General features: G+C 72.0%; 46 protein-coding genes and 7 tRNA genes (2 of these 53 running past the window's edge). 30 read left to right on the top strand and 23 right to left on the bottom strand.

Translation table 11 applies throughout. The features are described 5' to 3' along the window. The 7 genes from ACH4FH_RS05040 to ACH4FH_RS05070 form a co-directional block, all read left to right on the top strand. On the top strand, positions 1 to 212 hold the final stretch of the coding sequence (locus ACH4FH_RS05040) for an MFS transporter (RefSeq protein WP_398554327.1). It extends 1315 nt beyond the left edge of the window; 212 of the gene's 1527 nt are visible here — the last part of the coding sequence; its start codon lies beyond the left edge, outside the window; the stop codon is at positions 210 to 212. Between the two features lie 144 nt (positions 213 to 356). Beyond that, positions 357 to 770 carry a DUF3151 domain-containing protein gene (locus ACH4FH_RS05045; protein WP_398554328.1) on the top strand — a complete coding sequence of 138 codons (414 nt, stop codon included), beginning with the start codon at positions 357 to 359 and terminating at the stop codon, positions 768 to 770. A gap of 372 nt (positions 771 to 1142) precedes the next feature. Next, positions 1143 to 2051, top strand: coding sequence for a tryptophan 2,3-dioxygenase family protein (locus tag ACH4FH_RS05050; protein ID WP_398554329.1), 909 nt, complete (start codon positions 1143 to 1145; stop codon positions 2049 to 2051). Further along, positions 2044 to 3315 (top strand): kynureninase, encoded by a 1272-nt coding sequence (kynU, locus tag ACH4FH_RS05055; protein WP_398554330.1) that lies wholly within the window; start codon positions 2044 to 2046, stop codon positions 3313 to 3315. The genes ACH4FH_RS05050 and kynU overlap by 8 nt, the downstream gene beginning before the upstream one ends. Continuing rightward, on the top strand, positions 3312 to 4193 hold the full coding sequence (locus ACH4FH_RS05060) for an alpha/beta hydrolase (RefSeq protein ID WP_398554331.1): 882 nt from the start codon (positions 3312 to 3314) through the stop codon (positions 4191 to 4193). The genes kynU and ACH4FH_RS05060 overlap by 4 nt, the downstream gene beginning before the upstream one ends. Before the next feature lie 66 nt (positions 4194 to 4259). After that, positions 4260 to 5615 (top strand): sensor histidine kinase, encoded by a 1356-nt coding sequence (locus tag ACH4FH_RS05065; protein ID WP_398554332.1) that lies wholly within the window; start codon positions 4260 to 4262, stop codon positions 5613 to 5615. Next, the gene (locus ACH4FH_RS05070; RefSeq protein ID WP_398554333.1) at positions 5612 to 6268 is read left to right on the top strand and encodes a response regulator; all 657 of its coding nucleotides are present in this window, start codon (positions 5612 to 5614) and stop codon (positions 6266 to 6268) included. The genes ACH4FH_RS05065 and ACH4FH_RS05070 overlap by 4 nt, the downstream gene beginning before the upstream one ends. A gap of 174 nt (positions 6269 to 6442) precedes the next feature. Here ACH4FH_RS05070 and ACH4FH_RS05075 read toward each other — a convergent pair whose 3' ends face one another. Together ACH4FH_RS05075 and ACH4FH_RS05080 are read right to left on the bottom strand one after the other, a co-directional pair. Then, on the bottom strand, positions 6443 to 8089 hold the full coding sequence (locus ACH4FH_RS05075) for an ABC transporter permease (RefSeq protein ID WP_398554334.1): 1647 nt from the start codon (positions 8087 to 8089) through the stop codon (positions 6443 to 6445). Beyond that, complete coding sequence (locus tag ACH4FH_RS05080) at positions 8086 to 9045, bottom strand: ATP-binding cassette domain-containing protein (RefSeq protein WP_398554335.1); 960 nt, start codon at positions 9043 to 9045, stop codon at positions 8086 to 8088. Before ACH4FH_RS05080 ends, ACH4FH_RS05075 begins: the two co-directional genes overlap by 4 nt. 94 nt (positions 9046 to 9139) lie before the next feature. Here ACH4FH_RS05080 and ACH4FH_RS05085 point away from each other — a divergent pair, with 94 nt between their 5' ends. After that, positions 9140 to 9652 carry a GbsR/MarR family transcriptional regulator gene (locus tag ACH4FH_RS05085; protein ID WP_398554336.1) on the top strand — a complete coding sequence of 171 codons (513 nt, stop codon included), beginning with the start codon at positions 9140 to 9142 and terminating at the stop codon, positions 9650 to 9652. A gap of 43 nt (positions 9653 to 9695) precedes the next feature. Here the strand turns inward: ACH4FH_RS05085 and ACH4FH_RS05090 are convergent, their stop codons facing one another. Beyond that, positions 9696 to 10652: a hypothetical protein gene (locus tag ACH4FH_RS05090; protein WP_398554337.1), complete on the bottom strand. Its 957-nt coding sequence runs from the start codon at positions 10650 to 10652 to the stop codon at positions 9696 to 9698. A gap of 236 nt (positions 10653 to 10888) precedes the next feature. Here ACH4FH_RS05090 and ACH4FH_RS05095 point away from each other — a divergent pair, with 236 nt between their 5' ends. After that, entirely contained in the window at positions 10889 to 12175 is a 1287-nt protein-coding gene (locus tag ACH4FH_RS05095) for an adenylosuccinate synthase (RefSeq protein ID WP_398554338.1), read from the top strand. Positions 12176 to 12221: 46 nt separating this feature from the next. Here ACH4FH_RS05095 and ACH4FH_RS05100 read toward each other — a convergent pair whose 3' ends face one another. The 4 genes from ACH4FH_RS05100 to ACH4FH_RS05115 all read right to left on the bottom strand — a co-directional run bounded on the left by ACH4FH_RS05100 (position 12222) and on the right by ACH4FH_RS05115 (position 17397). Continuing rightward, a complete protein-coding gene (locus ACH4FH_RS05100; RefSeq protein WP_398554339.1) occupies positions 12222 to 14081 on the bottom strand; it encodes a serine/threonine-protein kinase in 1860 nt (619 codons plus the stop codon). Positions 14082 to 14283: 202 nt separating this feature from the next. Continuing rightward, positions 14284 to 16092 (bottom strand): serine/threonine-protein kinase, encoded by a 1809-nt coding sequence (locus ACH4FH_RS05105; RefSeq protein WP_398554340.1) that lies wholly within the window; start codon positions 16090 to 16092, stop codon positions 14284 to 14286. Positions 16093 to 16225: 133 nt separating this feature from the next. Beyond that, complete coding sequence (locus ACH4FH_RS05110; RefSeq protein WP_398554341.1) at positions 16226 to 16732, bottom strand: MarR family winged helix-turn-helix transcriptional regulator; 507 nt, start codon at positions 16730 to 16732, stop codon at positions 16226 to 16228. Then, entirely contained in the window at positions 16729 to 17397 is a 669-nt protein-coding gene (locus ACH4FH_RS05115; RefSeq protein ID WP_398554342.1) for a DJ-1/PfpI family protein, read from the bottom strand. The genes ACH4FH_RS05110 and ACH4FH_RS05115 overlap by 4 nt, the downstream gene beginning before the upstream one ends. 249 nt (positions 17398 to 17646) lie before the next feature. Here ACH4FH_RS05115 and ACH4FH_RS05120 point away from each other — a divergent pair, with 249 nt between their 5' ends. From ACH4FH_RS05120 to ACH4FH_RS05135, 4 genes are all read left to right on the top strand, one after another. Then, positions 17647 to 18441: a VTC domain-containing protein gene (locus tag ACH4FH_RS05120; RefSeq protein ID WP_398554343.1), complete on the top strand. Its 795-nt coding sequence runs from the start codon at positions 17647 to 17649 to the stop codon at positions 18439 to 18441. 218 nt (positions 18442 to 18659) lie between these two features. Next, positions 18660 to 20036, top strand: coding sequence for an aspartate aminotransferase family protein (locus tag ACH4FH_RS05125; protein WP_398554344.1), 1377 nt, complete (start codon positions 18660 to 18662; stop codon positions 20034 to 20036). A gap of 156 nt (positions 20037 to 20192) precedes the next feature. Continuing rightward, complete coding sequence (locus ACH4FH_RS05130) at positions 20193 to 20870, top strand: GntR family transcriptional regulator (RefSeq protein WP_398554345.1); 678 nt, start codon at positions 20193 to 20195, stop codon at positions 20868 to 20870. A gap of 95 nt (positions 20871 to 20965) precedes the next feature. Further along, the gene (locus ACH4FH_RS05135) at positions 20966 to 21616 is read left to right on the top strand and encodes a hypothetical protein (protein ID WP_398554346.1); all 651 of its coding nucleotides are present in this window, start codon (positions 20966 to 20968) and stop codon (positions 21614 to 21616) included. 73 nt (positions 21617 to 21689) lie between these two features. Here ACH4FH_RS05135 and ACH4FH_RS05140 read toward each other — a convergent pair whose 3' ends face one another. Next, on the bottom strand, positions 21690 to 22478 hold the full coding sequence (locus ACH4FH_RS05140; RefSeq protein ID WP_398554347.1) for an SLATT domain-containing protein: 789 nt from the start codon (positions 22476 to 22478) through the stop codon (positions 21690 to 21692). Between the two features lie 324 nt (positions 22479 to 22802). Between ACH4FH_RS05140 and purD the strand changes: the two genes are divergently transcribed. The 4 genes from purD to ACH4FH_RS05160 all read left to right on the top strand — a co-directional run bounded on the left by purD (position 22803) and on the right by ACH4FH_RS05160 (position 29324). Continuing rightward, complete coding sequence (gene purD / locus ACH4FH_RS05145; protein WP_398554348.1) at positions 22803 to 24092, top strand: phosphoribosylamine--glycine ligase; 1290 nt, start codon at positions 22803 to 22805, stop codon at positions 24090 to 24092. A 473-nt stretch (positions 24093 to 24565) separates the two neighbouring features. Next, a complete protein-coding gene (locus tag ACH4FH_RS05150; protein ID WP_398554349.1) occupies positions 24566 to 26416 on the top strand; it encodes a hypothetical protein in 1851 nt (616 codons plus the stop codon). 376 nt (positions 26417 to 26792) lie between these two features. After that, positions 26793 to 28271 carry a N,N-dimethylformamidase beta subunit family domain-containing protein gene (locus ACH4FH_RS05155; RefSeq protein WP_398554350.1) on the top strand — a complete coding sequence of 493 codons (1479 nt, stop codon included), beginning with the start codon at positions 26793 to 26795 and terminating at the stop codon, positions 28269 to 28271. Positions 28272 to 28424: 153 nt separating this feature from the next. Then, the gene (locus ACH4FH_RS05160) at positions 28425 to 29324 is read left to right on the top strand and encodes a phosphoribosylaminoimidazolesuccinocarboxamide synthase (protein ID WP_398554351.1); all 900 of its coding nucleotides are present in this window, start codon (positions 28425 to 28427) and stop codon (positions 29322 to 29324) included. 66 nt (positions 29325 to 29390) lie between these two features. Here the strand turns inward: ACH4FH_RS05160 and ACH4FH_RS05165 are convergent. From ACH4FH_RS05165 to ACH4FH_RS05180, 4 genes are all read right to left on the bottom strand, one after another. Beyond that, positions 29391 to 29463, bottom strand: a tRNA-Gly gene (locus tag ACH4FH_RS05165). A gap of 554 nt (positions 29464 to 30017) precedes the next feature. Next, positions 30018 to 30090 (bottom strand) — tRNA-Gly (locus ACH4FH_RS05170). 74 nt (positions 30091 to 30164) lie between these two features. Beyond that, a tRNA-Gly gene (locus ACH4FH_RS05175) sits at positions 30165 to 30236 on the bottom strand. A gap of 118 nt (positions 30237 to 30354) precedes the next feature. Further along, entirely contained in the window at positions 30355 to 30675 is a 321-nt protein-coding gene (locus ACH4FH_RS05180) for an Lsr2 family protein (protein ID WP_398554352.1), read from the bottom strand. A 299-nt stretch (positions 30676 to 30974) separates the two neighbouring features. On the opposite strand from ACH4FH_RS05180, the gene purS reads away from it, so the two are divergent. From purS to ACH4FH_RS05210, 6 genes are all read left to right on the top strand, one after another. Beyond that, positions 30975 to 31220: a phosphoribosylformylglycinamidine synthase subunit PurS gene (purS, locus tag ACH4FH_RS05185; protein ID WP_393893226.1), complete on the top strand. Its 246-nt coding sequence runs from the start codon at positions 30975 to 30977 to the stop codon at positions 31218 to 31220. Beyond that, positions 31217 to 31897, top strand: coding sequence for a phosphoribosylformylglycinamidine synthase subunit PurQ (gene purQ, locus ACH4FH_RS05190; RefSeq protein ID WP_398554353.1), 681 nt, complete (start codon positions 31217 to 31219; stop codon positions 31895 to 31897). Before purS ends, purQ begins: the two co-directional genes overlap by 4 nt. Continuing rightward, positions 31897 to 34146, top strand: a complete 2250-nt coding sequence (gene purL / locus ACH4FH_RS05195) for a phosphoribosylformylglycinamidine synthase subunit PurL (RefSeq protein ID WP_398554354.1) — start codon at positions 31897 to 31899, stop codon at positions 34144 to 34146. Before purQ ends, purL begins: the two co-directional genes overlap by 1 nt. A 158-nt stretch (positions 34147 to 34304) precedes the next feature. After that, positions 34305 to 34817: an ArsR/SmtB family transcription factor gene (locus ACH4FH_RS05200; protein WP_398554355.1), complete on the top strand. Its 513-nt coding sequence runs from the start codon at positions 34305 to 34307 to the stop codon at positions 34815 to 34817. 29 nt (positions 34818 to 34846) lie between these two features. Further along, positions 34847 to 35692 (top strand): M23 family metallopeptidase, encoded by an 846-nt coding sequence (locus ACH4FH_RS05205; protein WP_398554356.1) that lies wholly within the window; start codon positions 34847 to 34849, stop codon positions 35690 to 35692. 110 nt (positions 35693 to 35802) lie between these two features. Beyond that, on the top strand, positions 35803 to 36594 hold the full coding sequence (locus ACH4FH_RS05210) for a sterol carrier family protein (protein WP_398554357.1): 792 nt from the start codon (positions 35803 to 35805) through the stop codon (positions 36592 to 36594). Positions 36595 to 36649: 55 nt separating this feature from the next. On the opposite strand, the gene ACH4FH_RS05215 is transcribed toward ACH4FH_RS05210, so the two are convergent. Together ACH4FH_RS05215 and ACH4FH_RS05220 are read right to left on the bottom strand one after the other, a co-directional pair. Further along, positions 36650 to 38212 carry a sulfatase gene (locus ACH4FH_RS05215; protein WP_398554358.1) on the bottom strand — a complete coding sequence of 521 codons (1563 nt, stop codon included), beginning with the start codon at positions 38210 to 38212 and terminating at the stop codon, positions 36650 to 36652. Positions 38213 to 38484: 272 nt separating this feature from the next. Beyond that, positions 38485 to 38694, bottom strand: coding sequence for a putative leader peptide (locus ACH4FH_RS05220; protein WP_398554359.1), 210 nt, complete (start codon positions 38692 to 38694; stop codon positions 38485 to 38487). Positions 38695 to 38737: 43 nt separating this feature from the next. Between ACH4FH_RS05220 and purF the strand changes: the two genes are divergently transcribed. Further along, on the top strand, positions 38738 to 40297 hold the full coding sequence (purF, locus tag ACH4FH_RS05225) for an amidophosphoribosyltransferase (RefSeq protein WP_398554360.1): 1560 nt from the start codon (positions 38738 to 38740) through the stop codon (positions 40295 to 40297). A gap of 32 nt (positions 40298 to 40329) precedes the next feature. Then, positions 40330 to 41424 carry a phosphoribosylformylglycinamidine cyclo-ligase gene (gene purM, locus ACH4FH_RS05230; protein WP_398554361.1) on the top strand — a complete coding sequence of 365 codons (1095 nt, stop codon included), beginning with the start codon at positions 40330 to 40332 and terminating at the stop codon, positions 41422 to 41424. A gap of 164 nt (positions 41425 to 41588) precedes the next feature. Here purM and ACH4FH_RS05235 read toward each other — a convergent pair whose 3' ends face one another. Both ACH4FH_RS05235 and ACH4FH_RS05240 read right to left on the bottom strand, forming a co-directional pair. Next, positions 41589 to 41837, bottom strand: a complete 249-nt coding sequence (locus ACH4FH_RS05235) for a DUF3073 domain-containing protein (RefSeq protein WP_393893236.1) — start codon at positions 41835 to 41837, stop codon at positions 41589 to 41591. A 324-nt stretch (positions 41838 to 42161) separates the two neighbouring features. Further along, positions 42162 to 43280 carry a Leu/Phe/Val dehydrogenase gene (locus ACH4FH_RS05240; protein ID WP_398554362.1) on the bottom strand — a complete coding sequence of 373 codons (1119 nt, stop codon included), beginning with the start codon at positions 43278 to 43280 and terminating at the stop codon, positions 42162 to 42164. Positions 43281 to 43478: 198 nt separating this feature from the next. On the opposite strand from ACH4FH_RS05240, the gene ACH4FH_RS05245 reads away from it, so the two are divergent. Together ACH4FH_RS05245 and bldC are read left to right on the top strand one after the other, a co-directional pair. After that, the gene (locus tag ACH4FH_RS05245) at positions 43479 to 44315 is read left to right on the top strand and encodes a hypothetical protein (protein ID WP_398554363.1); all 837 of its coding nucleotides are present in this window, start codon (positions 43479 to 43481) and stop codon (positions 44313 to 44315) included. 502 nt (positions 44316 to 44817) lie between these two features. Next, complete coding sequence (gene bldC, locus ACH4FH_RS05250; protein ID WP_003949541.1) at positions 44818 to 45024, top strand: developmental transcriptional regulator BldC; 207 nt, start codon at positions 44818 to 44820, stop codon at positions 45022 to 45024. A 530-nt stretch (positions 45025 to 45554) separates the two neighbouring features. Here the strand turns inward: bldC and ACH4FH_RS05255 are convergent. The 3 genes from ACH4FH_RS05255 to hrpA form a co-directional block, all read right to left on the bottom strand. Continuing rightward, positions 45555 to 45788, bottom strand: a complete 234-nt coding sequence (locus tag ACH4FH_RS05255) for a DUF6274 family protein (protein WP_398554364.1) — start codon at positions 45786 to 45788, stop codon at positions 45555 to 45557. 510 nt (positions 45789 to 46298) lie between these two features. After that, positions 46299 to 46373: transfer RNA gene (locus tag ACH4FH_RS05260), tRNA-Asp, on the bottom strand. 95 nt (positions 46374 to 46468) lie between these two features. After that, positions 46469 to 50554, bottom strand: coding sequence for an ATP-dependent RNA helicase HrpA (gene hrpA / locus ACH4FH_RS05265; RefSeq protein WP_398554365.1), 4086 nt, complete (start codon positions 50552 to 50554; stop codon positions 46469 to 46471). 194 nt (positions 50555 to 50748) lie between these two features. On the opposite strand from hrpA, the gene ACH4FH_RS05270 reads away from it, so the two are divergent. After that, a complete protein-coding gene (locus ACH4FH_RS05270; protein WP_398554366.1) occupies positions 50749 to 51825 on the top strand; it encodes an ABC transporter permease in 1077 nt (358 codons plus the stop codon). Positions 51826 to 51998: 173 nt separating this feature from the next. Here ACH4FH_RS05270 and ACH4FH_RS05275 read toward each other — a convergent pair. From ACH4FH_RS05275 to ACH4FH_RS05290, 4 genes are all read right to left on the bottom strand, one after another. Then, positions 51999 to 52072, bottom strand: a tRNA-Phe gene (locus ACH4FH_RS05275). 4 nt (positions 52073 to 52076) lie between these two features. Then, positions 52077 to 52151: transfer RNA gene (locus tag ACH4FH_RS05280), tRNA-Asp, on the bottom strand. Positions 52152 to 52199: 48 nt separating this feature from the next. After that, positions 52200 to 52272 (bottom strand) — tRNA-Glu (locus tag ACH4FH_RS05285). A gap of 82 nt (positions 52273 to 52354) precedes the next feature. Continuing rightward, positions 52355 to 53995 carry a metallophosphoesterase gene (locus ACH4FH_RS05290; protein WP_398554367.1) on the bottom strand — a complete coding sequence of 547 codons (1641 nt, stop codon included), beginning with the start codon at positions 53993 to 53995 and terminating at the stop codon, positions 52355 to 52357. A gap of 195 nt (positions 53996 to 54190) precedes the next feature. Between ACH4FH_RS05290 and ACH4FH_RS05295 the strand changes: the two genes are divergently transcribed. Beyond that, on the top strand, positions 54191 to 54541 hold the full coding sequence (locus tag ACH4FH_RS05295; RefSeq protein WP_398554368.1) for a metallopeptidase family protein: 351 nt from the start codon (positions 54191 to 54193) through the stop codon (positions 54539 to 54541). Between the two features lie 1035 nt (positions 54542 to 55576). After that, positions 55577 to 57236, top strand: partial view of a DEAD/DEAH box helicase gene (locus ACH4FH_RS05300; RefSeq protein ID WP_398554369.1) — the 5' portion only. The gene runs 557 nt beyond the window's last position; the window shows 1660 of its 2217 coding nt (coding positions 1-1660); its start codon is at positions 55577 to 55579; the stop codon falls past the right edge of the window.

The raw sequence follows: 57236 nt of genomic DNA on the forward strand, positions 1-57236 counted from the left end.
TCGCGTCGACGTTCCGGCGGGCCATGCCGCTGTGCGCGGGTGTGCTGCTGGCCGGCGCGCTGATCGCGTGGCTGACGGTGCGCACGAACGTCCTGCGCGGCGCGGCGGTCGAGGAGCAGCGCCGACCGGAGTGCGCGTACCACTGCGGGATGACCGCGCCGCCGCTGGACCCGGGGGAGACACGTCGGCCGGCACCGGGAGCGAGGGCCTAGGGCGCGTCCGCAAGGTCTCGGCCGGGCACGGACACCCGCACCGGCCCTCACGGCGCCCGTGGGCGCGGCGACACCCGGCCTTGCTGCCCGCCGTCCGGGAGATGCCGGGCGCTCCCGGTCCCCGGGACCAGGCAGACTGGGAGCATGGCCATTCACGAAGACCTGCTCGGGGGACCGCCCCCGACCCACCTGCCCGACGACCCCGAGCCCCGCGAGCTGCTCGCCGTGGGCACGGCGCCGTCCGATGTCGCCGCGAAGTACCCGACCTCCTCCTTGGCCTGGGCCCAGCTCGCCGACGACGCGTTCGAGGGCGGCCGGACCGTCGAGTCGTACGCCTACGCCCGCACCGGCTACCACCGCGGCCTGGACGCGCTGCGCCGGGCCGGCTGGAAGGGCCACGGCCCGGTGCCCTTCGAGCACGAGCCGAACCGGGGCTTCCTGCGGGCGCTGCACGCCCTCGCCCGCGCCGCACAGGCGATCGGCGAGCAGGAGGAGTACGAGCGCTGCTCGACCTTCCTGCGGGATTCCTCGCCGACCGCTGCCGACACGCTCACCTGAGCGACCGGGACGCTGCCCCGACCCCGGCCGGCCGGCTGTTCCACGAGAGCCACGAGGCGCTCGTGAGCGGGCCCGGAGGGCGTGCGGGTATGGGGCGCGGGGCCGCTCCGCCCGGGCCGTCAGGCTCCCGCCTGACGCGCTCCGAGCGGCCCTTTTCCGCGGCGTGCCGGACGCCGTGAGGCTGCCGGGCCGCCGTAGAAGGCAGTGCTCAAGGGGCCGGCCGCGTGATCGCGGTCGGCCCTTGCGCGGTCGCTGTCCAGCACGGATGATTTCCCTGGGCCCGGATCATTCCGCGCCCGAGGGGACCGGGGCTCCCGAGCCGACAAGGAAGGGGCGGACCGCTACCCGGTAGTTCGCACTGAGGAGTCCCTCATGTCGCAGCCTTCTCCCCACCGAAGCGTCGAAGAACCGGGCAGCACCGCGGCCCCCGGCGCCGAGGCCCACCCGGCACCGGAGATGGACCCGCCGTTCGCCCCCGATCTGAGCATCGGCAGCAGCACCACCACCCCGTACGAGGACTACGTCCAGGCGGGCGTCCTCACCCACCTGCAGCACCCGCTCTCCGACGACCCCGGCGAGATGGTCTTCCTGGTCACCACCCAGGTCATGGAGCTGTGGTTCACCGTCATCGTCCATGAGTGGCACACCGCGGCCGAGGCGCTGCGGCGCGACGACCTGACGGTGGCGATGGACGCGCTCAAGCGCTCCACCTACGAGCTGGAGGCGCTGAACGCCGCCTGGAAGCCGCTCGCCCGGCTGACCCCGGCGCAGTTCAACGCCTATCGCAGCGCGCTCGGCGAGGGGTCCGGCTTCCAGTCCGCGATGTACCGGCGGCTGGAATTCCTGCTCGGTGAGAAGTCCGCCTCGATGCTGGTGCCGCACCGCGGTTCGCCGCGTGAGTACGCCGAGCTGGAGAAGGCTCTCCAGGAACCGAGCCTGTGGGACGAGGTGCTGCGGCTGCTCGCGCGCCGTGGCCACGCCGTCCCGGACGCGGTGCTCCGGCGTGACCCGGCGCAGCGGCACGAGCCGGACGCGGCGGTCGAGGCCGTCTGGGCGGAGATCTACTCCGGCGGTCAGGACTCCGACCTGGTCCGGCTCGGTGAGGCGCTGACCGATGTCGCCGAGCTGGTCTGGCGCTGGCGCAACGACCACCTGGTGGCGACCCGGCGGGCGATGGGAGCGAAGATGGGCACCGGCGGCTCCGCGGGGGTGGCCTGGCTGGAGAAGCGGGCCCGCAAGAACGTTTTTCCCGAGCTGTGGACGGCGCGCAGCCATGTCTGACGCCGCCGAGAACCCCCTCGCCCCGGAGACGCCCGTGGCTCGTGAACACGCTGCCCGCGCCGAGCAGTTGGATGTCACCGACCCGCTCGCGGAGCTCCGTGACCGCTTCCTCCTCGACGACACCGTCTACCTCGACGGCAACTCACTCGGCGCGCTGCCCCGTGCGGTGCCCGGCCGGGTGGCCGATGTCATCGCCCGCGAGTGGGGCGAGCTGCGCATCCGCTCGTGGTCCGAATCCGGCTGGTGGACCGCGCCCGAGCGGATCGGCGACAAGATCGCGCCGCTGATCGGGGCGGCGCCGGGCCGGGTCGTGGTCGGCGACTCCACCAGCGTCAATCTCTTCAAGGCCGTGGTCGCCGGCATACGCATGGCCGGGAAGGGCTGCACGGAGATCCTGGTCGACGCCACGACCTTCCCCACCGACGGCTACATCGCCCGGTCCGCGGCCCGGATGACCGGTCTCGCGGTGCGTCCGGTCGAGCCCGCCAGGATCGGCGACGAGGTCACAGAGCGGACCGCGCTGGCGCTGGTCAACCACGTCGACTACCGCACCGGCCGGCTCAACGACCTGCCCGGCATCACCGCCGCCCTGCACTCCGCGGGTGCGCTGGCGGTCTGGGACCTGTGCCACTCCGCCGGCGCGCTGCCGGTCGGCGTGGACGCGCACGGCGTCGACCTCGCCGTCGGCTGCACGTACAAGTACCTCAACGGCGGGCCGGGTTCGCCCGCGTACCTCTACGTGCGCGAAAGCCTCCAGGAGCGGTTCGACTCGCCGCTGCCCGGCTGGAATTCGCACGCCGAGCCGTTCGGGATGGACCCCGACTTCGCGCCGGCCGAGGGCATCGTCCGCGGCCGGGTCGGCACCCCCGACATCCTGTCGCTGCTCGCGCTGGAGGCGGCGCTGGTGGCCTGGGACGGCGTCACCATCGAGGACGTCCGCACCAAGAGCCTGGCGCTGACGGACTTCTTCCTCGACTGCGTGGCGGCGTACGCGCCGCCAGACCGGGTCCGGTCGGTCACCCCCGCCGAGCACGCACGGCGGGGCAGCCAGGTGTCGCTGGCGTGCGCGGACGCCGGCGAGGTGATGGCGGGGCTGATCCGGCGGGGCGTGGTCGGTGACTTCCGCCACCCCGACGTGCTGCGCTTCGGCTTCACCCCGCTCTACACCTCCTTCGCGGACGCCGAGCAGGCCGCCTGGGTGCTGGGCGAGGTCCTGCGGGCGCAGCCCGAGGTGGAGCCGGGGGCGGCCGGGGGCCGCGGGTGAGCGCACCGGACGAGGAGACGGCGCTGCTGGGGCTCGCCCCGGTGGCGCCGGACCGGACGGTCGCGTACGGCCCGCATCCGGACCAGATCGTCGACTTCTACGCACCGCGGTCCGCCGCGGGCACGCCCCGGGCGGTGCGCTCCGGGCCGGTCGTGCTGCTGCACGGCGGGTTCTGGCGGGCCGCCTACGACCGGCGGCATCTCTCGCCGCTCGCCGCCGCACTGGCCCGGCAGGGGCTGACGGTCGCCCTCGCCGAGTACCGCAGGGTCGGGGCGGGCGGCGGGGCGCCGCGCACGTTCGAGGACGTGGCGGCGGCCATCGGGACGGCGGCGGCCGAGACGACCGAGACGGCCGGGGCGCACACCGGCGGTCTCGTCGTCATCGGGCACTCCGCCGGTGGCCATCTCGCGCTGCTCGCCGCCGCCCGCCCCGGCACCCCCGTGGGCCGGGTCATCGCGGTCTCCCCGGTCGCCGACCTCGCCCGCGCCCATGAACTCGGCCTGAGCGACGGCGCGGTCGCCGAGCTTGTCGAGGGGGCGCCCGGGCGAGACGGTGACGAGCCTTCGCTCACGCAGCGGATCGCCGCGGCCGACCCCGCACGCCGTCCGCCCACCGGCCTGCCCGTCACGATCCTGCACGGCACCGACGACCCCGACGTCCCCCTGGACATCTCCCGCCGGTACCTCGCGGCGGCCGCGGCTGCCGTGGTGGGCGGCGGTGCGGCCACCACGACGCTGCGCGAGCTTCCCGGCGTCGGCCACTACGCCCCCGTCACGCCCGGCACGGCGGCGTACAGCACGCTGCTCGACGCGCTTCTTCGCCGATCCGGCGACCCCTCCGACCTGCGCGGCGGCGTTCTTCCGCCGCGTAGTACCTGAGGGGGACGCCGGTAGATCCCCACTGGTGGGGACGCACTCGGCCCCGGCACTGCCTACCGTTGTCCCGTGAACGAGACGACCCAGACGCAGAGCACCCTGCGCTCAGAGGCCCGGATAGCCCGTGGCGCCGTGAACCGACTGCGGCAGGACCTGTTCGTCGGTGCCTTCGCCTTCCGCCCGCTGCCGCCGCTGGCGGACGCCAAGGTGTCCCGCTGGGTGCCCTGGCTGCCGCAGAAGATCCGGGGCTGGGCACGCTGGCTGCCGCACTCCGCCGTCGGGTTCTTCTCGGCCTGCGTCTTCCTGGGGACGTTCGGCATGATGTATGGCGTGGGGGGGCTCCGCGGCGTCCTCACCTTCGGCCTGTGCGCGCTGCTCGCCGCCACGCCGATGCTCACCCTCTTCCGGCCGGTCGGCGCGTACTGGCTGTCGCTGGGCGCGTTCATCGTCACGCTGATCGGCGCCTCGTACTTCGACACGTACGGCATGGACCCGTGGGGGGCGGTGTTCCCCACGCACCTCGCGGTGATGACGCTGGTGGTGCTGCGTACCCGGCCGCGGCTCGCAGTGGAGATGTGGGTGGTCACCTTCGGCCTGGGGGCCGTGGTGTCCCTGTTCGACGGGTTCGAGTCCTCGAACTGGCCGCCGGTCGCGGTGTTCTCCGCGGTGGTGCTGGTCTCGGCCGCCGCGGTGCGGGCCTGGCGCGAGGAGCGCCGGCAGGTCGTCGAGACGCAGACCGTCACGCAGGAGGAGCGCTCCCGGCGCACGCTGCTGGAAGAGCGCGCCACCATCGCCCGCGAACTGCACGATGTCGTCGCGCACCACATGTCCGTCATCGCCATCCAGGCGGAGGCCGCCCCGTACCGCGTCGAGAACACCCCGCCCGAGCTCGCCACGTCCTTCGCGACGATCCGTGAGAACGCCGTCGCCGCGCTCACCGAGCTGCGCCGCATCCTGGGCGTGGTCCGCTCCGAGGACCCGGACGCCTTCGTGGAGAGCGACCCCGAAGCCCCGCAGCCGACCCTCGCCACCCTCGACGCGCTGCTCACCAGCGTCCGGGGCGCGGGGCTGACCGTCGAGGCGGTGATCACCGGCGCCGCCCGGCCGCTGCCGCAGGGCGTCGAGCTGTCGGCGTACCGCATCGTCCAGGAGGCGCTGAGCAACGCGTTGCGGCACTCGCCCGGAGCCGAGGCGCGGGTCGAGATCTCCTACGTCCTGGGCGGCATCGGCCTGCGCATCGTCAACGGCGTGCCGAGCCGGCTCGCCAAGCCGTCCCCGGGAGCGGGGCACGGCATGCTGGGGATGCGTGAGCGGGTGCAGATGCTGGGCGGCGAGATGACGGCCGACCACACCGAGGAGGGCGGCTTCGAGGTCGTCGCGTTCCTGCCGGTGGCCGGGACGAAGGCAGGGGAGGGCACGGCATGATCCGGGTACTGATCGTCGACGACCAGGTCATGGTCCGCGAGGGCTTCTCTGTCCTGCTGAACGCCATGCCGGACATCGAGGTCGTCGGCGAGGCCGTCGACGGCCACCAGGCGGTGCGGGAGGTGGCGCTGCGCAAGCCCGATGTGGTGCTGATGGACATTCGCATGCCGGTGATGAACGGCCTGGAGGCGACCCGGGAGATCGTCGCCGCCGACGCGGACGCCAAGGTGCTGGTGCTGACCACCTTCGACCTGGACGAGTACGTCTACCAGGCGCTGCGCTCCGGAGCCAGCGGCTTCCTCCTCAAGGACGCCTCGGCAGGCCAGCTCGCCGAGGGCGTTCGGATCGTCGCCTCCGGCGAGGCGCTGCTGGCGCCGACCGTCACCAAGCGCCTGATTTCCGAGTTCTCCCGGCTGGGCACGCCTCGCGCGCCCGCCCAGGAACGCATCGGAGATCTGACGGAGCGGGAGACGGAGGTCCTGGTGCTGGTGGCCCAGGGGCTGTCGAACGGCGAGATCGCCGCGCATCTGGTCGTCGCGGAGTCGACGGTGAAGACGCACGTCAGCCGGATCCTGGTGAAGCTCGGGCTGCGGGACCGCACGCAGGCCGCGGTGTTCGCGTACGAGGCGAGGCTGGTCACGCCGGGCGGCTGAAATGTTGTCCACAGCCTGTGGACAGTGGTGCGGGTTCGGCGCTCGCCGGGCAGCGGCCCGGCCCCGCCGCGAATCTGCGGACTCCGGCGGCGCACAACGGAAAAGTGCGCCGCCGGAGTCCGCTACAGCTCCGGCGGCGCACGAGGAGGGGGCGGCCGGCCCGGCCGCCCGGTGTCAGCCGAGGTCGCGGCGGCGGAAGCCGGCGAGTCCCGCGGCGACGAAGAGCACGGCCAGGGCCGTCAGCCAGAGGAACGGGGTCGCGGTGGCCTCGGCGCCGGGGAGTTTGGGCAGGTGGCCGAACGGCGAGAGGTCCATCACCGCCTGGGGGAACTCCAGCGTCGGGCCGATCCAGCCGATCGCCAGGCAGCCGCCGACCAGCGCCCAGACGGCGGTGGTCGCCTTCGGCAGCAGACCGAACAGCAACACCGCCAGGCCGGCGAGCGTCCAGACCGCCGGGACCTGGGCGAGGGCCGCGCCGAGCACCGGGGCGACCCGGCCGCCGAGGCCGCCGGCCGTGACGCCGTAGCTGACGCCCAGGGCCAGGCCGCCGAAGGCGAGCACCACGACCGGGCCGAGGAATGCGATGGCCAGGTGGCTGCACGCCCAGCGCAGGCGGCCGACGGCGGCGGCCAGTACCGGCTCGGCGCGGTCGTCGGTCTCCTCGCCGCGCAGCCGGAGCACCGCGCCGGTCGCGAAGATCGCCGCGATCATGCCGAGCAGGCCGGTCATCGTCGCCAGGAAGGCGTCGGTCAGGCCCGCTTGGCCGCCCATCCGCTCGAAGATCTCGCGGGTTCGCCGGTTGCCGCCCACCATGTCGGCGGCGCCGTTCGCGATCCCGCCGAAGATGCCGCCCGCGCACACGAAGCCGAGCGTCCAGCCCAGCAAGGTGGTGCGTTGCAGGCGCCAGGCCAGGCCGAAGGGGCCGCTCAGGGACGCGGGCGCGTGGGCCCGGCCGGGGCGGGCAGGCAGGAAGCTCATGCCGAGGTCGCGGCGGGCGGTGAGGGCGTACGCGGCGCAGACGGTCAGCGCCGTGCCCGCCAGGAAGAGCAGGGCCGTCCCCCAGCGTTCGCCCGCGTACGGGCGGAGGTTCTGGGCCCAGCCGAGCGGTGAGATCCAGGTGAGGGGCGAGGTGGCGTCGGTGGTGGCGACGTCCCCCGCGGCGCGCAGCGCGAAGCAGAGGCCGAGGACGGCGCCGGTCAGGCCCTTGGCCAGTCGGGCGCTCTCGGTGAACTGGGCGGCGATGGCGGCGAGTCCGGCGAAGAGCACACCGGTGCCGCCGACGGCGAGGCCGAGAGCCAGCGAGCCGGCCGCCGGGCGTCCGGACCCGGCCAGCCCGCCGGTGATCAGCACGGCCAGGCCGGTGTTGGCGATCAGGGCGGCGAGCAGGGCCGCGGTGAGCGGTGCCCGGCGGCCGACCATCGCCGCCGAGAGCAGCTCCTGACGGCCCGTCTCCTCTTCCTCGCGGGTGTGCCGTACGACGATCAGCAGACTCATCACCGCCGCGAGGACGGCGCCGAGGCCGGTCATCCGCCAGGCGACCAGGCCGCCGACGGAGTCGCTGAAGACCGGCCCGTACATCGCGCGCATCGACGCGTTGGCGGTCATCGAGCCCGCCAGGTCGGCGCGCTCGGCGGCGCCGGCGTAGAGCGTTTCGATGGACGACCCGGTGCCGGCGACGCTGAGGCCGAGAATCAGCACCCAGGCCGGGATCATCAGCCGGTCGCGCCGCAGCGCGAGGCGCAACAGGGCTCCGGTGCCCGCCAGATGACGGGAGGGACCGGGGGCGGCGGTCGCGGTGGCGGAGGCGGTGACGGCGGTCATCGTGCGCTCACCCCTTCGGCGTGGACATCGTCCTGGTAGTGGCGCAGGAAGAGCTCCTCCAGGGTGGGCGGGGTGCTGGTCAGGCTGCGGACACCGGACGCGCTGAGCGACCGCAGTACGGCGTCGAGCTTGTCGGTCTCGACGTGGAACCTGACCCGGTGGCTGTGGCCACCGGCGAGCGGCTGGTGCGCGAGGTCGTGGACGCCGGGGAGATGCGCGAGACCGTTGGGCGCGCCGGTGAGTTCGGCGACGACGGAGGTGCGGGTGAGGTGGCGCAGTTCGCCGAGCGAACCGGACTCCACGGTCCGGCCCTTGCGGATGATGCTGACGCGGTCGCAGAGCGCCTCGACCTCGGACAGGACGTGGCTGGAGAGCAGCACCGTACGGCCGCGGTCGCGTTCCTCGGCGACGCAGCTCTGGAAGACCTCTTCCATGAGCGGGTCGAGGCCGGAGGTCGGCTCGTCGAGGATGAGCAGGTCGACGTCGGAGGCGAAGGCGGCGACGAGGGCGACCTTTTGGCGGTTGCCCTTGGAGTAGGTGCGTCCCTTCTTGGTGGGGTCGAGTTCGAAGCGCTCCAGGAGCTCGGCCCGGCGGGCGGGGTTCAGGCGCCCGCCGCGCAGCCGGCCGTAGAGGTCGATGACCTCGCCGCCGGAGAGGTTGCGCCACAGGGTGACGTCGCCGGGCACGTAGGCGACGCGACGGTGCAGTTCGACCGCGTCGCGCCAGGGGTCCTTGCCCAGGAGCTGTGCGCTGCCGCCGTCGGCGCGCAGCAGTCCGAGCAGGACCCGGATCGTCGTGGACTTCCCCGCGCCGTTGGGCCCGAGGAAGCCGTGCACCTCGCCGGCTTGGACGTCGAGGTCGAGGCCGTCCAGCGCGTGGGTGCCGCCGAACGACTTGTGCAGGCCGGCCACCCGGATCGCGGGAGAGTGGCACGAGAGGAACGTTGCCTTCGTCATGTTTTTGAAGCTACGCTTGTTTCACAAATTTGTGAAGTTAAGAAAGCGTATAAAGTCGGGAGGGGTGGCTCTGATCAGGGGAGATGATGCGGACATGAGTGAGCAGCGACAGCCGGGCGCCGACGACCGGGACGACGAGGCGGTCTCACAGTTCGTCGAGCGCTTCGCCTCCCAGCTGGTCGAAGCCGGTATGCAGCGGATGTCCGCCCGCGTCTTCGCCTGCCTGCTGGCCTCCGACTCCGGCGTGCTGACGTCCGCCGAACTCGGCGAGCGCCTCCAGGTCAGCCCCGCCGCCGTCTCCGGCGCGATCCGCTATCTCTCCCAGGTCGACCTGGTCAGCCGGGAGCGGGAACCGGGCTCCCGCCGCGACCGCTACCGGGTGCACAGCGACCAGTGGTACGAGGCGCTGGCCCGCCGGGACAGTGTCCTCAGCCGCTGGGAGACCACCCTCCGCGAGGGTGTCGGCAGCCTCGGCGAGGATTCCCCCGCGGGCCTGCGGATCAACGAGACGCTGATCTTCTTCGAGTTCATCCAGCAGGAACTCGGCGGGATGATGGAGCGCTGGCGCGACCACCGGGACAAGATGCGCGCCGAGTCGGGCGGCTAGGGCGTGGCTTTCGGACCACCCCGGGCCCGCGGCCCCGGTGGTTCTACGCCCTCGGCAGCGTCAGCCGCCAGGCCGCCGGCTGCACCGTCCAGGTGCGGGTCCTGACCGGGCCGCCCACCACCGCGTCCGCCCGGTAGTGGAAGTCCGCGCCGGACACCGTCACCGCCCGCGCCTGCGCCCGTACGGGACGGTCCGAGCCGGGCCAGTGCACCACGACCTCGGCCAGCCCGTCCGCGTCGGCGGCAGGGGTGCCGAATCCGCCACCGCCCGGGCCGGGCCGGGTCAGCCCGTCCGCCCCGGTCCGGCCGCCGGGCATCACCGAGACGCCCCGCACCGGGCGGTCCAGGTCGGCCAGCATGATGCCGTCCGCCTCGATCCGCAGCCGCTGGGTCGGCACCCGCCCGCGCCGACCGCCGATCCCGCAGGTCGGCGAGGACAGCAGCGACAGCGCCGAACGCGCCGTCCGCGCGGCCGGCTCCCACCACGGCCGGCGCCCGTCGACGGCCGCGCCGCCCGGCCGGCCGTCCCAGGCGTCGGCCGGGGTGGCCGCCGGCGGCACATGGCGGCCGTGCCCGGGCAGCGCGCCTGCGTCCCCGCCGGGGATGCGCAGCCCGCCCAGCACGATTCCGTCACTGTCGTCGGTCAGCAGGTCCATCGGCCGCTCGGCGCCGTCCAGCACCGCCCGCGCGGCGGCCACCGTGTCCGAGGGGATGCCCAGCGCGCGGCTCAGCGTCACCGCGGCAGGGGCCCCCACCGGAACCATCGAGATCGTGACTCCCGCCAGTTCCCGCTCCTTGTGCAGCAGGCCCACGACCCGTAGCAGGGCGCGGTCGTCCCCGATGACCACCGGGCGCCGGTGGCCGCGCCGGGCGAGCGCCCTGGCGAATTCCCCGGAGTCCTGCGGAAGGCAGATTTTCGCTCCCGCGCGAGCACACAGGACATCCTTCGCGATCCGTACGGACTCGCCGTCCGTACTGCGGGCGACCGGGTCGATGACCACGAGCAGGGGGTACCCCCGAACGGAGTCTGCGGGAGAGTGCCCAGAAGGCTGCGCCGACACCTCGGTCCTTCCTCAGGTAGCATCTCGGTGCAAGAGCCCCTTGCGCTATTGCGCCAGGGGCTTCGTCTATTCCGGGGCACCGGTCCAACGGATCCAGCGATGACGTGCGCGTGAACACGCATACGGACGTCATCCACGCACGTTGGTCCTGCCCCGCCCGGAAGGGGTGTACGCCTGTGCCCGCACTTGTGCTGCTCGGTGCTCAGTGGGGTGATGAAGGCAAGGGAAAGGCCACCGACCTGCTCGGTGGGTCTGTTGACTATGTGGTGCGCTACCAGGGCGGCAACAACGCCGGCCACACGGTCGTCGTCGGCGACCAGAAGTACGCGCTGCACCTTCTCCCTTCCGGAATCCTTTCGCCGGGGTGCACCCCGGTCATCGGCAACGGCGTCGTCGTCGACCCTGCGGTCCTGCTCTCCGAGCTGAGCGGACTCAACGAGCGCGGTGTCGACACGTCCAAGCTGCTGATCAGCGGTAACGCGCACCTGATCACGCCGTACAACATCACCGTCGACAAGGTGACGGAACGCTTCCTCGGAAAGCGCAAGATCGGCACCACCGGCCGCGGCATCGGCCCGACCTACGCCGACAAGATCAACCGCACCGGCATCCGTGTGCAGGATCTCTTCGACGAGTCGATCCTGCACCAGAAGGTCGAGGCGGCCCTCGACTTCAAGAACCAGGTGCTGGCCAAGCTCTACAACCACCGCGCCATCGTCGCGGACCAGGTTGTCGAGGAGATGCTGAGCTACGCGGACCAGCTCAGGGGCTTCGTCGCCGACACCACGCTGCTGCTGAACAACGCCATCGACGACGGCAAGGTCGTGCTGTTCGAGGGCGGTCAGGGCACGCTCCTGGACGTCGACCACGGCACGTATCCCTTCGTCACGTCCTCGAACCCGACCGCGGGCGGCGCCTGCACCGGTGCGGGCGTCGGACCGACGAAGATCAACCGCGTGATCGGCATCCTCAAGGCCTATACGACGCGTGTTGGCGCCGGTCCGTTCCCGACCGAGCTGTTCGACGACGACGGCGAGGCGCTGCGCCGGATCGGTGGCGAGCGTGGTGTCACCACCGGCCGTGACCGCCGCTGCGGCTGGTTCGACGCGGTCATCGCCCGCTACGCGACCCGCGTGAACGGCCTGACGGACTTCTTCCTCACCAAGCTCGACGTCCTCACCGGCTGGGAGCAGATCCCGGTCTGCGTGGCGTACGAGATCGACGGCAAGCGCGTCGAGGAGCTGCCCTACAGCCAGAGCGACTTCCACCACGCGAAGCCGATCTACGAGAACCTGCCGGGCTGGTCCGAGGACATCACCAAGGCGAAGTCCTTCTCCGACCTGCCGAAGAACGCGCAGGCGTACGTCAAGGCGCTGGAGGACATGTCCGGCGCCCCGATCTCCGCGATCGGCGTCGGCCCCGGCCGCGACGAGACCATCGAGATCAACTCGTTCCTGTCCTAGGGACACCGGTGCCCGGAAGGGCGCCTTCGCACCGCCGGCCGTGGGCCTACTCCGCTCTGGAGTAGGTCCGCGGCTGTTTGTCGTCGCCCAGGAACTCGCGGCGCAGGGTGCCGTCGCCGCCAACCCGCAGCACCGAGGTGCTGCTCGGCGAGCAGCCGGGCGCCGCCCGGTCCACGACGGACGGCCCGACGGTCAGCTTGCCGTCGGCGGAGTAGAGATCGGCGTGCGCGGTGCACCGTCCGGCGCGGCCCACGACGACGGTGGTGAGCACCGCGCTGCCGACGGGGGCCCGCTTGATGGTCAGCCGCTGCGTTCCGAAGCCGTCGGCGTTCGGCCGCTGCCACGTGCCGAGGAAGGTGGCCGGGACCGTCTCGGCGGCGGGGGCGGTCCGGCGCAGCGTCGCGGTCCGGCCGGCCGCCGCCCAGGTGAGGGTGCCGGCGCTGCCCGGGAGCAGGGTGTGCTCGCCGAGTGCGGAGCAGCGGCCGGGCGGGACCGACTTCACGACCTTGGTGTCCAGCCGCAGACCCGGGCGCCCGTCGCCCGCCGTGACGGAGACCAGCTTGGCGTCGCTGCGGCACTCGTAGCTCGCGCCGAGGCTGGTGCTGTTCGCGACCACCTCGCCGACCTTGCCGTGCGAGATCACGAATCTGCGCTGCTGCCCGGTGGGGGTGCCGTCGCGCTGGACGGCGCCGGTCCAGGTGCCGACGTAGCGGGACGGAATGTCCGAGGGGCGGTCCTCGGGTCCTGCGCCACCGGTCAGCAGGGGTACGGCCACCGCGGTCGCCACGGCCGCGGTGACGGCGGTGGCGAGGAGGGGAAGCCAGCGGCGCCGGGAGGGCGCCGCCTCCCGCGGGTCCGCCTCCTCCGGGGCCGGGGCCCCGCCGTCCGCCCGCGCCGCCAAGAGGGTCGTCGCGGTCTCGCCGGGTGCCCGGCCGTCCGCTCGCCGGGAGGGCGGCGGGGAGCCGCCGGGCGGAGTGTCGGTGTCCAGCAGGCGTACGGCGTGCTGCCCCAGACGCGCGATCAGCTCGGCCGGCAGCCAGGGGGCCGCCGCCCCGCCGCTGTTCACCGGGCCGAGCCGGGAGGCAATCTCCTCCGGCGTGGGCCGGGCGGCCGGGTCCTTGGCCAGGCAGCCGCCGATCAGCTCCCGCATGCCGTCGGGAACATCGACGAGGTCGGGCTCCTCCTGGGCGATCCGGAACATCACGGCGTGCACACCCGAGGCGACGCTGCCGAACGGCATCCTCCCGGTGGCCGCGTACGCCAGCACCGACCCGACGCTGAAGACATCGCTCGCGGGGACGACGCGGTGGCCCTGGACCTGCTCGGGCGACATGAAGCCGGGCGAGCCGACCACCGTGCCGGTACGGGTCTGGGTCTGGTCGCCGACCGCGTCCAGGGCGCGGGCGATGCCGAAGTCGATGACCCGGGGCCCGTCGATGGTCAGCAGCACATTGGACGGCTTGAGGTCGCGGTGCACCAGGCCCACGCCGTGGATGTCGAGCAGTGCGCAGGACAGGCCGTAGGCCAGGCGGCGCAGCGAGTATTCCGGCAGCGGGCCGTAGGTGCCGGAGCGGCCGTAGGACCCGCCGACGACCTCGCTGAGAGCCGGGCCCGCGATGTAGCCGGTGGCGACCCAGGGCACGTCGGCCTCGGTGTCGGCGTCCAGCACCGGCGCGGTCCAGTGGCCGCCCACCCGGCGGGCGGCGGCCACCTCGGCGCGGAAGCGGTCCCGGAACTCCTCCTCGGCCGCCAGTTCGACCTTCACCAGCTTCACGGCGACGGTCCTGCCGCCCTCGGAACGGGCGAGGTAGACCCGGCCCATCCCGCCGCTGCCGAGGCGGCTGAGCAGTCGGTAGTCCCCGATCCACTCCGGATCGCCGGCCGTCAGCCCGCGCAGGCTCTCCATCCGAGCCCTCCCCCGTGTCGTTCCGTGCCCGTCGTGCGGGTGACCGGCCTGCCCACGTCGCCCGTGTGGCATGCCGTGCCGTGATCGATTCCGACGAGCCTAGGCTCCCCCCGATCGCGCGGCGGCCGAGGGATCGTTACGACGGGAGAACGATCGCCGGTCCGGTCGCGTACCGGACGCGGGCCTTCGCCGTGCAGGAGGATCACCTGGCCCTGTCGTAGGTCAGGGGCGCCTTGCCGTCGTCGAAGGTGCGCCGCAGCTTGCCGTCCACCATCTCCAAAGTGCTCGGGGTGCCGGGCCGGCAGCTCTCGGCGGGGCCGGACGTCACGGTGGACGGCCCCAGGCGTACCGGTGGCCCGGCGCTGTCCAGTGTGGCCGCGAACTCGCAGTGGTAGGCGGGGCCGGTGGCCGTCATGGTGAGCACGGTGTCCCCGGTGCCGCCCTGGGTGAGCCGGAAGCGCCGGACGTCCGCGCTGCTGCCGCCGACCGTCGTCTCCCAGGTGCCGAGGTAGTCCGCCGGGATGCCGCCGTCTCCTGCGGGCTCCGCCGAACCCTGCCCTTCCCCGGCCGTCCCCTGCTCTTCCTCGGCCGTCCCGCCCTTGCCCGAGGGCCGGTCGTCCTTCGGCGCCGCCGCCCGCGCGCCACCGCCCTTTCCCTCCATCAGGACGTACGCGGTGGCCGCCCCCGCGCCGGCGAGGACGAGCGCCACCGCCACCATCAGGGCGGTGCCGGAGCCACGGCGAGGCGCGGGGGCGGCGGACGCGGGCGCCGGCAGGCCGGGTCCGTAGGGGCCGTGCCCCGGGTGGGCCGGGGGCGGTGTGCCCTGACCGCCGGCCGCGTACGGATATCCGTACGCCGACGCGGGCGCCTGAGCGGACGCCGGGCCCTGCGGCACGGGTGACGGCGGTGGCGTGGCCGCGGCGGCAGGTGAGACCGCGGTCGGCAGTCCGTGCACACCGGGGGCCGCCCTCGCCGCCGACGGCGTTGCCGGTGGCGCGAGCCGCGAACCGGCGCCGTCCGTACCGCCCTTGGGGTTCTCCGCCTCCAGCAGCTCCACGGCATGCCGCCCAAGGCGCGCGACCAGCGCACCTGGCAGCCACGGTTCGTCGTCCGCCCCGCCGCCCTCGCCGCCGCTGCCGTCCGGAGTCTCCGTCAGCGCCAACAGCTCGGCCGGTGTGGGTCGTTGTGCGGGATCCTTGGCCAGGCACGCGGCGACCAGGTCGTGCAGGCCCGCGGGGAGCGCGGTCAGGTCGGGCTCCTCCTGCGCGATGCGGTACAGCATCGCGTGCACGCCGCTGTCGGCCGTCCCGAACGGCTGGCGGCCGGTGGCCGCGTACGCGAGGACCGAGCCGAGGCAGAAGACGTCACAGGCCGGGGTGAGCGCCTCGCCCCGCACCTGCTCGGGCGCCATGAAGCCCGGCGAGCCGACCGCGGCGCCGGTGCGGGTGAGGCCGTTGCCGGTCACCGCCTCCAGCGCCCTGGCGATGCCGAAGTCGATGACCCGGGGGCCGTCGATGGTCAGCAGCACATTGGAGGGCTTGAGGTCGCGATGGATGATCCCGGCGGCGTGGATCGCCTGGAGCGCCCGGGCCAGTCCGGCCGCCAGGATTCGTACCGTCCGCTCGGGCAGCGGTGCGGCGCTCCCGGCGACGACCTGCTGGAGCGAGGGGCCGGCGATGTAGCCGGTGGCGACCCAGGGCGTCGCCGCCTCGGTGTCCGCGTCCAGCACCGGCGCGGTCCACTCCCCGCCGACCCGCAGCGCGGCCCGCACCTCCTGCCGGAAGCGCGCGCGGAACTCCTCCTGGTCGGCGAGTTCGGCGCGCACCAGCTTGACGGCGACCGTACGTCCACGGTCCGAACGGGCCAGGAAGACCTGCCCCATCCCGCCTTCCCCCAGCCGCCCGATCAGGCGGTACTCCCCGATGCGCTGCGGATCCCGCTCCCGCAGCGGCGCCGGCCCCCCGGACCGCCCCGCCTGCCCCTGCTGCTCAGCACGTCCCGGCTGTTGCACGATGCGCCGCCTTTCCCCCGGAATTCGCCTGCGGGAGAGTAGGCGCAGGCACGAACACCCGGGACGACGTCGGCCGTTCCGTTACGGGTTCCCCGGCACTCTGCTCTTCCGTCGCGAGGATACCGAGGTCCGCTCAGCTAGCGGAGGGTCGCGGCAGCGCTTCCAACGCGCCGGACAGATCCTCCAGCGCCGCCATCACGCGGTGGAAGTCGTCCGCACCGCCGAGCCGTTCGCACAACAGGGCGGCGAACTCCGCGTGTCCTGGGGTGATGCGGGCGATCGCGGCGCGGCCCTCCTCGGTGGGGGCGAGGAGTTTGGCGCGGCGGTGCGCCGGGTTGGGGTGGTAGGCGGCCAGGCCACGCTCCACCAGCAGATCGGCGATGCGCTGCACGCTCTGGCGGGTGATGCCCATGGCGCGGGCGATGCCGGCGACCGGAAGTGGCTCGTGCAGTACGGCGCCGAGGACCTGCCACCAGGCGGCGGTCATCCCGGCCGGCTGGGCCAGCCCCTCCGCGACGGAGAGGAACTGGCCGTTGAGCCGGAAGACGGCGAGGGCCGTACGGCTGAGGAGTTCGGGGGCCGGTGGTGCCGCGGACGCCTGTGGGCCGGTGTCGTGTGGGCCGGTGCCGGGGGCCGTCATGCGTCCTCGGCCCGGGTGCCCGCGCTGCCCGCCGTCATCAGGACGGGGAAGGCGGACGCGTCGGAGTGGGCGAACAGGCGGTGCCAGGCGTCGAGGATCTGCGGCTCCATGACGTCCAGTTCGGCGAAGATCTCGCGGGCGAACGCCACCGGGTCGGTCGGCCCCGCCGTGATCAGGCCGCGGTCGCGGACGGCGTCGCGGTCCCGGTAGAGCTCGCCGCCGCGGTAGCCGGGCTGGGCGGTGAGGTAGGGGGCCGCGCCGCTGGTGTGCGTCCGGTCGTCGAGCAGTCCCTCCCGGGCGAGGCCGGCGGTCGCCCCGCAGATGGCGGCGACCGGCACGCCCGCGTCGAGGAACTCACGGGCCTTGCGGGCGAAGGGGACCAGCTCGTCGCCGGAGTCCCAGAGGTTGGCGCCGGAGAGGACCAGCAGCGCGCTGTCCTCGGGGCGCAGGGCGTCGAGCGCCAGATCGGCGGCGATCCGCAGCCCGGCCATCGTCGTCGCCGGCCGGTCCGTCGCGGCGGCGACGGTGACCAGATCGTAGGCGGGGCGGTCGGCGCGGAAGTAGGTGCCCTGGCGGAGGTGAGCGGCCGCGTGGCCGAACTCCCAGTCCGCGAGCGTGTCGTAGACGGCGAGGTGGACGGTGCGGGGGCGGCTGCTGCGGGTCATGGCGTCTCCTCGGTCGGCTGAGCCACGATGCTTATGACAGTATTCTGTCTTCTGGACAGCATGCTGTCAATGCTTCGACTTCCCCTGAGGTGAGGCGCGGAAAACTGTCCGAGATGCACCTCATGGCGGATATTCGATTCCGCTTTCCGGAAGATTGCCGGAGCGTGGGGCGTAGGACGCGTCGAACCGCCCCACGCGCCCCGGCCCCCGCACGCTCGCCCGTCCCCGAACGTCCGCCGAGGAGACCGAGTGATCCCCGCCGTACGAGCCATCGCCCGCGCCGCCATGGCGGCCCGCCCCGTGCCCCTCGCCGACGTCCAGGCCCGCGCGGAACTGCTGACCCGCGTCGACCGCGGCTACCTCGTCCCGGTCGAGGTCTTCACCGCCGTCGCCGCCGAACTCACCGACCGCGGCCGGCCCGGCGGCCCGTTCGCCGCCCTGTGCGTCAACGGCCGCCGCTGGTCCGGCCACCGCTGCGTCCACTACGACACCCCCGACCTGCGCAGCTTCCACGACCACCGGCAGCGCCGCCGGCCCCGCTTCACGGTCCGCGAGCGGCTCTACGAGGACACCGGTCAGCGGCAGTTGGAGATCGCGCTCCAGGGGCGGCGCGCGGAGACGGTCAAGCACCGTCGCCCGCTGCTGCCCGGCGAAGCGGCCCTGGGCCCGGCCTCGCACGGCTTCCTCGCCACCGTGCTCGCCCGCTCCCACGGCATCGACGCCCCCGCCGGCCTGCGCCCCGCCCTCGCGACCCACCACCAGCGGACCACCCTCGTCGCCGACGGCCAGCGGATCACCTGCGACGCCGCGCTGGTCTGCCGCGACCCGGCGACCGGGCGGACCGTACGTGCCGACGGCGGCCTCGTCCTCGTCGGGACCAGAAGCGCCGGCCGACAGACCGAGGCGGACCGGCTGCTGCGCGGCCACGGGCTGCACGCCGCGGAATTCACCACGTACAGCGCGGCGTTGGCGGCCCTGCGCCCGGACCTCGCCGCGGACCGATGGCGGCGGACGGTGCGGACGGCGTTCCCCGCGGCGGGCTGAGGGGCCGCGCACGGAGGCGAGCCGCTCCCCCCGGGGGAGGCGTCGCACCCGGCCCCACGTGCTGGAGCTTCCTACAGGACCGTCGACATTCTGTCCGTGGGGGTGGTGAGCGCCATACACACTGTCGGTACCGGTGACCTGATCGTGATCCTTACGCTGGAGGCGTTCGCCGTGCCTGTCCCCGGCGGACCCGAGCGACCCGATCCGAGGTACTGACCGTGACCACGACGCATTCCGCCTCCGCCGCCGACCCCGCCGCCGGAGCGGCGGTCAAGGCCGACGACCGCGCGCATGTCTTCCATTCCTGGTCCGCGCAGGGCCTCATCGACCCGCTCCCGGTCGCCGGCGCCGAGGGTTCCTACTTCTGGGACTACGACGGCAACCGCTACCTCGACTTCTCCTCTCAGCTGGTCAACACCAACATCGGCCACCAGCACCCCAAGGTCGTCGCCGCCATCCAGGAGCAGGCCGCGAAGCTGTGCACCATCGCACCCGGCTTCGCCGTGGACGTGCGCTCCGAGGCCGCCCGGCTGATCGCCGAGCGCACCCCGGGCGACCTCGACAAGATCTTCTTCACCAACGGCGGTGCGGAGGCCGTGGAGAACGCGGTCCGGATGGCCCGGCTGCACACCGGCCGCGCCAAGGTGCTGTCCACCTACCGCTCGTACCACGGCGCCACCGCCGCCGCGATCAACCTGACCGGCGACCCGCGCCGCTGGCCCTCGGACACCGCCTCGTCGGGCGTCGTGCACTTCTGGGGCCCGTTCCTCTACCGCTCGCCCTTCCACGCCGAGAACGAGGCGCAGGAGTGCGAGCGCGCCCTGGCGCACCTCGAACAGACCATTGCCTTCGAGGGCCCGCAGTCGATCGCCGCGATCATCCTGGAGACCGTCCCCGGCACCGCCGGGATCATGGTCCCGCCCCCCGGCTACCTCGCCGGCGTCCGCGAGATCTGCGACCGCCACGGCATCGTCTTCATCCTCGACGAGGTGATGGCGGGCTTCGGCCGCACCGGCCGCTGGTTCGCCGCCGACCACTTCGACGTCACCCCCGACCTGCTGACCTTCGCCAAGGGCGTCAACTCCGGCTACGTCCCGCTCGGCGGCGTCGCGATCAGCGCCGAGATCGCCGCGACCTTCGACCAGCGGCCCTTCCCCGGCGGCCTGACCTACTCCGGCCACCCGCTGGCCTGCGCCTCCGCCGTGGCCACGATCAACGCGATGGCCGAGGAGCGCATCGTGGAGAACGCCGCCGAGATCGGCGAGCGGGTCATCGGGCCCGCGCTCCGCGAGATCGCCGAACGCCACCCCTCGGTCGGCGAGGTCCGCGGCATGGGCGTCTTCTGGGCCCTGGACCTGGTCAAGAACAAGGAGACCCGCGAGCCCCTCGTGCCGTACAACGCCTCGGGTGCCGCCAACGCCCCGATGGCCGCCTTCGCCGCGGCCTGCAAGCGCGGCGGCCTGTGGCCCTTCGTGAACATGAACCGGACGCATGTCGTCCCGGCCTGCACGGTCACCGAGGCCGAGGCCAAGGAGGGCCTGGCCGCCCTCGACGAGGCCCTGACCGAGGCGGACGCGCACACCGACGCCGCCTGAGCAGCGGCAACGCCGGACCGCGCCCCCGCGCGCGGCACCCGGACCGGCGTGCACCCGGACGGACGCGCGGCGCGTAGCCGCGGCGGCCCTCGCCTATCGTGGGCGGGGGCCGCTTCCACCTGCGCGGTCATGGAGTCGTCGAAGGAGACGCACACGATGGCCGCCGGCGCAGACAACGGGTTCATACGGCGCAGCACGCTGCGTCAGCAGATCGCCGACGCGCTGCGCGACGAGCTGCTGGCCGGCCGGCTGCCGTCCGGCCACCCGTTCACCGTCAAGGAGATCGCCGAGCAGTACGGCGTCTCGGCGACCCCGGTGCGCGAGGCGCTGCTCGACCTGTGCGCGCAGGGCCTCCTCGACGTCGAACAGCACCGCGGCTTCAAGGTGCACGCCTTCTCCGCCGACGACTTCCGCGCCATGGTCGAGGCCCGCACCCTGATCATCGAGGGCATCTTCCGCGGCGGCGCCGAACAGGCGCTGCGCGACGTCCCGCCCGAGGTACTGGTCTCCGTCCGGCGCCGGGCCGACGAGGCCGAGCGGGCCGCGCGGGCCGGCGACCTGGATGTGCTGATCGGCTACGACCTGCGGTTCTGGCGGGAACTCAGCAGCATCGTGGGCAACCCCTACATCACCGATTTCCTCGACCGGGTCCGCGTCCAGACCTGGATGTTCGCGGTGCCGCTGCTGCGGTGCGAGGACGACCTCAAGGGCCACCTCTGGCACGACCACGGCGAGTTGGCCGATGCCCTCGTCCGGTACGACCTGCCGGCGGCCCAGCGGCTGATCGCGGAGTACAACGAGCACTCCCTCGCTCTCGTGGGAAAGCGCCGCTAGCACTACGCTGTCCCGACCATCGGCCGTAATGGGCCGTACCCGTAGCTGTACGTGCGCCGGTGTTCCCGTTCCCGACCGGAAGCGAGCCCTCACTCGTGGCATGTGACCTGTGGCTGGTACCCCTCGTCGATGTGCTGTGCCACAGCCCCGACAACCCGTTCTCGGAAGAGATCGCCACCTACGACAAGGCCCTGACGGACGCGGGCCTGCCGCCGGTCCCGGTCTTCAGCTACATGCCCGGCCTCTCCGGCGATGTCGCGCCGGTCGCCGGCTTCGACTACGACGCACTGCACTTCCTGCGGCGCGCCTACCTCCTGCGCCTGTGCGGCCTTGAGGTCACTCCGGTGGACGAACTGGGCGGTGACTACGAGCAGTTGCTGGAGATGTTCGAGACGACCGCGCAGCAGTCCCACCTGGTGTGGCACTACGACCACGCGGGCGCCTACGTCCCGGTGGACTTCCCGCACCCGCTCGCCGACGACGAACTGCTGGAGGGCGGCGGTCCGCTGGGCTCCTCGCACGGGCTGCTGCGCGACCTCGAACTCGTCGCCCCGTCCCTCGGCATCGATCCGGCCAATCCGCCGGCCGCGCCCGCGCCGCCGGCCGGACCCACCTCCTTGGAGGAGCGGGCGGATGCCGTTCCCCTGGACGACAGCCCGTTCGCCCGTGAGCGGCACGTGTGGCTGGGGCTGCACGCGGCCGCCACCCGGAGCCTGGGCCAAGGCTCCATGATCGTCTTTAGTTGACCGGTGCGCCGGGGGCGGCTCGCCCCCGGCGCGGCGTCGTTCTCCGCCCCCGGCGCGGCGTCACGCGGCGGTCTCAGCGCGGCGATTCCGGCGGCCGTTGGCGCGGCATGTTCGGCCGCGCGGAGGGCGGCAGGGTGAACCGCGCCGGCGGTCCCGCGCTCTCCGGCCGCGACGCCACCGCCCAGGGCAGCATCGTCTGCGTGGCCGGCGGCGCCGGTCCGGCCCGGAAGTCCGTCATCCAGTCGGCCGTCTCGGACCGTACGAGTTCCCCGATGTCCTCGTTGAACCGCCGCAGCACGCCCAGACAGCGCTCCGCCGCCTCGCTCGCCGTACCGTCCGCCGGGCCGAGCACCTCGCGCACGCTCTCCGACGCCCAGTCGAACTGCAGCGTCTCCAGCCTGCGGTGGATGGCCTGGGCGGTGGCGAGATCGCGCATCCAGCCGGCCGTCACCCCGAAGTACCGGTCGCATCCCACACACACCGCCGCCAGCAGCAGCGTCAGGTAGCCCCACGGCGTCCCGCTGTGCCAGCCCCCCGCCAGATCCAGCAGCGGCAGCACACCGCCCGCCGTGACCCCGGCCGCGGCACCCAGCCGCAGCGCGCGCGCCCCGCGGCGCTTGGCCAGCCGGTCGTGCAGGTACCAGTCGGCGGCGCGCAGCGCGCCCTCCTCGGTCCACAGGTAGAGCGCGTCCAGCCGGTCGGCAGGCTCCCCCCAGTCGCCGAGCGGAAAGACCCGCCCCGCGACGTCCCGCCGCCCCGGGGGCCGGTCCTGCCGGGGACGCCGGTTCCGGCGCCCGGGGAGCCGGAACCGTCCGCCCTCGTCCCAAGGAGGCCCCTCGGGCTGCATCTCCGGCTGACTCACCCGTGGGCTCCCTCTTTACGGATACGTGCGGTGCGCGCGGGACCTACGAGATGGCCGACAGCGCTGCCCCTTCCTACCGCCGAACGGTTGGCCTTGCCCCCAAGATCGCGGTATTTCCGCCCGGAAGTAGTGCGGGATCCGGTATAAGGCCGCCGGGCATCTCACCCGAAAGAGTTGCCTCCGCGGCGATAGCCGGTTTCCGGCCGCCCGTCCGCCGTCCTCGGGCGCCGGCCCGCCCGCTGACGGAGGCCGGGGAGCCCGTCCGGCGAGCGGCCGCCCCGGCCCGTGGCCCGTCCCGCCTCACCGGGCGACTAGGCTGCACCCGTGAAGGTCCTCGTCATCGGCGGCGGCGCCCGCGAACACGCCCTGTGCCGCTCTCTGTCCCTCGACCCCGACGTCACCGCGCTGCACTGCGCTCCCGGCAACGCCGGTATCGCCGAGGTGGCCGAATTGCATGGGGTCGACGCCCTCGACGGCACCGCCGTCGCCGAACTCGCCACCGGCCTGCAGGCCGACCTGGTCATCGTCGGACCCGAAGCCCCCCTCGTGGCGGGCGTCGCGGACGCCGTACGCGACCGTGGCATCCCGGTCTTCGGCCCCTCGGCCGAGGCCGCCCAGCTGGAGGGCTCCAAGGCGTTCGCCAAGGACGTGATGGCCGCCGCGGCCGTCCCCACCGCCCGCAGCTACGTCTGCACCAACGCCGCCGAGATCGACGAGGCGCTCGACGCCTTCGGCGCCCCCTACGTCGTCAAGGACGACGGCCTCGCGGCCGGCAAGGGAGTCGTCGTCACCGAGGACATCGAGGCCGCCCGGGCGCACGCCCTGGCCTGTGACCGCGTGGTCATCGAGGAGTTCCTCGACGGCCCCGAGGTCTCGCTGTTCGCCGTCACCGACGGCCGGACGGTCGTGCCGCTCCAGCCCGCCCAGGACTTCAAGCGCGCCTACGACGGCGACGCCGGCCCGAACACCGGCGGCATGGGCGCCTACAGCCCGCTGCCCTGGGCCGACCCCAAGCTGGTCGACGAGGTCATGGACACCGTCCTGCAGCCCACCGTCGACGAGCTGCGCCGCCGCGGCACCCCGTTCTCCGGTCTGCTCTACGCGGGCCTGGCGATCACCTCGCGCGGCGTCCGCGTGATCGAGTTCAACGCGCGCTTCGGCGACCCGGAGACCCAGGTCGTCCTGGCCCGCCTCAAGACCCCGCTCGCCGGCCTGCTGCACGCCGCCGCCACCGGCACCCTCGCCGCCCTCCCGCCGCTGCGCTGGAGCGACGACGCGGCAGTCACGGTCGTCATCGCCTCGCACAACTACCCCGACACCCCGCGGACCGGCGACCCCATCAAGGGCCTCGCCGACGTCGCCGAGCAGGACGCCCCCACGGCGTACGTCCTCCACGCGGGCACCAAGCGGGACGCCGCGGGCGCGGTGCTCAGCGCGGGCGGCCGGGTGCTGTCCGTCACGGCCACCGGCTCCGACCTCGCCACCGCCCGCCTGCGCGCCTACGGCGCCGTCGGCCGGATCTCCCTGGACGGCTCGCAGCACCGCACGGACATCGCCGCCAAGGTCGCGGACCAGGCGGAGCAGGTCCGGGACGAGGCGGCCCCGGAGGCATAGGCCCGCGCCGACGCTCGCACCACGGCCCCGCGTACCCGCCCCCGAGAGGAGGCGTACGCGGGGCCGTGGCGTACCGCCATGCCGGTGACCTGGGCGTTCGGGGCGCGGCCGGCACGGACCGGGCCTGGCCGCCACCAGTTCCCGGCTTTACCCAAAGCCATTCCATCGAGTGACGACCCCAGGTATCCGGCTGACGAGAGCGGAACCCCCAACTAGGGTGCCGCGCAAGCGCCCTGTGGTCGCCGTGCCGTGCATCGGCACGACTGCCGCGGTGGCGTCCGGCAAGTGGCTCACCGACATTGCGATGTCAGTGGCCGGTGCCACAGTGGTGGGGAGTGAGCAGCGATCACGGCGGACGTCCGCGTCCGCCCGCCCGCTGCGGCGACTCGCTCGTACCGCGCAGTTCCGTCCCGTGTTCTCTCCGTCGTTCTCTCCGTCCGTCTCCATCAGGACAGCAGGGGGTGTACAGGCTCGTGGCAGGTCCGGAAATTGGCGTCCTGGCGGCGCGTGCCCGCGCCCTCGCAGTGCTGCGGATCCGCGGCACGGCGTGGGCCGCGGCTCTGCTGCCCGCGGCCGTGGCCGTGGTGCTGCTGGTCGGCTCCGCGACCGGCCACTTCGGCACGGGCACCGGCTGGAGCGTGGCCCGCTGGGCCGCCGGCGCACTCGCGGTGACAGCCCTGCTGCTGGCGGCGCTGGTCACCACCGTCGTCGCCCGCGCCAGACCCGCGCTCAGCCCCTCCGTGCCGATCTCCGAGAAATCGGCACCCGACCTCTACCGCCTGGTGCGCGATCTCGCCGAGCGCCTCGACGTCCCGGCGCCCTCTGCGATAGCGCTCACACCGGACTGCGACAGCTGGCTGGAGGACCGTACGCACCGCGCCCACGGCCCGCCCCGCGCCGCCCGGCCCGCCGGCGGCGAAGGGCGGCGGGCGCCCGAGGCACCGGTCCTCGTCATCGGCTCGCCCTTCCTGTGGTGGATGCGGGTCGCCGAGCTGCGCGCTCTGCTCGCCCCGGTCGTGGCCGGCACCGGCCCGTCGGCGCACCCCGACATAGCGGCCGCCCGACGCTTCATCCGCGGCCTCGACGCCGCCGTCGCGGTCTCCGCCCGCGCCGACGGCCCACTGCGCCGCCTCCCGCTCCGCTTCGTCGGCAAAGTGGCCCGCCTGCTGCTGCGCGCCTGCCGGGACCACGCCACGATCATGGAGCGCGGCGTCGCGTCCGCCGCGTCCGAGCGCGCCCAGAACGTCGACTACGGCCTGCGGATCGTCGCCCAGGAACAGGTCGGCCTGGCCTACGCCGGCTGGGACCGGCTGCTGACCCGCGTCGCCCTGCCCGCCTGGCGGATGGGCCGCTGGCCCTCCCGCCTCGACGCAGGTGTGGTCTCCGCACTCACCGAACTCTCCCGCCGCGACCGCCTCGCCGAGGGCTTCACCTCACGCCTCGGCGAGCGACCCGCCTGCGACCTGCTGGAGGAGCCGGGCGCCATCGACCGCGCCGCCTCCCTGCTGGCCGCCCGGCTCTTCCACGGCGGCCCGGCCGAACCGGGCCCCGACTGGTCACCGGTCGCCTGGAACCAGTACCCGGAGGAGGTCGTGGACCGTAAGTGGCGCCTGGAGGCGGCCCGCCTGCACCGCGTCCTCGACGAGCTCCCGCCCGGCCCACCCGCCACCGCGGACACCGCCGCGGACCCCGCGCCGGCCCCGTCGACCGTTGCGGGCGTCGCGCCCCGAACCGCCGCGGAGCCCTCACCCGCAGCACCCTCACCGTCCGCGTCGCGCGCTGCCGCCCTCCCGTACGCCCCCGCGGGGACCCGTACGGCCGCGAAGAACCGTGCCGACGAGGGCGGGGCGCCGGGCCCCGGGCCCACCCTGGACCGCGTCATCGAACGGCTGACCCGCGACGACCGGGCCGGTGATCTCGTCGCCGCCCGGCTGGGCGCGGAGGTCGAACGGGAGGAGCGTGAGGAGGCCGCCCGGCAGGCCGCCCTCGGTACCCGAGCGCAGGACGCGGCCGCGGGCGTGGCCTGGGGTGACGGCCTGGTGGAGGGCGGCCTCCCGCTGTTCCCGCTGCAGCCGCCCCGCACGGGCCGGGAACTGCTCGCCGACCACGTCACGGCCATGGTCTGCTGCGCCGCCGTCGACACCGCGGGCGCCGCCCCCGGCCTGGACTGGCTCGACGGCCCGGCACTGCTCGTGGACGGCGCCCGCCGCTCCGACCTCGGGCGCTCGGTGCTGAGCCTGGTGGACGACGGCGATGCCGCACCGCTGCGCGGCTGGCTGGCGACCGTCGGCGTCCGCGCCGAGAAGCCGGTCCGGCTGGTATGACCTGAATCCGCCCACGACCACCGGGACGCTCCGGCACTCCGCACCCACGCATCGGTGATGGATTCCTGCTCCGCACCCCGCGGCTCGCCCGCCGAGCTCCGCCCCGGTGCCGCAGCCCCGTCGCTGCCTCCGCCCGCCGCAAACCCCCGGTACACCGGCTGAATGTTCCCTTCCAGTTCGTGTTTCGGTCAGCACGACCCCTGAATTCACGACGAAGGGTGACGAAGTGAGTGCGTAATGTGATGTGCTGGGGGATGCCCCGGGGGCCGACCGGCCGGACCGGACGGAGCCCGCCCCCGCCCGAGCGGGCAGGCGGGGTGAAAAGAAACGGCCGATCGGCCGCGGCCAAACGGGGGACGCGGGAGGGGAGTGGAAGGTGGCGACGGAACAGATCAGGCGCTGGGAGTCGGGCGCTCTCGCCCACGCGGTCACGGACCCGTTCGGTCAGGGGCCGCTGCCCTGGCTGCGCGGCAGCGAGAACTACTTCGACTCCGGCCAGGTCGTCCCCTGGTACGTCGATCCCGCGGTCGCCCAGGGTGACCCGCGCTTCCCCGCGCCCCACAAGCACAACGGCCCCCGCACCGCGGACGACGTCCACCGGCAGATCAAGGGCTTCGCCAGCACCGGCGCGGTGGCCCCCGGCGAGGCCATCGACTTCCGTGTCTCGGTCGACCCGCCCCAGCCGTTCAGCATCGACGTCTATCGCATCGGCCACTACGGCGGCGCGGGCGCCTCCAAGATCACCACCAGTCCGCGCCTGGCCGGCATCGTCCAGCCCTCCCCGCTCGCGGCCGACCGCACGGTCTCCTGCCACCACTGGTGGCTGTCCTGGCGTCTGCAGGTGCCCGAGTACTGGAACCTCGGCGCGTATGTCGCCGTCCTCACCACCGCCGACGGCTACCGCAGCCACATCCCCTTCACGGTCCGCGACGACCACCCCGCCGACCTCCTCCTGCTGCTGCCCGACATCACCTGGCAGGCGTACAACCTCTATCCGGAGGACGGCCGTACGGGCGCCAGCCTCTACCACGCCTGGGACGAGACGGGCGCGCTCCTCGGCGAGCAGGACGCCGCCACCACCGTCTCCTTCGACCGCCCCTACGCCGGCGCCGGCCTGCCCCTCCATGTCGGCCACGCCTACGACTTCATCCGCTGGGCCGAGCGCTACGGCTACGACCTCGCCTATGCCGACGCCCGCGACCTGCACGCCGGCCGCGTCGACCCGACCCGCTACCGCGGTCTGGTCTTCCCCGGCCACGACGAGTACTGGTCGGTGCCCATGCGCCGCACCGTCGAGCGCGCCCGCGACAACGGCACGTCCCTCGTCTTCCTCTCCGCCAACACCATGTACTGGCAGGTCGAGCTGTCCCCGTCGCCCTCCGGCCCGGACTCGCTGCTCAGCTGCCGCAAGCGCCAGGGCCCCGGGCGGCCCGTGCTCTGGCGCGAGGCGGGCGAGCCCGAGCAGCGGCTGATGGGTATCCAGTACGCCGGGCGGGTCCCCGAGCCGGTGCCCCTCGTCGTCCGCAACGGCAGCCACTGGCTGTGGGAGGCCACCGGCGCCCACGAGGGCGACGAACTCCCCGGCCTGGTCGCCGGCGAGGCCGACCGCTACTTCCCTCGCACCAGCCTCCCCGAGCACACTCACCGCATCCTGCTGGCGCACTCCCCGTACCGCGACAGCGAAGGCGCCCTCCGCCACCAGGAGACCTCTCTCTACCGCGCCCCCAGCGGCGCCCTGGTCTTCTCCTCCGGCACCTTCGCCTGGTCCCCCGCGCTGGACCGCCCCGGCCATGTGGACCAGCGCGTCCAACGCGCCACCGCCAACCTCCTCGACCGGATCTGCAAACGCGACTAGCACGCCGGCGCGGCGGAAAGGACCCGGGCTCGGGGTGCCGGGCGGACGCCCCCGTTCCCGGCCGGCGGCCGATGTCACCCACCCTGCGGCGACACCGCAACACCCATACGGGAGAATCGGACGGACTCCTGGATCAACCTACGCGGAGGCAGCGTGTCCGGTTTCGTAGAAAAGCCCGAGGCCGTGCAGGTCCCGGGGCTCACCCACCTGCACACCGGCAAGGTGCGCGACCTCTATCAGAACGCCGCCGGCGACCTGATCATGGTCGCCAGCGACCGGATCTCCGCCTATGACTGGGTGCTCCCCACCGAGATCCCGGACAAGGGCCGCGTCCTCACCCAGCTGTCCCTGTGGTGGTTCGAGCAGCTCGCCGACCTCGCGCCCAACCATGTCCTGTCCACCGACGTCCCGGACGGCGCCCCCGCCGACTGGGCCGGCCGCACCCTCGTGTGCACATCCCTCGCGATGGTCCCGGTCGAATGCGTTGCCCGCGGCTACCTCACCGGCTCCGGCCTCGCCGAGTACCGGCAGAGCCGTACGGTCTGCGGCCTGGCGCTCCCCGAGGGTCTGGTCGACGGCTCCGAACTGCCCGCGCCGATCTTCACCCCGGCCGCCAAGGCCGCCGTCGGCGAGCACGACGAGAACGTCTCCTACGAGGAGGTGGCCCGCCAGGTCGGCGCGGAGGTCGCGGCCCAGCTCCGGCAGCTGACACTCGCCGTCTACAGCAGGTCCCGCGACATCGCCCGCGAGCGGGGCCTCATCCTGGCGGACACCAAGTTCGAATTCGGCTTCAACGGCGAGGAGTTGACGCTCGCCGACGAGGTGCTGACGCCGGACTCGTCCCGCTTCTGGCCCGCCGACCAGTGGGAGCCGGGCCGCGCCCAGCCGTCCTTCGACAAGCAGTTCGTCCGCGACTGGCTGACCTCTCCGGCCTCCGGCTGGGACCGCGCGAGCGAGCAGCCGCCGCCCGCCCTCCCCCAGGAGGTCGTCGACCACACCCGCGCCAAGTACATCGAGGCATACGAGCGCCTCACGGGTCTCCCCTGGTCGTGACCACGACCGCACAGGAAAAAGGCCCCGGGCCGGTGGTGACACCGGGCCCGGGGCCTTCTTTCGCTGAGCGGACGACGAGACTCGAACTCGCGACATCCACCTTGGCAAGGTGGTGCTCTACCAACTGAGCTACGTCCGCATGCTCCGTGCTGTCCGGCGAGGTCGCCGGTGCGCGGTGCGGGCACCACTATAGCCAACCCGGCCGGGTGGGATGCGCGCTGTCGCGGGTCGGCTCCTGCGCAGTGGGCTCCCGCCGGCCGGGGGAGCGGCGAGCGTCGTCATGCCCGATGCCGACGTGGCCCGCGCCGCGCCGGCTGCGACCGGGCCCGAAAGCCGACTCCCGGTTCCCGTCTCCAGGTCTTTCCTCGCCCGCCCCGGCGCCGACCGCCTGCTCCCTCAACTCCGCGGCGGCGCAACGGTTTCCCCTTCACGCCGGGTGCGCTGTGTGTTCACCCCGGACCGACCGCCCTTTCCCGCAGCCCTGCGGCGAGAGCGGTGCCTCCCCGGCCTCCGGTGCCCGGTCGCGCAGGTCGGTGCCGTTGACGGCCCGTCACCCCGGCCGATGGTCGCCCCGCCCGACCGACGCGGCAAATGTGTCCAGGGCCACAGCGTCCGCTGAGGGAAGGGCGGGAGAGAGATCATTCCGGAATAGCAGAAGGCCCCGATCGTAATGACCGGGGCCTTCTTTCGCTGAGCGGACGACGAGACTCGAACTCGCGACATCCACCTTGGCAAGGTGGTGCTCTACCAACTGAGCTACGTCCGCAGGCATCCACTCGGCTTTCACCGAGCGGCGCGACAGCTACTGTACCTGATCCAAAAGACCAGTTGAGCAGTCAGAGCGGGTGACAGGGATTGCACACTGCGCCTCCCTCTTGGAAAGAGGGCGCTCTACTACTGAGCTACACCCGCGCGACTCCGTGAGGTTCGGCCTTTCGGCCTGGCCCCTCGGCGTGCTCCAGACTCTAGCTGATCAGTAGGGGTGCTGTGCAAGTCGGCTGCCGCGGGCCGTGGGGTGCCGGTAAGTCGGCTAGTGGTTGGCGGCGTTGAAGGCCTCGTAGACCTTCTTGGGGATCCGCCCGCGCGGGGGGACATCCATCTGGTTCGAACGGGCCCAGGCGCGGACTGCCGCCGGATCGGCGGTCACCGAGGTCCGGTGGTAGGCCTTCCCGGACTTGGCGCGCTTGCGGCCGGCGTCCACGAACGGAGCGAGGGCGCTGCGCAGTTTCTTCGCATTGGCGGGATTGAGGTCGATCTCGTACGACTTCCCGTCCAATCCGAAGGGGACCGTCTCGGCGGCTTCTCCCCCGTCGATGTCGTCGGAGAGGGTTACTACTACTCGCTGCGCCACGGATATCGGTCCTTTCGTGCAGCAACCCCGTGTTGACGTGGGGTGATGCTTCAGATCCGGCTGATTGGGATCAATGCTTTTTCATTTGTACAGCGATGGGCATTGCATTGTGAAGCCCAGTTAATTTTGTCAGCGTGTCATGCCGCAATCCGGACCCTAGATCTTTTCGAGGATTTTCCCCAGCACTCACTCCTGCCGATACCGGACCGTGATCGGCCTTCCGGATATCTATGCGCGTAGATTTTCGAACACGGTACTGTGAGTACACCGCCTTACGCACCACACCACCGGGAGTGCCAGTGGCACGCGTCGTAGTCGACGTCATGCTCAAGCCGGAGATCCTCGACCCGCAGGGCCAGGCGGTGCAGCGCGCACTGCCACGCCTGGGTTTCGAGGGGATCGCCGACGTCCGTCAGGGCAAGCGTTTCGAACTTGAGGTGGAGGGACCGGTCGACGACGCCGCCCTCGCCCGCATCCGTGAGATGGCCGAGACCTTCCTCGCCAACACCGTCATCGAAGACTTCACCGTTCGGGTCGGATCATGACCGCTCGTATCGGTGTCATTACCTTCCCCGGCACGCTCGACGACCGCGACACCCAGCGCGCGGTCCGCGTCGCCGGCGCCGAAGCCGTGCCGCTGTGGCACCGGGACAAGGACCTCAAGCAGGTCGACGCCGTGGTTCTGCCCGGCGGCTTCTCCTACGGCGACTACCTGCGGGCCGGGGCCATCTCCCGTTTCTCGCCGGTGATGGAGACCGTTATCGAGCAGGCCAAGGCCGGTATGCCGGTCCTGGGGATCTGCAACGGCTTCCAGGTGCTCACCGAGACGCACCTGCTGCCCGGCGCGATGCTGCGCAACAACCATCTGCACTTCATCTGCCGCGACCAGAAGCTGCGGGTGGAGAACAACCAGACCTCCTGGACCTCGGACTACGAGTCCGGTCAGGAGATCAGTGTTCCGCTGAAGAACATCGACGGCCGTTATGTCGCCGACGAGCGCACCCTCGACATGCTGGAGGCCGAGGGTCGCGTCGCGTTCCGATACCTCGACGTCAACCCCAACGGCTCGCTCCGCGACATTGCCGGCATCACCAATGAGGCGGGCAATGTCGTCGGCCTCATGCCGCACCCCGAGCACGCCGTCGAGCCGCTGATCGGTACGGGCCGTACCGATGGCCTCGGATTCTTCACCTCGATCTTGAAGAAGCTGGTCAACGCCTGATGACTCTGGACACCGTCAAGCACGCAGCCGAGACGCCGGATACCGACCAGCCGTGGGCCGAGCTGGGCCTGAAGCAGGACGAGTACACGCGTATCCGGGAGATTCTCGACCGCCGTCCCACCGGCGCCGAGCTCGCCATGTATTCGGTCATGTGGTCCGAGCACTGCTCGTACAAGAGCAGCAAGGTCCATCTGAAGCAGTTCGGCGAGAAGGCGCCCGAGACCGACGCGCTGCTCGTCGGCATCGGGGAGAACGCCGGCGTCGTCGACGTCGGCCAGGGGTACGCGGTCACCTTCAAGGTGGAGTCGCACAACCACCCCTCGTACATCGAGCCCTACCAGGGCGCGGCCACCGGCGTGGGCGGCATCGTCCGCGACATCCTCGCCATGGGCGCCCGGCCGATCGCCGTGATGGACCCGCTGCGCTTCGGTGCCGCGGACCACCCCGACACCAAGCGGGTGCTGCCCGGCGTCGTCGCGGGTGTCGGCGGCTACGGCAACTGCCTGGGTCTGCCCAACATCGGCGGCGAGGTCGTCTTCGACCCCTGCTACCAGGGAAACCCGCTGGTCAACGCGCTGTGCGTGGGCGTCATGAAGCATGAGGACATCCACCTTGCCAAGGCGTCCGGCGCCGGCAACAAGGTCATCCTCTACGGCGCCCGCACGGGCGGTGACGGCATCGGCGGCGTGTCCGTCCTGGCGTCGGAGACCTTCGACTCGACGGGGCCCGCCAAGCGTCCCGCCGTCCAGGTCGGTGACCCCTTCCAGGAGAAGCTGCTCATCGAGTGCACCCTGGAGATCTTCAAGGAAGACCTGGTCGACGGCATCCAGGACCTCGGCGGCGCCGGGCTGTCCTGCGCCACCAGCGAGCTGGCCTCGGCCGGCTCCGGCGGTATGCGCGTCGAGCTGGACACCGTGCCGCTGCGTGACTCCTCCCTCTCGCCCGAGGAAATCCTCATGAGCGAGTCGCAGGAGCGGATGTGCGCGATCGTCGAGCCGGGCAAGGTCGACCGCTTCCTGGAGATCTGCGAGAAGTGGGATGTGATCGCGACCGTCATCGGTGAGGTCACGGACGGCTCCCAGCTGGAGATCTTCTGGCACGGCGAGCAGATCGTGGACGTCCCGCCGCGGTCCGTCGCCCACGAGGGCCCGACCTACCAGCGGCCCTTCGCGCGCCCGGAGTGGCAGGACGCCCTCCAGGCCGACGACGCGGGCAAGCTGGCGCGGCCGGCGAACGCGGAGGAGCTGCGCGCGCAGGTCCTGAAGCTGGTCGGTTCGCCGAACCAGGCGTCCAAGGCATGGATCACCGATCAGTACGACCGCTTCGTGCAGGGCAACACCGTGCTCGCGCAGCCGGAGGACTCCGGCATGGTGCGGATCGACGAGGGCTCCGACCTCGGTGTCGCGGTGGCCACGGACGGCAACGGCCGGTACGCCAAGCTCGACCCGTACACCGGCGCGCAGCTGGCGCTCGCCGAGGCGTACCGCAATGTCGCCGCCTCCGGTGCCAAGCCGCTCGCCATCTCCGACTGCCTGAACTTCGGCTCGCCCGAGGACCCGGCGGTCATGTGGCAGTTCGCCGAGGCCACCCGCGGTCTCGCGGACGGCTGCCAGACCCTCGGTACGCCCGTCACGGGTGGCAACGTCTCGCTCTACAACCAGACCGGTGACGTGGCCATCCACCCGACGCCGGTGGTCGCGGTGCTGGGCGTGATCGACGACGTCAACCGCCGTACGCCGATGGCGTTCTCGGACGAGGGCCACCTGATCTACCTCCTGGGTGACACCCGCGAGGAGCTGGGCGGCTCGGCGTGGTCCCAGGTCGTGCACGACCACCTCGGTGGCATGCCGCCGCAGGTGGATCTCGCCCGGGAGCAGCTGCTGGCGGAGATCCTGATCTCCGCCTCGCGCGACGGCATGATTGACGCGGCGCACGACCTCTCCGACGGCGGTCTGATCCAGGCGCTGGTGGAGTCGTGTCTGCGCGGTGGCCAGGGCGCCCGTGTCGTGGTGCCCGACGGGATCGACCCGTTCGTGCTGCTCTTCTCGGAGTCGGCCGGCCGCGCGATCGTCGCGGTGCCGCGCAGCGAGGAGCTCCGCTTCACCGACATGTGCGGTGCGCGGGGGCTGCCGGCCACCAGGATCGGTGTGGTCGACGGGACGGAGATCGACATCCAGGGGCAGTTCAGCATCGCGCTGAGCGAGCTGAAGGACGCCCATGAGGGCACGATCCCTGCCTTGATCGCTTAGGACGGTTGCCCGGGTCGAGATCCCGGGAACCTCGCAGTGCCGAAACGGCCCGCCAGTACATCTGGCGGGCCGTTTCGGCTGTCCGGGGTGAGCGGGCACGGGACCGGCTCTCCGGTGCGGCATTGCCTGCGGTTACGTAATTACGTAATATCGCAGTCATGGATCTCGAAGGACGTGTGGCCGAGCTGGAACGGCGGCTGGCCGCGCTGGAGCAGTCGGCGGGCCGCACCACGAGCCCGCCCGAGCGGGAGTCCGACGACGCGCTGTGGGCTCTGGGCGGGCTGAAGGCCCAGCTGGCCGAGCTGGGCGCCGAGAACGGCGGAGTGCTGTTCACCGGTGCCGTGCGGACCCCGGCCGGGCAGCGCTACGAGTGGCAGTACGGCCAGGTCACCGACACGGTGCTCGACGCCGACTGGACGGCGGCGGCGGAGTCGTTCGCGGCCCTCGGCCAGCCCGTACGGCTGACGCTGCTGCGCGAGATCCTCGGCGGCCGCTGCACCGCCGCCGAACTCACCGAACTCGAAGGGACGGGCACGTCGGGTCAGATCTACCACCACCTGCGTCAGCTGACGGCCGGCGGCTGGCTGCGCACGGCCACGCGCGGCCGCTACGAGGTGCCGGCCGACCGTGTCGTACCGCTGCTCGTGATGATCACCGCCGCCGGACGCTGAGACGCCCGGCCGACCCCAGGGGGAAGCACATGAAGTCCACGTCCTTGCGGAAGCTCTCCCAGATAGCCTCCCGCGTCTGCCTGCTCGGATTCCTGGCGATGGTGGTGGCGGGGTTCTTCGTCGACTACCCGTACTGGTGGGGCTGGGTCCCCCTCGGCCTCTGGGTGCTGATCAGCTTCGGTGGGGGCGGCTGGGCGGCCCGTGCGGAGGCCCGGGGCAAAGCCGGGCCCCGGACCGAGCCGGTCGAGGTCGGCGCTCCGGTCGACGGCCGGTGGAAGGCCATGAACAGCCCCGCCGACAAGGTCCCCAGCCACGGCACGCGGACTTATGGCCAGGCGTACGCCATCGACATCGTGGCGGAGCCGGAGCCCGACTCCCGGCCTGCCTTCGGCTGGTGGCCCTTGGCACGCCGTAACGACGACTTCCCGGCGTTCGGAGCGCCGCTGCTCGCCGTCGCCGATGCCACCGTCGTGGTGGCCGACGACCGCCAGCGCGACCACCTCAGCCGCACCTCCTGGTTCGCGCTGGTGTACTTCTTCGCCGTCGAGGGGCTGGTGCGGTCGCTCGGAGGAGCCCGCCGCGTCGTCGGCAACCACGTGACCCTCGACCTCGGCGACGGCACGTACGCGCTCTACGCCCATGCCCGGCACGGTTCGCTGACCATCGCTCCGGGCGACCGGGTGACGGCCGGCCAGACGCTCGGACAGTGCGGCAACTCCGGCAACAGCACCGAGCCGCACGTGCACTTCCAGCTGATGGACGCCGTGGACCTGGATGCCGCGGCCGGAGTGCCGTTCACCTGGCGGGGCATCGGTGTGCCGCGCAACGAGGAGATCTTCGTGGCCGGTGGGGCGGACCGGACGCCGACGAGCTGAGCCGGTTCCGGGCGGCCCCCGGGCCAGCGGCGGTCGGGGGGCCGCCGCTGGTCGGGGGGCCGCCCGGACGTCCGGGCCCGCTGTCAGAGGGGCCGCATACCCTGACCGGTATGCCTCCCGCAGCCCGGAAGCCGCGCGCCCGCCGGTACGACCCGAAGAAGACCCGGGCCGCCGTCCCGGCCCAGTTCGGCCACCTCCAGAAGGCCGTGCGCGCCCTCACACCCGAGCAGCTCGACCGGCCCGCACTGTCCGGTGACCGGACGGCCGGTGAGTCGGCCGCCCGTGCCGCCATGGCCCTGGAGGACGTGTGCCGGTTGCTGGAGCAGCCCGCGCCGCTCCGGCAGGAGATCGCTCTCGTCGACTGGCCGTCCGCGTCCGGTCCGCCGGCCGGAGGGGGCGACGAGGCCGCCCGGTCGGTTCCCGCGAAGCCCGCCGTACTGCTGGACCGGGCCGCGGACCGATACGCCGAACTGGTCCCCGCCGCGCCCGACGGCCGGCTGCTGGCGACCGGTTCCGGCGCGATGCGGCTGGACGACTTCCTGGTCACGTGCTGTGTGCGGCTGGTGCTGCACACCGACGACCTGGCACGGGCGACCGGCCAGGACATTCCCTCCGACCGGCAGGCACTCGCCACCACCACCCGGCTGCTCGCCGACGCCCTGGCTCACAAAGCCCCGGGCAACTCGGTCGAGGTGCGGGTGCCACCGTTCGCCGTGGTGCAGTGCGTCGAGGGCCCCAAGCACACCCGCGGCACCCCTCCCAACGTCGTCGAGACCGACCCGCTCACCTGGCTCCGGCTCGCCACCGGGCGCACGACGTGGTCCGCGGCGCGGGAAGCGGCCGAGGTCAGCGCGAGCGGTGAGCGGGCAGACATCGGCGGGTATCTGCCCGTGCTGCGCTGAGAGGGCCGAGCCGCCGAGGCCGTCGCGGTCAGGCACCGGCCTGCCGCCCGCCCCCTCAGCCCTCCGGATACGCGAGCAGGGTGTCGTCCACCGCCTCCCAGGCGGCCTTCAGCCGTGCCAGGAGCCGTGGCTCGACCGCGGCCTTGTCGGCCTGCTCACGCGGGTCGTCGGTGAGGTGGAAGAGCTGATCGGCGCCCTTCTTGCCCCGGTAGTACTTCCAGTCGCCGCGCCGCAGCGCCCGCTCGCCCCGCACCCGCCAGAACAGGTCGCGTTCGGCGAGCCGTTCACCGCGCAGCAGATAGCCCGCCAGGCTGGTGCCGTCCAGCGGATGGGCCCGGTCCGGGCGGGCGCCCGCGATCTCCAGCAGGGTGGCAGTCCAGTCCGGGGTGAACACCGGCTCATGGCTGACCTGGCCGGCGTCGAGCCGGGACGGCCAGCGCACGATCGTCGGCACCCGGATGCCGCCCTCCTGGAGCGATGCCTTGTTCCCGGACAGCGGCCAGTTGTACGACCAGCGTTCGCCCCCGTTGTCACTCGCGAAGAAGACGAGGGTGTTCTCCTCCTGCCCGGAGCGCTTCAGCGCGGCCAGTACCTCGCCGACCGAGCGGTCCAGGTCCTCGACCATCTCCCGGTACTTCTCCAGCGAGCCGCCGTCCCGGTGCTGCAGGGCGCCCGGCTCGCCGGCCTTGATCCTGCGGACGATCTCCGCGCTCTGCTCCGTGTCGCCGTCGGCGATCCAGGGCCAGTGCGGAGTGGTGAAGTTCAGGTTCAGCAGCCACGGCCGGTCCGTCCGCCCGCCGGAACGGTCCGCCCCGGACGCCCCGTCCCCCTCCGCCGCGGCACGGCTTCCGCCGGCGCGGCCTTCGCCGGCCCGCTGCCCCGCCTCGGTCACGAAGTCGACGGCCCGCTCGGTGAGGATCCGCGTGTAGTAGCGCAGGTCCTTGTACGCGGCGTCGCCCTCGTAGAGGTCGTACTCCCCGGCGAGTCCGAGCTTCGAGTAGTACTCCAGCGCCCCGCCGAGGTTCCCGAAGAAGGTGTCCCAGCCGGATTTGGTGGGGCTGTAGTCCGGCAGGTAGCCGCAGTGCCACTTGCCGATCAGGGCCGTCGCATAGCCCGCGTCGCGCAGCAGCGAGGCGAGCGTGGGGTGGCCAGGCTCCAGCCCCACGCTCCGGTCGGCGATCGGCTCGGCCAGGCCGCCCTTGGTACGGCCCGGGTAGCGGCCCGTGTACAGGGAGAAGCGGGTGGGCGAGCAGGTCGCCGAGCCCGAGTAGGCCTGGGTGAAGCGGACGCCCTGGCGGGCCAGTCGGTCCAGGTGCGGCGTCCGGATCTCCGGTGCCCCGTACGAGGACAGATCGGCCCACCCCAGGTCGTCGCCGAGGATGAACAGGATGTTGGGACGCCGCGCGTGCCGGCCCGGCGTGGCCCGGAACGGGCGCTCCCCGGGTGCCGGGGTCTCGGCTGCGGCGCTCGGCGCGCCCGCCACGGTGCCGAGGGCGCCGAGCCCGCCGACGGCGGCCGCGGCGCCCGCACCGGCCAGGCCGCCGAAGGTCCGGCGGGAGAGTGCGGGCTCGGGGGAGGGAGCGGGCGTATCGGGCGCGCCAGGGTCGACGGATGACATCGGTACGGCTCTCCAAAGAGGTTGATTCGGGACGCGAGGTCACATAACGCCTCGCGGAAACAGGGTGAGAGCGTGGTGGGTCGCGTATCTCACACGGACGTGGCGAGCAGTCGACGACGTAAGCCGCAAAAGGCGCACCAGGGGCATATCGAGTGAGCGTGAAAGGCGCGCGGGAAACGGCGAGGCCGACCGGGAAAGAGCAGCTCAGAAGGGTGTGCGCGGCGTGGGGCAGGCCCTCGGGGCCCGGCCGTCGCTACGCGCAGCCAGCACAGTTATCCGCAGCGACACATGGCGCTGGCGACGCGACCGAGGTCGACGTGGCGGCGCCGCACGAGCGGTCGCGCGAGGTGGGCCGCTCGGCCACACGCCAGGCGCGCCAAGGGCTGCGGGGTCTGCATGGTCGGGAATCCTGCTCGCAAAGCCGTGAGCACGTCAAGGACGCGCAACGCGCCGTTCATGCACTCCTCCAGAAGTCGGGCCATCCCCGGTTCGGATGAATCCGCGACCTGCCCTAGACTCGGAGGCGTGCCACGTGGTGACGGACGACTCAACCACGACCTGCTCCCCGGCGAGAAGGGCCCCCAGGACGCTTGCGGCGTCTTCGGTGTCTGGGCTCCGGGTGAAGAGGTCGCCAAACTCACCTATTTCGGGCTGTATGCGCTGCAGCACCGTGGACAGGAGTCCGCGGGCATCGCAGTGAGCAATGGCTCGCAGATCCTCGTCTTCAAGGACATGGGCCTGGTTTCCCAGGTCTTCGACGAGACTTCGCTCGGCTCTCTCCAGGGCCATATCGCCGTGGGCCATGCCCGCTACTCCACCACCGGTGCCTCGGTGTGGGAGAACGCGCAGCCGACGTTCCGTGCGACCGCGCACGGCTCGATCGCGCTCGGCCACAACGGCAACCTGGTGAACACCGCCGAGCTGGCGGATCTGGTCGCGGCGCTGCCCCGTGAGGGCGGCCGCGCGACCCAGGTCGCGGCCACCAACGACACCGATCTCGTGACGGCGCTGCTCGCCGGCCAGGTCGACGAGGACGGCAAGCCGCTGACCGTCGAGGAGGCCGCCCCGCGCGTCCTGCCGAAGGTCATGGGCGCCTTCTCGCTCTGCTTCATGGACGAGCACACGCTCTACGCCGCCCGCGACCCGCAGGGCATCCGCCCGCTGGTCCTCGGTCGCCTGGAGCGCGGCTGGGTGGTGGCCTCCGAGACCGCCGCCCTCGACATCTGCGGCGCCAGCTTCATCCGGGAGATCGAGCCGGGCGAGATGGTCGCCATCGATGAGGACGGTCTGCGCAGCAGCCGCTTCGCCGAGGCCCGTCCCAAGGGCTGCGTCTTCGAGTACGTCTACCTCGCGCGCCCGGACACCGACATCGCCGGCCGCAATGTGTACCTCTCCCGCGTGGAGATGGGCCGCAAGCTGGCCGCCGAGGCGCCGGCCGAGGCCGACCTCGTCATAGCGACTCCCGAGTCGGGCACCCCGGCGGCCGTCGGATACGCCGAGGCCAGCGGAATCCCGTACGGCTCCGGCCTGGTCAAGAACTCCTACGTCGGCCGGACCTTCATCCAGCCCTCGCAGACCATCCGGCAGCTCGGCATCCGCCTCAAGCTCAACCCGCTCAAGGAAGTCATCCGCGGCAAGCGCCTGGTGGTCGTCGACGACTCGATCGTCCGCGGCAACACCCAGCGCGCCCTGGTGCGGATGCTCCGCGAGGCCGGCGCGCTGGAGGTCCACATCCGGATCTCCTCCCCGCCGATCAAGTGGCCCTGCTTCTTCGGCATCGACTTCGCCACGCGCGCGGAGCTGATCGCCAATGGGCTGAGCGTGGAAGAGATCGGCAAGTCGCTGGGCGCCGATTCGCTCTCGTACATCTCCATCGACGGCATGATCGAGGCGACCACCATCGCCAAGCCGAATCTGTGCCGCGCCTGCTTCGACGGCGAATACCCGATGGATCTGCCCGACCCGGAGCTGCTGGGCAAGCACCTCCTGGAGTCGGAGACCGCCGGTAAGGCCAAGCCGGACCTGGACGGCGTCGAGACGCTGACGGCCGGGGTCGGCGGCGCCGACGCGCTGCGCCGCCCGTAGCTCGCACACACACGACACGAAAGTTCTGGGCCATGCCTACCGATTCCTTTGAGCCTGCGCAGTCCGCGGGCGCTGGTGCCAGCTACGCGGCGGCGGGTGTCGACATCGAAGCGGGCGACCGCGCCGTGGACCTCATGAAGGAGTGGGTCAAGAAGGCCACCCGCCCCGAGGTCGTCGGCGGGCTCGGCGGCTTCGCCGGCCTCTTCGACGCGTCCGCGCTCAAGCGCTACGAGCGCCCGCTGCTGGCCTCGGCCACCGACGGCGTCGGCACGAAGGTCGACATCGCCCGCAAGATGGGCGTGTACGACAGCATCGGTCACGACCTCGTCGGCATGGTCGTCGACGACCTGGTCGTCTGCGGCGCCGAGCCGCTGTTCATGACCGACTACATCTGCGTCGGCAAGGTCTTCCCCGAGCGCGTCGCCGCGATCGTCAAGGGCATCGCCGAGGGCTGTGTGCTGGCCGGCTGCGCGCTGGTCGGCGGCGAGACCGCCGAGCACCCGGGGCTGCTGGGCGTGGACGAGTTCGACGTCGCCGGCGCCGGGACGGGCGTGGTCGAGGCCGACCGGGTGCTGGGTGCGGATCGCATCCGGACGGGCGACGCCGTGATCTCCATGGCGTCCTCCGGACTTCACTCGAACGGGTACTCCCTGGTCCGCCACGTGCTGTTCGACCGCGCCGGTCTCGCCCTGGACCAGCAGATTCCGGAGTTCGGCCGGACCCTCGGCGAGGAGCTGCTGGAGCCCACCAAGATCTACTCGCTGGACTGCCTGGCGCTGACGCGTACGACCGAGGTGCACGCCTTCTCGCACATCACCGGCGGCGGCCTGGCGAACAACCTCGCCCGGGTGATCCCGGACGGTCTGCACGCCACCGTCGACCGCTCCACCTGGACGCCGGGTCCGGTCTTCGACCTGGTCGGCTCGGCCGGCTCGGTCGAGCGCCTGGAGCTGGAGAAGACCCTGAACATGGGCGTCGGCATGATCGCCGTCGTCCCGCAGGAGTCGGTGGATGTCGCACTGGCCACGCTCGCCGACCGCGGTGTGGACGCCTGGGTCAGCGGCGAGATCTCCGAGCGCGGCGACCGTGCCGACGCGGTGACCCTGACCGGTGAGTACGCGAGCTGATCTGAGTGGCCGCCGCTCATCCGGCGGCCACTTCGGTGCCCACATCGGCGGCTGCTTCGGTGCCGGCTCCGCGGCCACCCGGGCAGCACAGAACCCGGTCCTGGCACTGGCCTGGACCGGGTTCTCGATGCTGTCTGTTGTCAGAGCCTGGTACGCACAGGGCGTCAGGCGCGACGACGCTGGTCGGACGAGTCGCCCTCGTCCTCATCATCGTCGTTGTACCGATCCGCGTACTGTGCGTACGGGTCGTCGTCGTCCTCGTCATCCTCGAACGGTTCCCCGTTCGGAGGCTGCTGGTTCGACGGCGATGCACCCAGCTCGTCGGCCAGTCGTGAGAGATCCGTCCCACCGCTGCTGTACTTCAGCTGGCGGGCGACCTTTGTCTGCTTGGCCTTGGCCCGGCCGCGCCCCATGGGTCGACCCCCTCAATGACGGGGCTCGATGGCCCCAGAGTCTTGACACGCGTTCATGATTCAGAACGGACTCTCGACAGAGAGGCCGGTCTGTAGGGCTTTAACGGTACCTGCTTCCGCGGCCGTTCGGTACGTCGCCCGCATCACCCACTGCTCGGCACGACCCGCGAGGCACCCTTTTCCCGCTGGTCAACTGCGATTTTAACCTGTCCTGTACGGCGACCCGCCGACGGGTGGTGAGGGAAGTCTCCTCGATCACCCGTGGCGGGTCGCGCAAGGCCGTGTTTCCGGCCATGGGGGCGCTCCCGAAGCGCCCCCGGTCCGTCAGGCGCGCCGGGCCTCGGCCATACGCGTTTCGGCCAGTCGGTCGGCCGCGGCGGCGGGCGGGATCCCGTCCGTCTTCGCACGAGCGAATATCGCCAGCGTGGTGTCGAAGATCTTCGTCGCCTTGGCCTTGCAGCGGTCGAAGTCGAAGCCGTGCAGCTCATCGGCCACCTGGATGACGCCGCCCGCGTTCACGACGTAATCCGGGGCGTAGAGGATGCCGCGGTCGGACAGGTCCTTCTCGACGCCGGGGTGTGCGAGCTGGTTGTTGGCCGCCCCGCACACCACCTTCGCGGTCAGCACCCGCACCGACTCGTCGCTCAGCGCGCCGCCCAGCGCGCACGGCGCGTAGATGTCCAGGCCCTCGGTGCGGATCAGCGCCTCGGTGTCGGCGACGGCGGTCACCTGGGGGTGCTTGGCGCGGATCCGGTCCACCGACTCGCCACGGACGTCCGTGATCACGACCTCCGCGCCGTCCTTGAGGAGGTGCTCGACGAGGTGGTGGCCCACCTTGCCGACCCCTGCCACGCCGACCTTGCGGTCGCGCAGTGTCGGGTCGCCCCACTGGTGCTGGGCCGAGGCGCGCATGCCCTGGTAGACGCCGAAGGCGGTCAGGACGGAGGAGTCGCCGGCGCCGCCGTTCTCGGGCGAGCGGCCGGTGGTCCACTTGTTCGTACGGGCCACCACGTCCATGTCGGCGACGTAGGTGCCGACATCGCACGCGGTGACGTAGCGGCCGCCCAGAGAGGCCACGAAGCGGCCGTAGGCGAGCAGCAGCTCCTCGGTCTTGATCACGTCGGGGTCGCCGATGATCACGGCCTTGCCGCCGCCGTGCTCCAGGCCGGCGAGCGCGTTCTTGTAGGACATACCGCGCGAGAGGTTGAGCGCGTCCAGCACGGCCTCCTCCTCGGAGGCGTACGCGTGGAAGCGGGTACCGCCCAGGGCGGGGCCCAGTGCGGTGCTGTGGAGGGCGATCACGGCCCGGAGGCCGCTGGCGCGGTCCTGGCAGAGAACGACTTGCTCGTGGCCGCCCTGCTCCGATCGGAACAGGGTGTGCAGAACGCCGCCGTCGGCACTGACGGAGGCAGGACGTACGTCAGTCACTGTGGTGACTCCCATAAGTCGCGAAGGACGCCCTCGTGCGGGTGGGGAGGGCCGGTCGGGAAGAGCGTAAGACCTCGGGGCCCCGTTGATCGGTCAGGTGCCGCGGATCACCCTCGCTCGGGGGACGGGCATGGGACGATCTGCCCGTATCCCGGGCCGGGGCGGAGGTGGGCAACTCCTCCCGGAGGTGGACTTCCCTGAAAAGGAGCGGGCGTGGCCTTGGCGTCGTCGGTGATGGTCCCGTATGTGGCATATCTGCGGGTCTACGAGCCGCTGGCAGCGTTCCCGGAGCCCGAGCGCTCCCACTGGGCGCGGTACGCCGAGCGCGAGCACACCCCCACGGCTCAGGACGAGCAGCGCCGGGCGCTGGCCGATCTCCTGCCGACCCCGCCGGTGCCGGTGCCGGTGCACGAGAGCGCGGACGCCTTCGTGGCCGATGTGGACGGCGTCACGTGCGTCTGTCCGTGGCGCACGCGGTTGCGCGGCTGGCAGGCGCTGGAGGCCCTGGAGGAGCTGCTGCCGGCGCCCGTGCTGGACGCGGCGCTGCCGCCGGTCGTGCGGCGGCAGGCGGCCACCGACTACGAACAGTGGCGGGAGCGCAATCCGGACGCCAGACCCTGGATCCGCGGCGCGACCTGGCACGTTCCGGTCCGCTGGTTCGTGCTCTTCGACGACGAGGAGCGCGAGTACACGAAGAGTGACCAGGGGCTGCATATGCGTTACCGGACGCCGATGGTGCAGGCCCGGCGTCGCGTCGCGCGCGGACTGCGGACGCTGCGCGACACCTTGGAAGAGGGGCCGCTGATCGACGGCCTGGTAGATGTGGGGCGCTGGCTCGAGGAATTCCACCCGCGTTCGCTCGTGGAGCTGGATTACGGAGGCCTGGTGCACGCGGTGCCCGAGGAGCAGCTCGCCGAGGACCGCTCCGCCGCGGAAGTGGCGGAGGGACTGGCGGCGCTGCGCGACGGGGACGGCGAGCGGGCCGGCATCGCGTACGAGAAGCTGTCCGACCGATGGCGTGCGGTGCGCGAACGTCAGTTCTCCAGCTGAATGTCCGGAGCTGCGGCATGACGCCGGGCAGGGCCTGTCATCCCGGGCCTGACGCCGGGGGACGTAGGTCCTGATCCGGGCGATTGCCCCAAGCGTGACCTAAAGCACTGACTTCGGGTCTTGCTCTCAAGCCATACCCTCGTGCCAAAATAGGACAAGGAGCCTGACTGGGGCTCCTTCCGCCTAACTAAGGGCGGATAGATCGGTATTGCGCTCCTTGAGGGTTTCCTGGCGACTAATCCCGTTGTGACTGATCGTCACGGGGGTGTGACTGTCCGCTATGGCATGGTCCATCGGCTTCCGCCGAGGTTGAACACCTGAGAGGGCAATTCCATCGGTTTGGCCGACGTGGCTGGACGGATGGTGTAGTTGTAGTGCCGAGGACAAGCCGTTCGTCCTATAACCGACTCGGCCCGCGTCCGCCATTTCGGGCAACGTGGGTCAAGGTGCAGAATTTAGAGGAAAGAACCGTGATGGTTCGGTTCTCCCGAGGAGGCCGCTCATGACCGCTCGCACCCCTGACGCCGAGCCGCTGCTTACCCCTGCTGAGGTCGCCACGATGTTCCGCGTGGACCCGAAGACGGTGACCCGCTGGGCCAAGGCAGGCAAGCTCACGTCCATCCGCACGCTCGGAGGGCATCGGCGTTACCGCGAGGCTGAGGTCCGCGCACTGCTTGCGGGTATCCCGCAGCAGCGCAGCGAGGCCTGAATAACCGCATAGCCAGGCCGTTTTCGGGGCCCCCAACCCGAAAATGCCCACTTGGCACCACATAGCTCGACCTGCTCCACCCAAGCTCCACAGCTACACCGACGCGGTGCCTGCCCCAACAGGCCCCACACCCGCTCCACCTGGGTACGTCACCGATCGCGCTGGACTCCGCCGGGTCCAGCGCGATTTTTTTTGTGTGCGCCCGCTGCTCGGCCCGCCGGCACGGCCGGGTCGGCCCGGCGCCCATGGCGCCCCGCGGGGCGTCCTGCGTGCCCACAGGGCCCCTCTGAGGGGCTGCCTGCGCGGACCCCACGGTCTCGTTCCGAAGTCGCCAGGGGGAGGGTGCAATTGCACATATTAAATTGACGGGTTGTAGGGGGGGTGTAAGTTCCCTACTTCGCAAAAGTTGTTCGGTGACACCCGTCACACGGCGCAGTCCTTGAAGGCGGTACGGCCGCTGCGGTATTGCACTTTCGACGCTGCCGCTCAACAGCCTCCCACCGCACGGGCGGTGAGGGAGGCGACTTTGGTCAACGGGGCGAGGGGCTTTCGCCGTCCGCGCCCGAGGGTCCGCATGCGGCCGGGGAGGATGCGGCGCCGGTCTCGGGCGCCGAGGCCCCCGGGCGGCCCCTGTGCGGCTCCATGGCGAGCCGTAGCAGCTGGTGGCAGATGGGGCAGTGCCGCGTCAGATGGCGGTAGCCCGCCGCGGCCGACAGATGGGCACGCAGCAGTGCCCTGGTCGCGTGCCTCGCCCGTGTCGTCATCGCACGTACCTCCCACCCCCGCGCCTCCTCTGTGAGTACCGGTGGCGTCCACGCCCGTCAAGACGGCAGCGGGCGGCCGCTGCCGCCACCCGCACCTTCGCGCCAACGTGGGCGGGCCGTCCGGACGGGGCGTTCGGAGAGGTCATGCCGGCTGCGGGCGGTGAGCAGTGGCGAGGGCGGCTGCCTGCGGGGACGCGGGCGGCGGGCGCGGGGGAGAGGCGGTGGCGTCGCCAGGGAGGCTGCGGTGCGCCCGGCCCGGAATCCGCCACTCCGGTCCGAGGCGCTCATGGGCCCCGGGCCGCTCCGCGGCGTCGAGTCTCCTCGGCGTCGGGCCGCTCCTCGGTGTCGGGCCTCCTCGGCGTCGGGCCGACATGGCCTCGGGCCTCCACCGCCATGGGGACGCTGCGAGGCGGAAGGTGCCGGGCCCAGGAAGCGCCGCGGCGTGCGTCGAGCTACGGCCCGAAACGCGCTACGGCCCGCATCCGAGAAGGATGCGGGCCGTAACTCATGCGGTCCTGACGGGATTTGAACCCGCGGCCTCCACCTTGACAGGGTGGCGAGCACTCCAAACTGCTCCACAGGACCTTGCGTTTCGCTTTCCGCTTGCGGCGGGCTGCGAAGCAAGACTGTACAGCAGGTCAGGGGGTGCGGTCGAACTCGATGCCGGTGGCTGCCCGCGGCTACGGCGCCGCGGCGTCCACGGCCTTCACGATGCGCTTGTCCGAGACCGGGTAGGCGGTCCCCAGCGCGTGCGCGAAGTAGCTCACCCGCAGCTCCTCGATCATCCAGCGGATCTCCCGGGCCGCGGCCGGCACCGGGCGGCCCTGGGGGAACTGCTCCAGCAGCCAGGCGTATTCGTCCTGCATCTCCTTCACCTTCGCCATCCGGGTGCGATCCCGCTCGGCGTTGGTGGGCAGCTGCTGCAGGCGCCGGTCGATGGCCACCAGATAGCGCATCAGGTCCGGCAGCCGCTTGGCGCCGTGCGCGGTGACGAACCCCGGCTTGATGAGCGCTGCCAGCTGCTCCTTGACGTCCGCCAACGACGGCAGCAGGGAGGGGAACGTCGTCGCCTTCAGCCGGCGCTCACACGCCTGCCAGGCGGCCAGCACCTCCTGGACCTGCTGAATGGTCTTCAGCGTCGCGTCCACCAGATCGGCGCGTACCGCGTCGAAGAGCTTCCGGAAGGACTCCTCGTCCCACGCGGGACCGCCGCGCGACGCGATGAGGCGGTCGGCTGCGGCCGTCACACAGTCCTCGAACAGCGCCGCGATGGAGCCGTGCGGATTGCGGGACAGCGCGAGCTTGTGCTGATTGCTCAGCTTGTCCTGGGCGAACTTCGCCGGGTTGGAGGCGACATTGAGCAGGATGAGCCTGCGGGTGCCCGCCCACATGGCCTGCAGCTGCTCCGCCTCGGTGTCGAAGAGGCGTACGGCGACGCTGCTGCCCTCGTCCACCAGGGCCGGGTACGCCTTGAGCGGCTGGCCCGCGCGCCGGGTCTCGAAGGTGCGCGCAAGCGTGCCGATCGTCCAGGACGTCAGGCCGGTCCGCTGCTCCGGTCCTGCCGGCGCGGAGCCGTCGCCCTTGGCCCCCTTGCCGTCCTTGCCGTCCCTCGCGGGCCGGTCGGCGGCCTGCTCGAAGGCCTTGGAGATGGCCTCCCGGGTCTTCGGCTTCAGCTGGATCCGCAGCGCTTCGAGATCCTTGGCCTCGGCGAGCTTGCGGCGCCGCTCGTCGACCACCCGGAAGGTGATCTTGAGGTGGTCGGGGACCTTGGCGGTGTCGAAGTCCCCCGCCTGCACCGGCACGCCCACCATCCGCTGGAGACCGGCGGCCAGCGATGCGGTCAGGGCCCCCTGCAACGGCACGGTGGAGTCCAGGAACCGGACCGCGAAGTTCGGCGCCGGGACGTAGTTGCGGCGGATCGGCTTGGGCAGTGAGCGGATCAGCTCCGTCACCAGCTGCTCGCGCAGGCCGGGAATCTGCCAGTCGAAGCCCTCGGAGGAGACCTGGTTGAGGACCTGGAGCGGCACATGGACTGTCACGCCGTCCGCGTCCGCGCCGGGCTCGAACTGGTAGGTGACCTTGAACTTCAGCTTTCCCTGGCGCCAGGAATCCGGGTAGTCGTCCTTGGTGACGGCTTCCGCGGATTCGTTGATGAGCATGGATTGCTCGAAGTTCAGCAGCTCCGGGTCCGGGCCGTCGGCATGGCCTCGTTTCTTCCACCAGGCGTCGAAGTGCGCCCCCGAGACGATGTCCGCCGGAATGCGCTGGTCGTAGAAGTCGAAGAGCGTCTCGTCGTCGACGAGGATGTCGCGGCGCCGGGCGCGGTGCTCCAACTCCTCCACCTCGCCGAGGAGTTTGCGGTTGTCATGGAAGAACTGGTGGTGCGTGCGCCAGTCGCCCTCCACCAGGGCGTTACGGATGAACAGGTCCCGTGAGGTCTCCGGGTCGATGCGGCCGTAGGTGATCTTCCGCTGGGCGACGATCGGGACGCCGTAGAGCGTCACCCGCTCGTACGCCATCACCGCCGCCATCTTCTGCTCCCAGTGCGGCTCGCTGTACGTCCGCTTCACCAGGTGCTGCGCCAGCGGCTCGACCCACTCCGGCTCGATCCTGGCGTTCACCCGCGCCCACAGGCGGGACGTCTCGACCAGCTCCGCGGACATGATCCAGCGCGGTGGCTTCTTGAAGAGCGCGGAGCCGGGGAAGACCGCGAACTTGGCGCTGCGGGCGCCCAGATACTCGTTCTTGGCGTCCGTTTCCTTGAGTCCGATATGCGAAAGCAAACCGGAGAGCAGGGAGGTGTGAATATGGTCGGGCGCCGCATCCTCCTCGCTGAGGTGAATGCCCATGGTCTTGGCGACCGAGCGCAGCTGGGAGTAGATGTCCTGCCACTCGCGTATCCGCAGGTAGTTCAGGAACTCGGACCGGCACATTCGCCGGAATGCCGACGACGAGAGTGCCTTCTGCTGCTCCCGGACATAGCGCCAGAGGTTGAGGAAGGCGAGGAAGTCGCTGGTCTCGTCCTTGAAACGGGCGTGCTGCTGGTCGGCCTGCTGCTGTTTGTCGGAGGGCCGCTCGCGGGGGTCCTGGATGGACAGCGCCGCCGCGATCACCATGACCTCGCGGACACAGCCGTTGCGGTCGGCCTCCAGCACCATCCGGGCCAGCCGCGGGTCGACCGGCAGCTGGGAGAGCTTGCGGCCGAGCGGGGTGAGCCGCTGCTCCCCCTTCTGCCCCGGCCGCCCGGAGCCGCCTGACTTCGGCTTGCCGTCCAGCGCGCCGAGCTCGTGCAGCAGATCGATGCCGTCCTTGATGTTGCGGCGGTCCGGCGGGTCGATGAAGGGGAACTTCTCGATGTCGCCGAGGCCGGCCGCGGTCATCTGCAGGATGACGGAGGCGAGGTTGGTGCGCAGGATCTCGGCGTCGGTGAACTCCGGGCGGCTGACGAAGTCGTCCTCGGAGTACAGCCGGATGCAGATGCCGTCGCTGGTACGCCCGCAGCGGCCCTTGCGCTGGTTGGCGCTGGCCTGTGAAATCGGCTCGATCGGCAGCCGCTGCACCTTGGTACGGAAGCTGTAGCGGGAGATCCGCGCCATGCCCGGGTCGATGACGTACCGGATGCCGGGGACGGTCAGCGAGGTCTCCGCGACGTTCGTGGCGAGCACGATCCGGCGGCCGGTGTGCCGCTGGAAGACGCGGTGCTGCTCTGCGTGCGAGAGCCGTGCGTACAGCGGCAGCACTTCGGTGGACCGCAGGTTCTTCTTGTTGAGCGCGTCGGCGGTGTCGCGGATCTCGCGCTCGCCGGAGAGGAAGACCAGGATGTCGCCGGGTCCCGCGGCCTGGAGCTCGTCGACGGCGTCGCAGATCGCGGTGATCTGGTCGCGGTCGCCTTCCTGGCCGCCCTCCTCCAGCAGCGGGCGGTAGCGGACCTCGACCGGATACGTCCGGCCGGAGACCTCGACGATCGGGGCGCCGGCGGGCGCCGCCCCGCCCTCCGGGGCCGTGTCCTCGGCGGCCCCGGCGTCCACCGCGGTGAAACTGCCGAAGTGCCTGGCGAACCGCTCGGGGTCGATGGTCGCGGAGGTGATCACGACCTTCAGATCCGGGCGCTTGGGCAGCAGCTGCGCCAGATAGCCGAGGATGAAGTCGATGTTGAGGCTGCGCTCGTGCGCCTCGTCGATGATGATCGTGTCGTACTGGCGCAGCTCGCGGTCCGTCTGGATCTCGGCGAGCAGGATGCCGTCGGTCATCAGCTTGACGAGGGTCTCGCCGCCGACCTGGTCGGTGAACCGCACCTTCCAGCCGACCGCCTCGCCCAGCGGGGTCTTCAGCTCCTCGGCCACCCGCTCGGCGACCGTACGGGCCGCGATCCGGCGGGGCTGGGTGTGCCCGATGAGGCCGCGGACGCCCCGTCCGAGCTCCAGGCAGATCTTGGGGATCTGGGTCGTCTTGCCGGACCCGGTCTCGCCCGCGACGATCACGACCTGGTGGTCGCGGATCGCGGCGGCGATCTCGTCCTTCTTCTGGCTGACCGGGAGTTCTTCCGGGTAGGTGATGTCGGGCACCGCGGCGCGCCGCTGGGCGACGCGCAGCTCCGCCTCCTCGATGCCGTCGGAGATCTCGGCGAGCACGGCCGCTCGGGCCTCGGGCTTACGGATCCGGCGCGCGCCGTCGAGTCGACGCCCCAGCCGCTGCTGGTCGCGCAGCATCAGCTCGGGCAGTCGCTCCAGCAGGGCGGGCAGGGCGGGGGCAGGCTGACTGGACATACGTCCCCCAGGATCTCACCTCCCGGATCGGACTGGCGAACCATTTGCGGGCGACAACCGGTGCACCCGGTCGTCGCGGCGCCCTCGCAGCCGTGCCGGGAACCGGTCGGCGCGGCGGAGCCGGGGCTTCCGCGACGGCCGCGTGGGGGGGACCTGTAGGGGTATGTCCGTGATCATTGCTTTAGCGTGTTCACATGTCTGATCAGCGCGGTGAGCATGTTCCGCACGGTGCCCACGGAAGGCGTCCGACCCGGGCGGAGAAATGGGCGGCCTTCAAGGAGTCACCGTTCCTCCCCGCGATCGTGCTGGTGTTCATCCTCGCGGCGGCGGCCGGGCTGTTCGCCGGCTCATACACCTCGACCATGGCCAAGCCGGCGCCGCGGCACATCCCGACCGCCGTGGTCGGCTCGCTCGACGCCCCGCAGGAGAAGGCGTTCGCGGCGGGCATGGAGAAGGCGCTGAACGCCTCGCTGCGGCTGACCGGGTACGGCACCTACGGCGAGGCCCTGGAGGCCGTCGAGGAGCAGCGGGAGTTCGCGATCCTTCAGCCGCGCGGCCGGGGCGTGGAGCTGGATGTGGCCGCGGCTTCGGGCGCGTCGGTGGCGCAGCTGCTGGGCGAATCGGGCCTGAAGGTCGGCAAGGCGGTCGGGGTGGACGTCCGGCTCAAGGACATCAAGCCGCTGCAGGAGGGTGACCCGCGCGGCCTCGCGCTCTTCTACATCTCGCTGGCCGCGGTGATCATCGGTTTCGTCGGGGCCATCCAGCTCAGCGTGCACGCGCGTGCCCTCAATCCCGCGGAGCGGACCGCGTTCACCGTGGTGTACGCCCTGTTGGGCGGCTTCGCCATCGCCGCGGTGGTGGACTGGTGGCTGGGCGCCCTGGACCTGCCCTTCGTGGAGTCGTGGCTGATCCTGGCGCTGACGATGTTCACGTCCGGCATGGTCTTCACGATGTTCAACACCCTGATCGGGCGCTGGGCGATGATCCCCACCTGGGGGTTGATGGTGCTGCTGGGCAACCCGTCCTCCGGTGGCGCGGTGTCCTGGCCGCTGCTGCCGTCCGCCCTGGGCCATATCGGCCGCTGGCTTCCGCCGGGAGGTTCGGTCAACGCCCAGCACACCGCCGTCTACTTCGGCGGCCACCAGCATCTTTTTCCTTTTCTGGTGCTGGCCGGGTGGTCGGTGCTCGCGAGCACGGTCTTCTGGGTCTGGCGCCACCGTCATCCGGGTGGCCGCGAAGCTGCCCCCGCACACGCGGAAGCCGCCGGCTGACGGCGCGGCCGGTGCGATGAGCCGGACCGTGGGACTACGGCGTTCGGGTGGGGGCGGCCATATCCGCCGGGATCGCCCTCGCGGCCCGGCCCGTGTCCGGCTCCGCCGCACGCCGCACGCCGCACACGAAGAAGGCCCCGATCCACTGGATCGGGGCCTTCTCCCAAAGGGTGTGGCTGGGGCCGGGGTCGAACCGGCGACCTATCGCTTTTCAGGCGATCGCTCGTACCAACTGAGCTACCCAGCCGCAGCGGTCCTGACGGGATTTGAACCCGCGGCCTCCACCTTGACAGGGTGGCGAGCACTCCAAACTGCTCCACAGGACCTTGCATTGCGCGAAAGCGGCGTGAACCAGTCTCGCACACGGTAATGCGTGCCCCCAACGGGATTCGAACCCGTGCTACCGCCTTGAAAGGGCGGCGTCCTGGGCCACTAGACGATGAGGGCTGGTGGCCACCTTGGCGTCGTTACCGGCGCCGTCGGGGACGTGAGAAGCATATGGGATGGGAGGACCGTTCGCCAAAACGGTTTACCCGGGGCCCTCCGAGGGTGCTCTGGACCGCTGCGCCGAAGGGCTCGGGGAGCGGGGCGGCTCGGGTGTGGCGCCGGGCTGGTTCTCCCGTGGGAGGTGCCGGCTCACCTCGGCCCGCGACAGGCCCAGGCCGCCGAGCGTGATCTCGTCCCACGCCTGGAGCCGCTTGGTCGTGCGATCCAGGTAGAGCACCGAGGCGCGGACCTGCTCGGGCTTCTTGTTCTGCACCGCGCGCAGCCCGCCGCCGCCCGTGGAGCCCTCGACCATCAGACGGGTGCCCTGGGGGAGCATCCTGTTCTCGCGGTGGTGGATGTGCCCCGCGAGCGCCAGCGGGACCAGGCCGTCCGCCTCGGTCGCCGCGGTGGGGTTGTGCGCCAGCGCGATGTCGACGGGTGTGCCGGCCAGGCGCTGGGTGCGCAGCGAGTCGGCGAGCCGGCCGCCCGCGGTCCGCTCGGAGGGGTCGCCGGCGGGCAGCACGGAGCGGTCGGGGGTGAACTGCGGGTCGCCCACGCCCGCGATGCGCACCCCGGCGACCTGCGTGACCCGGCCGTCGTCGAGCACGGTGACGTGCTTGCGCCCGGTCAGGTACTTCTGCGTGGTCTGGGAGTCGTGGTTGCCGCGCACCCAGACGTACGGGGCCCCGAGGGTGGAGACGGGGTCCAGGAAGTGGTTCTCGGCGGCCGAGCCGTGGTCCATGGTGTCGCCGGTATCGATGATCACGTCGATCCGGTACTGCTTGACGAGGGATTCGATGATCCGCCAGCTGCCGGGGTTGAGGTGGATGTCGGAGACGTGCAGCACCCGGATGGTGGTCGGGTCCGGCTGGTACGTCGGCAGCGTCGAGGTGGCGTCGTAGAGCTTGGTGACGTTGGTGACCAGGCGGGCCAACTCCTGCTGGTAGACGTTGAATTCGCTGACGATGTTGCGTGCGTTGCCGACCACGGACGGGGCCGAGGAGAGCAGTCCGGAGAACTTCGGCTCCAGTACGGACTTCGGGTTCCAGGTGGCGTAGGCGGCCGCGCCGGAGGTGGCGAGGAGGGTGAGCGCCAGGCCGCCGGCGGCCAGGGCGCGGCGGGGCCTGCGGTAGACGGCCAGGCCCAGCGCGGTGGCGCCAAACGCCACGGCGGCACAGGCATTCAGGGCGAGTCCCGCGGTGCCGCGGGTGACGTCGTGGGTGACTTGCGCCTGCAGGCCGGCGAAGCGCTCGGGATGGTCGACCAGCTCCTGGGAGCGGACCGGGTCGAGCCGGTCGACGTCGACATCGAGCCGTATGGGGCCGTGGTGACTGCTGAGTTCCAGGTCGCCGAGCGGCGAGACATTGATCCTGGTGCCGCCGGTCAGGGAGGGCCGCAGCGTCATGTGGGTGTCCATCGGTCCCACCGGGGCGTGGATGCCGCCGGTGACGAGCAGCCCGAGCCAGGCGCCGAGGACGGTGACGGCCGCCAGGCCGAGGGCGCGGCTGTAGGGGTGCGGCGACGGGGCGAGGGCGAGGACGGGGGCCGTACGGCGGGAGCGGTAGTGGCGGCGGACGGTGCCGGGCAGTCTCCGTACGCCGTCGAGCGTGGCTCGAAGCAGCCGGAGCGGGAGAGGTGCCGAGGTGTCGGTGGTCAGTGTCCGGGAGCGCGCTACGCGGGCCATTGGGCCCGTATGCCCCACCGTGGTGCCCAGTAAGCGGCGAGGCGCGCCGGTCCGTGGCGGGAGACCTGTCACGGCCATGCGTGCGGGACAGGTGGTGCGGGAAGGGACGGTGGGGCCGATGGTGCGGTCCGCAGCCGCGCGCCGACCGCGGTCCTCGACGCCCGGTTCCGGGGCCGGGTAGCGGAGAATGGTGGTGTGCTGGAAATGACGCGCGAGGAGTTCGAGGAACTGGTCGCAGAGGCGCTGGACCGGATCCCCCCGGAGCTGACCCGGCTGATGGACAACGTGGCGGTGTTCGTCGAGGACGAGCCCCCGTCCGACGACCCCGAGCTGCTCGGGCTGTACGAAGGGACGCCGCTGACCGACCGCGGGGAGTGGTACGCCGGTGTGCTCCCGGACCGGATCACGATCTACCGGGGACCCACGCTGCGGATGTGCGCGACGCGCGAGGACGTGGTCGCCGAGACCGAGGTGACGGTCGTTCACGAGATCGCGCACCACTTCGGCATCGACGACGAGCGGCTGCACGCGCTGGGCTACGGCTGAGCGATCGGGCCTGCGGTACGCGTGTCCTCAAGCCCGGGGCGGGAGTTGGGCAGGGCGTCCGTCGCCGCTGTCCCTGCGCTCCGGATCCGGAGGTCCCCGCCCGTGCGCCCGATCCCTTCCCGTCCCCGCTTCCGTCCCGGTTCCCCATCCGGTCCCGCTTCCTCGCCGACGCCGTCCCCGTCGGTGAGTGCCGCGCCGTCCCCCGAGCCGTCCCCGGCCGCCCGGCGTCTCGTTCGGTCCGCTCCCGCCCTGCCCGCGGGCCGGTCGCTGGCTCGGGTCACCGCCGCCGCGGTGACCGTCTCGGCGCTGGCCGCCTCCCTGTCCGGCTGCCTGAGCGTGAGTGACGCGGAGCCCCCGAAGCCGTCGGGCAGCTCCGCCCGGCAGGACGGGAAGGACGCCGAGCCAGGGCCCGGCGGGGTCACGGCCGACGGGCGCGGCGACGGTCCCCGGCGGATGGGGCGTACCGGCGAAGCGCAGCGGGCGGCCGGAACCGCGGAGCCGTCGGCGGGTGCGACGCCGACGGCATCCGTGCCGGCGACGCCGAAGCGTCCGGTCGCGCCGTCCGGCCCGGAGCCCGGCGCGGGGCACGGCGGCTCCGGTGGTGCGGGCGGGTCCGGAGGTGACCCGGACCCGGTGCCGTCGCGCCCCGACCGGCCGTCCTCGCCGCCGCCCTCACCGACCCCCACCACGCCGCCCGCGGAACCCACTCCGCCGCCGAGCAGCCCGCCGCCCTCGGCGCAGGCGTCCGGTCCTCTGCCGTCCTCTCCGATGTTTTCGCAGGTCGAACCGGGGGCGTGAGCGCCGTGCGGGGAGCCGTGGCGGGGGCGGGTTGGACCGTCGAGGGGCGTATTTGCCTTCCGGGGGGCGGAGTGCGTATGGTGGTAGATCGTTTGATCCCATTTGCCCGGCGCCAGAAAAGAAGCGCGCCGCGTGGCGCGTTCTCTCCCTTGCCGTGGCTGACCGCATAGAGGCGGTCTTTGTGAAACACACGGAGTTTGGGCGCGTGCCGAGACTCCGGAAGGTTTCGCATTTCGCATGTCAATTTCCACTGAGCACCCCGTCATGCCCGCAGACGAGCAGACGGCTCCCGAGGCGATCGAGACGGCCGAGACGGCCGCCGCCCCGGTGACCGACGCGGCCGAGTCCGCCGCCGATGCCCAGACCCCCGACGCGGCCGCCGAGCCGACCGTCACCTTCGCTTCCCTCGGCCTGCCCGAGGGCATCGTCCGCAAGCTGGCCCAGAACGGCGTCACCACCCCCTTCCCGATCCAGGCCGCGACCATCCCGGACGCCCTGGCCGGCAAGGACATCCTCGGCCGCGGCCGCACCGGCTCCGGCAAGACCCTCTCCTTCGGTCTGCCGACCCTGGCCACGCTGGCCGGCGGCAACACCGAGAAGAAGAAGCCCCGCGCGATCATCCTCACCCCGACCCGTGAGCTCGCGATGCAGGTCGCGGACGCGCTGCAGCCGTACGGCGACGTGCTCGGCCTGAAGATGAAGGTCGTCTGCGGCGGTACGTCCATGGGCAACCAGATCTACGCCCTGGAGCGCGGTGTCGACGTCCTCGTCGCCACCCCGGGCCGGCTGCGCGACATCATCAACCGTGGCGCCTGCTCCCTGGAGAACGTCCAGGTCGCGGTCCTCGACGAGGCCGACCAGATGTCCGACCTGGGCTTCCTGCCCGAGGTCACCGAGCTGCTCGACCAGATCCCCGGCGGCGGCCAGCGCATGCTCTTCTCCGCCACCATGGAGAACGAGATCGGCACCCTGGTCAAGCGCTACCTGAGCAACCCGGTCACCCACGAGGTCGACTCCGCCCAGGGCAACGTCACGACCATGACCCACCACGTCCTCGTCGTGAAGCCGAAGGACAAGGCGCCGGTCACGGCCGCGATCGCCGCCCGCAAGGGCCGCACGATCATCTTCGTCCGCACGCAGCTGGGCGCCGACCGTATCGCCGAGCAGCTCGTCGAGTCCGGCGTGAAGGCGGACGCGCTGCACGGCGGCATGACGCAGGGCGCCCGTACCCGCGTCCTCGCCGACTTCAAGGACGGCTACGTCAACGCGCTCGTCGCGACCGACGTCGCCGCCCGCGGTATTCACGTCGACGGCATCGACCTGGTCCTGAACGTCGACCCGGCCGGTGACCACAAGGACTACCTGCACCGCTCGGGCCGTACCGCCCGCGCCGGCCAGTCCGGCACGGTCGTCTCGCTGTCGCTGCCGCACCAGCGCCGGCAGATCTTCCGCCTGATGGAGGACGCGGGCGTGGACGCCTCGCGCCACATCGTCGGCGGCGCCGGTGCCTTCGACGACGACGTCGCCCGGATCACCGGCGCGCGTTCGCTCACCGAGGTCCAGGCCGACGGCGCGAACAACTCCGCCAAGCAGGCGGAGCGCGAGGTGGATGAGCTGACCCGCGAGCTGGAGCGTCTGCAGCGCCGTGCCACCGAGCTGCGCGAGGAGGCGGACCGGCTGACCGCCCGTGCCGCCCGCGAGCGCGGCGAGGACCCGGCCGAGGCGCTCGCCGCCGCTGCCGCGACCACCGAGGCACCCGCCGAGGCGCCCGAGGTCACCGTGCCGGCCCAGGCTACGTCGGACGAGGCGCCGCGTCGCTCCTCCTCCTACGAGCGCCGTGACGACCGTCGCGACGACCGGGGCAACTTCGACCGTCGTGACCGTCGTGATGACCGTT

It is taken from the genome of Streptomyces sp. NPDC017993, from assembly GCF_044328065.1.
Taxonomy (GTDB): Bacteria; Actinomycetota; Actinomycetes; order Streptomycetales; family Streptomycetaceae; genus Streptomyces.

Excerpts from the sequence above, each read along its gene's own strand:
- ACH4FH_RS05235 (WP_393893236.1), bottom strand. The coding sequence starts at position 41,837 with ATGGGGCGCGGCCGGGCCAAGGCCAAGCAGACAAAGGTCGCCCGCCAG.
- ACH4FH_RS05220 (WP_398554359.1), bottom strand. The coding sequence starts at position 38,694 with ATGGCCCGACTTCTGGAGGAGTGCATGAACGGCGCGTTGCGCGTCCTT.
- hrpA (WP_398554365.1), bottom strand. The coding sequence starts at position 50,554 with ATGTCCAGTCAGCCTGCCCCCGCCCTGCCCGCCCTGCTGGAGCGACTG.
- ACH4FH_RS05050 (WP_398554329.1), top strand. The coding sequence starts at position 1,143 with ATGTCGCAGCCTTCTCCCCACCGAAGCGTCGAAGAACCGGGCAGCACC.
- ACH4FH_RS05110 (WP_398554341.1), bottom strand. The coding sequence starts at position 16,732 with ATGACGGCCCCCGGCACCGGCCCACACGACACCGGCCCACAGGCGTCC.
- ACH4FH_RS05130 (WP_398554345.1), top strand. The coding sequence starts at position 20,193 with ATGGCCGCCGGCGCAGACAACGGGTTCATACGGCGCAGCACGCTGCGT.
- kynU (WP_398554330.1), top strand. The coding sequence starts at position 2,044 with ATGTCTGACGCCGCCGAGAACCCCCTCGCCCCGGAGACGCCCGTGGCT.
- ACH4FH_RS05210 (WP_398554357.1), top strand. The coding sequence starts at position 35,803 with ATGCCTCCCGCAGCCCGGAAGCCGCGCGCCCGCCGGTACGACCCGAAG.
- purM (WP_398554361.1), top strand. The coding sequence starts at position 40,330 with ATGCCTACCGATTCCTTTGAGCCTGCGCAGTCCGCGGGCGCTGGTGCC.
- bldC (WP_003949541.1), top strand. The coding sequence starts at position 44,818 with ATGACCGCTCGCACCCCTGACGCCGAGCCGCTGCTTACCCCTGCTGAG.
- ACH4FH_RS05075 (WP_398554334.1), bottom strand. The coding sequence starts at position 8,089 with ATGACCGCCGTCACCGCCTCCGCCACCGCGACCGCCGCCCCCGGTCCC.
- ACH4FH_RS05205 (WP_398554356.1), top strand. The coding sequence starts at position 34,847 with ATGAAGTCCACGTCCTTGCGGAAGCTCTCCCAGATAGCCTCCCGCGTC.
- ACH4FH_RS05290 (WP_398554367.1), bottom strand. The coding sequence starts at position 53,995 with ATGGCCCGCGTAGCGCGCTCCCGGACACTGACCACCGACACCTCGGCA.
- ACH4FH_RS05070 (WP_398554333.1), top strand. The coding sequence starts at position 5,612 with ATGATCCGGGTACTGATCGTCGACGACCAGGTCATGGTCCGCGAGGGC.
- ACH4FH_RS05255 (WP_398554364.1), bottom strand. The coding sequence starts at position 45,788 with ATGACGACACGGGCGAGGCACGCGACCAGGGCACTGCTGCGTGCCCAT.
- ACH4FH_RS05270 (WP_398554366.1), top strand. The coding sequence starts at position 50,749 with ATGTCTGATCAGCGCGGTGAGCATGTTCCGCACGGTGCCCACGGAAGG.
- ACH4FH_RS05200 (WP_398554355.1), top strand. The coding sequence starts at position 34,305 with ATGGATCTCGAAGGACGTGTGGCCGAGCTGGAACGGCGGCTGGCCGCG.
- ACH4FH_RS05100 (WP_398554339.1), bottom strand. The coding sequence starts at position 14,081 with ATGGAGAGCCTGCGCGGGCTGACGGCCGGCGATCCGGAGTGGATCGGG.
- purQ (WP_398554353.1), top strand. The coding sequence starts at position 31,217 with ATGACCGCTCGTATCGGTGTCATTACCTTCCCCGGCACGCTCGACGAC.
- ACH4FH_RS05115 (WP_398554342.1), bottom strand. The coding sequence starts at position 17,397 with ATGACCCGCAGCAGCCGCCCCCGCACCGTCCACCTCGCCGTCTACGAC.
- purL (WP_398554354.1), top strand. The coding sequence starts at position 31,897 with ATGACTCTGGACACCGTCAAGCACGCAGCCGAGACGCCGGATACCGAC.
- ACH4FH_RS05080 (WP_398554335.1), bottom strand. The coding sequence starts at position 9,045 with ATGACGAAGGCAACGTTCCTCTCGTGCCACTCTCCCGCGATCCGGGTG.
- ACH4FH_RS05240 (WP_398554362.1), bottom strand. The coding sequence starts at position 43,280 with ATGGGAGTCACCACAGTGACTGACGTACGTCCTGCCTCCGTCAGTGCC.
- ACH4FH_RS05215 (WP_398554358.1), bottom strand. The coding sequence starts at position 38,212 with ATGTCATCCGTCGACCCTGGCGCGCCCGATACGCCCGCTCCCTCCCCC.
- ACH4FH_RS05045 (WP_398554328.1), top strand. The coding sequence starts at position 357 with ATGGCCATTCACGAAGACCTGCTCGGGGGACCGCCCCCGACCCACCTG.
- ACH4FH_RS05085 (WP_398554336.1), top strand. The coding sequence starts at position 9,140 with ATGAGTGAGCAGCGACAGCCGGGCGCCGACGACCGGGACGACGAGGCG.